General features: G+C 37.3%; 40 protein-coding genes (1 of these 40 cut by a window edge). 27 read left to right on the plus strand and 13 right to left on the minus strand.

The window, feature by feature from the left end; genetic code table 11:
• A protein-coding gene (locus tag GAB14E_RS09420) for a DUF4389 domain-containing protein (protein WP_052093755.1) crosses the window boundary here: on the plus strand, positions 1-262 show its 3' portion. It extends 56 nt beyond the left edge of the window; 262 of the gene's 318 nt are visible here — the last part of the coding sequence; its start codon lies off the left edge, out of view; its stop codon occupies positions 260-262.
• Between the two features lie 198 nt (positions 263-460).
• On the opposite strand, the gene GAB14E_RS09415 is transcribed toward GAB14E_RS09420, so the two are convergent.
• Positions 461-1,309 (minus strand): GNAT family N-acetyltransferase, encoded by an 849-nt coding sequence (locus GAB14E_RS09415; RefSeq protein ID WP_033082776.1) that lies wholly within the window; start codon positions 1,307-1,309, stop codon positions 461-463.
• A 263-nt stretch (positions 1,310-1,572) separates the two neighbouring features.
• Entirely contained in the window at positions 1,573-1,863 is a 291-nt protein-coding gene (locus GAB14E_RS09410) for a hypothetical protein (protein ID WP_033082777.1), read from the minus strand.
• 272 nt (positions 1,864-2,135) lie between these two features.
• On the opposite strand from GAB14E_RS09410, the gene GAB14E_RS09405 reads away from it, so the two are divergent.
• From GAB14E_RS09405 to GAB14E_RS09385, 6 genes are all read left to right on the plus strand, one after another.
• A complete protein-coding gene (locus tag GAB14E_RS09405; RefSeq protein ID WP_033082778.1) occupies positions 2,136-2,957 on the plus strand; it encodes a hypothetical protein in 822 nt (273 codons plus the stop codon).
• Positions 2,958-3,319: 362 nt separating this feature from the next.
• Positions 3,320-4,153, plus strand: coding sequence for a hypothetical protein (locus tag GAB14E_RS09400; protein WP_033082779.1), 834 nt, complete (start codon positions 3,320-3,322; stop codon positions 4,151-4,153).
• A gap of 468 nt (positions 4,154-4,621) precedes the next feature.
• A complete protein-coding gene (locus tag GAB14E_RS09395; protein WP_033082780.1) occupies positions 4,622-4,954 on the plus strand; it encodes a hypothetical protein in 333 nt (110 codons plus the stop codon).
• 900 nt (positions 4,955-5,854) lie between these two features.
• Positions 5,855-6,259, plus strand: coding sequence for a hypothetical protein (locus GAB14E_RS09390; RefSeq protein WP_033082781.1), 405 nt, complete (start codon positions 5,855-5,857; stop codon positions 6,257-6,259).
• A gap of 785 nt (positions 6,260-7,044) precedes the next feature.
• A complete protein-coding gene (locus GAB14E_RS0123115; RefSeq protein ID WP_052093756.1) occupies positions 7,045-7,464 on the plus strand; it encodes a hypothetical protein in 420 nt (139 codons plus the stop codon).
• 789 nt (positions 7,465-8,253) lie between these two features.
• On the plus strand, positions 8,254-8,583 hold the full coding sequence (locus tag GAB14E_RS09385; RefSeq protein ID WP_033082782.1) for a VF530 family protein: 330 nt from the start codon (positions 8,254-8,256) through the stop codon (positions 8,581-8,583).
• A gap of 232 nt (positions 8,584-8,815) precedes the next feature.
• Here GAB14E_RS09385 and GAB14E_RS09380 read toward each other — a convergent pair whose 3' ends face one another.
• From GAB14E_RS09380 to GAB14E_RS09370, 3 genes are all read right to left on the minus strand, one after another.
• Positions 8,816-10,042 carry a DEAD/DEAH box helicase gene (locus GAB14E_RS09380; RefSeq protein ID WP_033082783.1) on the minus strand — a complete coding sequence of 409 codons (1,227 nt, stop codon included), beginning with the start codon at positions 10,040-10,042 and terminating at the stop codon, positions 8,816-8,818.
• A 516-nt stretch (positions 10,043-10,558) separates the two neighbouring features.
• Positions 10,559-12,211, minus strand: coding sequence for an alpha/beta fold hydrolase (locus GAB14E_RS09375; protein ID WP_052093757.1), 1,653 nt, complete (start codon positions 12,209-12,211; stop codon positions 10,559-10,561).
• Between the two features lie 393 nt (positions 12,212-12,604).
• A complete protein-coding gene (locus GAB14E_RS09370) occupies positions 12,605-13,075 on the minus strand; it encodes a hypothetical protein (protein ID WP_033082785.1) in 471 nt (156 codons plus the stop codon).
• A gap of 645 nt (positions 13,076-13,720) precedes the next feature.
• On the opposite strand from GAB14E_RS09370, the gene GAB14E_RS09365 reads away from it, so the two are divergent.
• The 6 genes from GAB14E_RS09365 (at position 13,721) to GAB14E_RS09340 (ending at position 20,405) form a co-directional block, all read left to right on the plus strand.
• Positions 13,721-14,827 carry a retropepsin-like aspartic protease family protein gene (locus GAB14E_RS09365; protein WP_197061213.1) on the plus strand — a complete coding sequence of 369 codons (1,107 nt, stop codon included), beginning with the start codon at positions 13,721-13,723 and terminating at the stop codon, positions 14,825-14,827.
• Positions 14,828-15,257: 430 nt separating this feature from the next.
• Positions 15,258-16,331: a hypothetical protein gene (locus tag GAB14E_RS09360; RefSeq protein WP_033082787.1), complete on the plus strand. Its 1,074-nt coding sequence runs from the start codon at positions 15,258-15,260 to the stop codon at positions 16,329-16,331.
• Positions 16,332-16,671: 340 nt separating this feature from the next.
• Positions 16,672-17,382 (plus strand): DUF4386 domain-containing protein, encoded by a 711-nt coding sequence (locus GAB14E_RS09355; RefSeq protein WP_033082788.1) that lies wholly within the window; start codon positions 16,672-16,674, stop codon positions 17,380-17,382.
• Positions 17,383-17,466: 84 nt separating this feature from the next.
• Positions 17,467-18,066: a hypothetical protein gene (locus tag GAB14E_RS09350; RefSeq protein ID WP_033082789.1), complete on the plus strand. Its 600-nt coding sequence runs from the start codon at positions 17,467-17,469 to the stop codon at positions 18,064-18,066.
• A 172-nt stretch (positions 18,067-18,238) separates the two neighbouring features.
• Entirely contained in the window at positions 18,239-19,330 is a 1,092-nt protein-coding gene (locus GAB14E_RS09345) for a helix-turn-helix domain-containing protein (RefSeq protein ID WP_231562053.1), read from the plus strand.
• Between the two features lie 226 nt (positions 19,331-19,556).
• Positions 19,557-20,405 (plus strand): PEP-CTERM sorting domain-containing protein, encoded by an 849-nt coding sequence (locus tag GAB14E_RS09340; protein ID WP_033082791.1) that lies wholly within the window; start codon positions 19,557-19,559, stop codon positions 20,403-20,405.
• 159 nt (positions 20,406-20,564) lie between these two features.
• Here GAB14E_RS09340 and GAB14E_RS09335 read toward each other — a convergent pair whose 3' ends face one another.
• Both GAB14E_RS09335 and GAB14E_RS09330 read right to left on the minus strand, forming a co-directional pair.
• A complete protein-coding gene (locus GAB14E_RS09335; protein ID WP_033082792.1) occupies positions 20,565-21,185 on the minus strand; it encodes a dioxygenase family protein in 621 nt (206 codons plus the stop codon).
• Between the two features lie 95 nt (positions 21,186-21,280).
• Positions 21,281-21,964: a hypothetical protein gene (locus GAB14E_RS09330; RefSeq protein ID WP_197061214.1), complete on the minus strand. Its 684-nt coding sequence runs from the start codon at positions 21,962-21,964 to the stop codon at positions 21,281-21,283.
• Between the two features lie 295 nt (positions 21,965-22,259).
• On the opposite strand from GAB14E_RS09330, the gene GAB14E_RS09325 reads away from it, so the two are divergent.
• The 6 genes from GAB14E_RS09325 (at position 22,260) to GAB14E_RS09300 (ending at position 30,996) form a co-directional block, all read left to right on the plus strand.
• Complete coding sequence (locus tag GAB14E_RS09325) at positions 22,260-22,613, plus strand: hypothetical protein (protein WP_033082793.1); 354 nt, start codon at positions 22,260-22,262, stop codon at positions 22,611-22,613.
• Positions 22,614-23,122: 509 nt separating this feature from the next.
• Positions 23,123-23,791: an OmpA family protein gene (locus GAB14E_RS09320; protein ID WP_033082794.1), complete on the plus strand. Its 669-nt coding sequence runs from the start codon at positions 23,123-23,125 to the stop codon at positions 23,789-23,791.
• A 354-nt stretch (positions 23,792-24,145) separates the two neighbouring features.
• The gene (locus GAB14E_RS09315) at positions 24,146-24,904 is read left to right on the plus strand and encodes a substrate-binding periplasmic protein (protein WP_033082795.1); all 759 of its coding nucleotides are present in this window, start codon (positions 24,146-24,148) and stop codon (positions 24,902-24,904) included.
• A gap of 531 nt (positions 24,905-25,435) precedes the next feature.
• A complete protein-coding gene (locus GAB14E_RS09310; protein ID WP_052093766.1) occupies positions 25,436-28,594 on the plus strand; it encodes an efflux RND transporter permease subunit in 3,159 nt (1,052 codons plus the stop codon).
• Between the two features lie 20 nt (positions 28,595-28,614).
• Positions 28,615-29,730: an efflux RND transporter periplasmic adaptor subunit gene (locus GAB14E_RS09305; protein WP_052093758.1), complete on the plus strand. Its 1,116-nt coding sequence runs from the start codon at positions 28,615-28,617 to the stop codon at positions 29,728-29,730.
• Between the two features lie 186 nt (positions 29,731-29,916).
• Entirely contained in the window at positions 29,917-30,996 is a 1,080-nt protein-coding gene (locus tag GAB14E_RS09300) for a tetratricopeptide repeat protein (RefSeq protein ID WP_033082796.1), read from the plus strand.
• A gap of 100 nt (positions 30,997-31,096) precedes the next feature.
• On the opposite strand, the gene GAB14E_RS09295 is transcribed toward GAB14E_RS09300, so the two are convergent.
• Complete coding sequence (locus GAB14E_RS09295) at positions 31,097-32,449, minus strand: alanine/glycine:cation symporter family protein (RefSeq protein ID WP_033082797.1); 1,353 nt, start codon at positions 32,447-32,449, stop codon at positions 31,097-31,099.
• A 368-nt stretch (positions 32,450-32,817) separates the two neighbouring features.
• Here GAB14E_RS09295 and GAB14E_RS0123120 point away from each other — a divergent pair, with 368 nt between their 5' ends.
• Positions 32,818-33,297 (plus strand): FKBP-type peptidyl-prolyl cis-trans isomerase, encoded by a 480-nt coding sequence (locus GAB14E_RS0123120; RefSeq protein ID WP_052093759.1) that lies wholly within the window; start codon positions 32,818-32,820, stop codon positions 33,295-33,297.
• 298 nt (positions 33,298-33,595) lie between these two features.
• On the opposite strand, the gene GAB14E_RS09290 is transcribed toward GAB14E_RS0123120, so the two are convergent.
• The 4 genes from GAB14E_RS09290 to GAB14E_RS09275 form a co-directional block, all read right to left on the minus strand.
• Positions 33,596-35,359 (minus strand): hypothetical protein, encoded by a 1,764-nt coding sequence (locus GAB14E_RS09290; protein WP_052093760.1) that lies wholly within the window; start codon positions 35,357-35,359, stop codon positions 33,596-33,598.
• 123 nt (positions 35,360-35,482) lie between these two features.
• The gene (locus tag GAB14E_RS09285) at positions 35,483-37,327 is read right to left on the minus strand and encodes an alkaline phosphatase PhoX (protein WP_052093761.1); all 1,845 of its coding nucleotides are present in this window, start codon (positions 37,325-37,327) and stop codon (positions 35,483-35,485) included.
• Positions 37,328-37,674: 347 nt separating this feature from the next.
• Complete coding sequence (locus GAB14E_RS09280; protein WP_033082798.1) at positions 37,675-37,953, minus strand: hypothetical protein; 279 nt, start codon at positions 37,951-37,953, stop codon at positions 37,675-37,677.
• Positions 37,954-38,105: 152 nt separating this feature from the next.
• Positions 38,106-38,999, minus strand: coding sequence for a LysR substrate-binding domain-containing protein (locus GAB14E_RS09275; RefSeq protein ID WP_033082799.1), 894 nt, complete (start codon positions 38,997-38,999; stop codon positions 38,106-38,108).
• 528 nt (positions 39,000-39,527) lie between these two features.
• On the opposite strand from GAB14E_RS09275, the gene GAB14E_RS09270 reads away from it, so the two are divergent.
• Positions 39,528-40,439, plus strand: coding sequence for an AraC family transcriptional regulator (locus GAB14E_RS09270; protein ID WP_033082844.1), 912 nt, complete (start codon positions 39,528-39,530; stop codon positions 40,437-40,439).
• Entirely contained in the window at positions 40,432-41,049 is a 618-nt protein-coding gene (locus GAB14E_RS09265) for a GyrI-like domain-containing protein (protein ID WP_033082800.1), read from the plus strand. The genes GAB14E_RS09270 and GAB14E_RS09265 overlap by 8 nt, the downstream gene beginning before the upstream one ends.
• 333 nt (positions 41,050-41,382) lie before the next feature.
• On the opposite strand, the gene GAB14E_RS09260 is transcribed toward GAB14E_RS09265, so the two are convergent.
• A complete protein-coding gene (locus GAB14E_RS09260; RefSeq protein ID WP_033082801.1) occupies positions 41,383-42,306 on the minus strand; it encodes a GlxA family transcriptional regulator in 924 nt (307 codons plus the stop codon).
• Positions 42,307-42,405: 99 nt separating this feature from the next.
• Here GAB14E_RS09260 and GAB14E_RS09255 point away from each other — a divergent pair, with 99 nt between their 5' ends.
• The 5 genes from GAB14E_RS09255 to GAB14E_RS09235 all read left to right on the plus strand — a co-directional run bounded on the left by GAB14E_RS09255 (position 42,406) and on the right by GAB14E_RS09235 (position 47,098).
• Positions 42,406-42,969 (plus strand): cysteine hydrolase family protein, encoded by a 564-nt coding sequence (locus GAB14E_RS09255; RefSeq protein ID WP_033082802.1) that lies wholly within the window; start codon positions 42,406-42,408, stop codon positions 42,967-42,969.
• Between the two features lie 87 nt (positions 42,970-43,056).
• Positions 43,057-43,347: a putative quinol monooxygenase gene (locus tag GAB14E_RS09250; protein ID WP_197061215.1), complete on the plus strand. Its 291-nt coding sequence runs from the start codon at positions 43,057-43,059 to the stop codon at positions 43,345-43,347.
• 1,022 nt (positions 43,348-44,369) lie between these two features.
• A complete protein-coding gene (locus GAB14E_RS24190) occupies positions 44,370-45,098 on the plus strand; it encodes an FRG domain-containing protein (RefSeq protein WP_052093763.1) in 729 nt (242 codons plus the stop codon).
• A gap of 122 nt (positions 45,099-45,220) precedes the next feature.
• Positions 45,221-45,832 (plus strand): hypothetical protein, encoded by a 612-nt coding sequence (locus tag GAB14E_RS09245; RefSeq protein WP_033082803.1) that lies wholly within the window; start codon positions 45,221-45,223, stop codon positions 45,830-45,832.
• Between the two features lie 85 nt (positions 45,833-45,917).
• Positions 45,918-47,098, plus strand: a protein-coding gene (locus GAB14E_RS09235; RefSeq protein WP_156115705.1) for an IS3 family transposase whose coding sequence is annotated in 2 segments (ribosomal slippage) — positions 45,918-46,203 and positions 46,203-47,098 — 1,182 coding nt in all. Because the reading frame shifts where the segments join, the coding sequence is not laid out codon by codon here.
• The last annotated feature ends 34 nt before the right edge of the window (positions 47,099-47,132 follow it).

The following is a 47,132-nucleotide window of genomic DNA, read 5'->3' on the forward strand; positions in this document are numbered from 1 at the left end:
TCGAGGACTCTTTATGATACTTTTCGGTTTTATCGGTGGTTTCGCCCGTTTTATGGTTACCTTAATTGCAGTATTTCAATTTTTCTCGTTATTAATAACAGGTAACCCCAATGCAGCTTTAAAACTATTTGGTCAAAGTTTAAATAACTATATTTACCAAATTAATGATTTTTTAACGGTAAACTCAGATAGATACCCTTTCCCGTTAAGCGGTTGGCCTGATGATAAGTCAGCTTATAAATACTCTTCAAGAGATTTATAACAGGAATGTCATTAAATGGGGTCAGTGCCGATTTATAATTAGAATAAATCGGTCGTGTACACAGTGAGAATAAAGTGTAACTGCCTCTAATTATTTACTCATTATTTCAAGACTGAATTAGGATTGCTCAGTGGTAAAAATGCCTACTAGATCAATCTTTAAACAGTTTCAATGTCGGATAGCTTCCGTCAGAGGAAATTATCCTAACTCAAAGGTAGTGATACCAAAGATTTTTTCATTACAAATATCAGGTAGGCCTTTTTGGTACATTCTTGCAGTGGCAAAGATAACAGTCATACCGATCGATTCGGCAAGGTTAACAGCATCATTATTGTTTTCAGGTACATCTAGCAAGACACTCTCCCCAGAAATATCATTTTGTAGAGCAGTTAGTAATTGCTTGGCTATATCAATATTATCCGCAAATAAAGGGCCTATTTTGTAGCCTTCACTACATTGACGCCTGACAGCAAAACCTTGAATTTTACCGTTAGATTTAAATAATACTGACTTGCCGTTCGCTTGAGTTACCCAAGCCTTAATAAAGTTATCTCTTGGAGCAGGAAAACATTGTCTGTCATAAGTGAGGAGCTGAGGCATATCATCAGCAGTTATGCTGCTAATACTTGTTGAGTCGTAGACTGTAGCAGAGGCAGTAAACTGATAGCGCTTATTTTGATAAAAGGGTAAATAACCAATACGCTGATATATTTCAACGTTCTCTAATACGCCATCAATGCCTATATTACGGTTTGCACAATAGTTAAGCCGATGCTTGGTAAGCTCAAGTCCATAACCTTTGCCACGATGTTCAGGGGCAACAATATAGAGGCCACAAAAAGCAAAGCTGTTGTCATACACAACCGCACTGCCCACAGCTACTAGCTTACCCTCAACTTCTCCAGCAAAAAAGCCGTTAGGATCTGCTTGGTAAAATAGTTCAGCGTCATTGATACCAGGGTTCCAGCCTTCTTGTTTTGCCCACTCAAGGGCAATAGCAACTTCATCTTGGCGCATAGTGCGAATGTTTAGCTTTGAACTTGGCATTTGTTATCCCTTAGTGCTTTTTACAGTATACTAAACAATAAGTTATAGTAAGGCAATACAGCTTGTTGCGTCGGTAAAAGGGGGAAGTGATAGATAAAAAGTAATAAATAGGGGCAGAGCAGATAGGGGAGAGCAGAATTAGAATAAATCGGTCGGGTACGCATTAAGTATAAAGTGTATCTGACCCTAATTATTTTCCTTTGGGCGTAGTCGCCACCGCGATGCCAAGCAGGGAACCAAATTCCCTGCTCAATTATGAAAGGTTATTTTACTGTAATACAAGCAGAAAAATTGAAGGTGTTTTCAGTTTCTGTTTCTAAATTATCAGCAAAATAAATCCTATACTTCCCCGTTTTCTTAAAAATAGTTTGTTCTGTTTTCACACCATCCAACCAAGTAAACCCAGTTGTATTGATTATAGGTAAACTTAGTAAATTAATTTGCATAAAATCTTTCTGTGGCATCATCAATATATTTGATTCAGCGTTTTGAATGATAAACCACTGTTCGTTAGGGTCTACAATAGCTAGATTTTTAGATCTAATTGTTGGCAAGTTAATTTTGATTACATCTTTTTGTGTTAACTCTTTTGGACTAGCAACAAAAATTTCTGTTGTACTATTCTCGCCTAATGCTGTCGCATTTATTCTGATAGTGTGTGCGGATAATACTGAAGAGTTTTTTTGTCAATAAATTTTACACGGAATATTGAATTTTATAAAAAGACAATTAAAACTTAATTAAGTTACTGTAATTAAAGGGGTTAAGTTACTTGGTGTAAAATGTGCAATGATCCCGTTTTTGTATTCAATAATGGAATAATGTAATGCTAAAAACGAATAAAATAAAGTTGTTATCTTATAAAGGGTTGTTCACTATAGCCGCAACGTGTGTAATGAGCTTTTCAGTACAAGCAAACTTAATGACTGGCTATCTAACACTTGTTGATACTACAACTGCCGAATGTTCTTCTTATTGTACCAATTATAGCTCTACTTTTGATGGCGGTGAAATGCAAGCCTCAGCCGAGTCTACAATTAATGGAAGTGGTTCATCAGCTAGTGCATTGTCAGACTTAACTGGTAGCACCTATTTGCCAAATTTAAAAGTCAAGTCAACTGCTTCTGCTAATTATTCAGGAGTAGCTAATGCTTATGCTGTACAAAGGTATAAATATACAGGACCTAGCTATAAAACCATTAGCATAAATCTTAATTTACATGGTTCAAGTATGGAAAATACAGCTAATGATGAAACTTATATTAGCTCTAATACCGGCATAGTTATGGGCGCAGAGCTTGATTATTACCCAAATTTTGACCTCCTATATGAATTAGGTACTGAGTTTGCTGCTGTTGCAAGTATGAGAATTAGAAATGGCATTGATGTAAATGAAGCTGGTGTATTAAATTTTGATGTTAACCCAGGTGATATTTTTTTTGTAATTTCAGATATGAAGGCAACTGCACAAGATGGTTATTCTGATGCATGGAATACTTTAACTATGAATTTTACAGACCCAACTAATTTAGTTGCTGCTAGCGCCCCTACAGGTCCTGTACCAAGCATTCCAGAACCCAAAATAATTTTATTATTTGTTTTTGCTCTATTTAGTTTAAATATGCGTCGCCTTAACAAGGCTAAGTGACTTATCATTATGGTTAAGTTTGATAAGGAGTCTTTATTGTGACTGGTATAGTAAAAATCGCTGCAGTCAACAAATTCTAACCAACGGTTAACCCTATTGATGATGTATACGGGGATCGTAATTTGGTTTGTAATTGTCCTTCAATTGAAAGTTATATGGACTAATTTTTTGATGATCACTAGTTGATATAAACTAATAAAAAGCGAGCTTAGGCTCGTTTTTTTTGTTTTAGTTTATCCTCGTGACTTTATTGTAGATATCCCCTGTTTTAATTTGTCATAAAGTTTACAAACATCTGGTAAGAGAAATACTTATAGGGTAACTTTGGCTTGCCAATTTGGCTTTTTATAAAGGATTATAAAATGAAAAATATACTTAAACTTTCACTTTGTGCATTGTTAACAAGCAGTGCGCTTTATGCTCAAGCAGCCGATACACTTTACGGGAGTGAGTTTTTAACTAGCACACCAAGCTCGTTCTCTTTTCCTACCTTAGATTTATCTCAGCCGACATACGCGAGTATGCATGTTACAGATATCGTAACCGGCAGTATGGGTAATCAAAAAATAATTGAAAAACTCACATTGCAATTTAACAATGCTAGTACCCTTGATGTAACTAATTTTAGAAACGTTAACGGTTATTATATTGCAGTAGTTGAAGATGCATGGGTTTTTAGAAAATTATTGGTGATTGTTGAAAACGTAAATTTCGACCAGCCCGACAATTTTACCGTCAGATTAAAAGTTGTTGAATATACTTCAAATATTGATGAATTAACATTTGCAGGAGGAACAGAACTGGCGGTAATCCATGGGAATCTAATAGATAAAACACCAAAAAAGCTTGTGGATAAAGCAACTTTAAACGTTAACGGAAAAGAACTGATTCTCTCCTTAAAAGATAGAATAGGTCATTACAGCCCTGATCCTCTAAATATGCCTATTCCGGGCTATGAACATGGTTTTGAAATTGAAGCGACTTGGATGGGACATGGTACAAAAACATTCTTTTTGCCACTACCCAATAATGGTAGTCAAACTAATAATATAACTCCTATCAGGCTTAATATTGAAGAAATCAATGATCCGAATGGAACAATAATAATTCTGTCTGTTGAATATAAAGATTCATATGGTGGCTCTTTTAGCTCATCTCAGCATTTATTGAATGATATTTTAGTACAAGTATTTTAATATCACTAATCACATTTTAATTTAATAACCCCCGCTTTAACACAAAAGCCAGTTAGTGTTTTTACTGGCTTTTTACATGCGAATTTTAACAAGTAATCGCTATATTAACCTTAACAAGTTATTAGGCCATCCTAATAACTTGTTCTTAAAAAATAGAGCTTTAAACAAAAAAGCGAAGAAGAAGAGGTTCGATTTTTTGTGGCTGTAATGATCACTTTGTGCGCATTGCCGACATTAGCTTCAAGTGTTTTTGCAATATAATTTCTAATGTTTTTATGATACTACTGGGAATTCTCAGTAATATCCATCGAGCACTCAATTAATCACGTTAAGTTGTTAAAACAACTAAAAAAACAGAACTAATCCCTTGAGGTTAAGAGGGGGTGGTATACTTCAAAGAAATCGAGTAGATGGGAGTTTCTGAGCCGTCTACATAATATACTGTTTTATTTATACATAAGGATAAATATGAAAATCAAAATATACTCTGGAGTTATACTCCTTTTGTTGATCATCTCGAGTTACTCATTGCATGCTAGAAATTGGACTTCTGGTTACACAATTACAAAAGTATATGATCAAAGGCCTTATAAAGCACAACTTGACATTGATATATCTCCTAAGCTACATGAATGTACCACTCTATCATTTGTTATAGGAGAAGGCGGACTCACTGATGACCACCTAAATAGAATACTTAGTGTGTCATTAGTAGCACTTACTACAGGTAAACAAGTAGGCGGACTTTGGGCTGATGTAGCAGACAAATGCATCGCAACTAATATACATATTTCCAAATAAATATAACAAGTAATTCTACAGAATACGCAAATGTTAGCCATCGCTTCGCGATTATTGTCAACGTTAATTAGGATTATCGATACAAAACCTAATCCAAATATACTATTTCATATAAATGGCTAATGTCAGCAATGTGGTAGAAGTGAGCCTTAGCTTTTACCCAATGGATAGTTAAAAATACTTCAGTGAAATAAATAGGTGTAGAGTAAATTTAAATGACTTTTCGCGGTGGCGACGACACGCAAAAGAGAAGGGGCCTTCACGCGCTACACCTAAGTTAAGTCTTTTGGAATTCCTCGGCGCTGCTAAATCAAACGTAATCTCACATTCAGCATAATATCTTCGTCGTACAGCAGTGAAGGCACATCAGGAGCATATTGTCCTGACGTCGAGGGCTGCCGTTGTTCAGGGATGACTTATATTATGAGCTTAGCGGCAGGAGTTATGGTTTACGCTAGTTGAAATTGAAAGCTGAATGTTCTGCTGAGTTGGGCGCTCTGAGGATTAAAAAGGGGGGAAGCGGAGCGGTCGTTCCTCTTTTCGTGCCGTCGCCACCGAGACGCCATAGTGGCGATACCCTTATTAACATTTTGTAATGGTCAATTAAAACTGGAGATCTTAAGACACTCATTTTCAATGCATTATATTTCTGGTGTGGTACCTAGCAAAACCTAGGAAGGCCAAACATCTAAAATCGTTACATTCTTCTCATCTTTTAAAATCCATTGTATTCATTAATACCTATATAGCTTGTTACGTTATGTTACAAGTAGTTACCTTTAGTTGTTTGACAGTTTATCTTATATGTGTTGAAAGTTTATTGTGGCTATGTTAAAAGATTAGTTAGTCGATTGTTTTTTAAGCACACTATAACAAAACCAAAATATGGGAAAATGCATAATGAATAAATCACCGTTAATAAAAGCCATACTACTTGTTACAATTTTTATTTTTATCTCTGTATCTCCTGTAAGAGCAAATGATTGTACTCTTGCAGTAGAATCAATAAATCAACTTATTATTAAAGCAAATTTTGCCCTTGACTCAAATGATTTTGACCAAGTCAGTGATATTGCTAGTGACCTAAAATATAATGCTCAATCTATTTTGAATGCTGCTGATAGCTGTGATTGTGATGATGCTTATTATACGGCTGAAGTTATATTAGAAAATGCTCAATCGGCTTATCTAGCTGATGATCTGAAGGAGTCGGTTGTCTTTATTCATTTACTGAAAAAAGGAGCAAATGCTGCAATGACACATGCTAAAAGTTGTGGAACGTTGGTCACTAAGGTAAATAATTAGAAAATAAATGGGCTCAGAGTCAATTTAAATGTTTTGTTGCAGTGGCAACTATATCTAGAAGCCAGAGTGAGACTACCTCCACTCTGGCTTCCTCCCTTTGGAATCCCTCGGCGCTGTTAACAAACGTATTCTTCAATTCACTCAAGTGTTATCGAAGTTCTTTCAAGTAAAGGCACTGATGGCACATCAGGACTATATGCTCCTGCATTGTCTTATAAGGTACATTCTGTCGTCATGTGCCGACAACGCTTTGTTCATCATCCATGATGAACATACGTGAACACTTTCTTTCATTTCAGGGTTTGTTTAAGCAGATCTGTTACTTTTAACTAATCAAAAACTTTACTATTAGTTTAATAAAACAGAGCATCCAAAATCTTCCAATCCCATCACAGCGTTGAAAGTTTAATTTTGATCAGCAGTTAATCGATGACAGCCATGGATGGCTGGAACTGACGTTGCGCATGGATGAGCATTCGTCAGGAATCGATAACTGCAAGAATTTAACTTTCAGTTTTAGCTGAGTGGGCGCCACGGGGATTCCAAAGGGGCTTTTGGCGTGTAACGCCCCTTTGGGTGTGGTCGCCACCGCGACGTCAAGCGGGGAATTAAACTCAAGCTAAAGTTGCATGCATCAAACAGAGTAAAACATTGGAGTTCGCCCCTTTGAATGGAGTCGCCACTGCGACATTAAGTAATGTTAAACTTTTTGATAATATTTAAGTTCTTTAGTTTTATACCGATACAGAGAAATAGTAAATAATCTTATTAGGGATAGAACAAAAATGGAATTACGTACAGAACAACTGCAAGCTACTATTGCGCCAGCATATCAGGAAAAAATTTCAGCTTCCGAACCGGCACCTATGAAGGTTTCCGCTGAAATAAATACATCCTCCTCAGAGCACTTAAAAACGGATCAAGTCACCATTTCAGAAGAAGCGCGTGAAAAAAGTACTAATGATAAAAATCAAGCAGCAATGAGAAAAATACTAGGGCAAGAAGAGGTTAGCGGGACTAATGGTGAAAAACAAAAGACAGTAGATGAAAAAATTGCTGAGTTGCAAGAAAAGATCGCCGAATTAATCGCAGAAATAGCTCAAGAGCGCAGAAATGGTGATGAAGAAAGGACGAAGAGCATGGAAGCCGAATTAGCTATGTTAAATGCGCAGCTACTACAATTAATTGAGAAAAAAATGGGATAGACTCTGTAACAAAATCTGTTACAGGCTCGATTTCAATATAATAAATGGGATAATAGTCAATTTAAATGTTTTGTTGCAGTGGCGACGATATCTATAAGCCAGAGTAAGACTACCTCCACTCTTTTTTCCTCTGGAATCTCCCAGCGCTGCTAACAAACGACTTCTTCAATTCACTAAAGTGTTATCGAAGCTCTTTAAAGTCAAGACGCTGATGACATATCTGGACAATATGCACCTGCATTGTCTAATAAGCTGCACCCATACAGAGTCATGATAAACATACGTGAACACTTTCATTCTTTTAGTGTTTGTTAAAGCAGACTTAGAGATTGTTGATGCTGTGGTTATCTTAACAAGCAAAGAGCTTTTGGTTGTTAGGCGGCTACTTGTTACCAAGTACTCCAAATCCCATCTCAGTGAATAAACCTCAATTTTGTAAAGTGTCAGTCAAGCTAAACCATGGATGGCGAAGACTGCCGCTTTTCATGGACGAATATCGGCAGGTATTGACTGTAAACACAAAACTGATGATTTATGCTTTCACTGAGTAGGGCGCTTTGGGGATTGAAAAGGAGAGCGGAGCGGTCGTTCCCCTTTTCGTATGGTCGCCACCGCGATGCCAAGCAGAGAATCAGACTCAATCAGAATTATAAAAAATGAAAGAGGCAGTTTCATACATTTCAACGTTTATTCAAGCAGGCTTGGTGCAGTTCTACCTGAGTTAAACGCATAAGTCTGTCAATATTTAGGAAACTTGTTACAATGCTGTTTTTTGATTTTAGGTAGACTATGAATAACAGTAATGATCCCCTACACGGCGTGAAACTTGAACAGATCCTCACCGAACTGGAGAAGAAAGTTGGTTGGGAGAAGATGGGGGAGTTACTTAATATTCGTTGTTTCATCAATAACCCGCGTCTTAAATCAAGTTTGAAATTTCTGCGTACAACCCCTTGGGCACGTAGTAGAGTTGAAATTTTATACCTAAAAACTTTTTGTAGTAAACATAAAGAAACGGGGAAATTAATCAGGGCGATACTCGCCCAGAGTAAAGCTGAAGCAGAAAAGACTTCCACCAAGCCAACTCCCTTTGTTTGGCCAACATCTAAAAATAAATAGACTTATGCCTCACTGAAGACATTAGTATTTGAAAAATTTTGTATGTTTTGATCTACATCGGACATGGCTTAACAATCACATTCCTATAGCAGGTTCCCGATAGCTGACGTTCCCCTTTTTGTGTAGTCGCCACCGCGACGCCAAGCAGGAGAAGAAAACTCCAAACTTATAAGTTAATCACTAACAAAAGTAACAATGATAGCTAGTTTCAAAGGACAATTGATGCTTGTCCTTATTTCCTCTTTGTTCTTGTTCTATTTGGTTTCTTACCTGTTTTTTTTACCTGTTTCTTTTTCTTGTCTTGTATAGGTGCTTTTGAGAATTCTTTATGGAAAGGCTGTTCTGTAACAACAGGAATAACTTGCCCTATGCTATTTTCAATATTGGTTAATTGCCTTATATCATTTTCTACAGCAAATGAAATGGCCATGCCACTTTTCCCAGCACGAGCTGTTCGTCCTATACGGTGTATGTAGTTTCTTGGATCTTCAGGAAGGTTATAGTTAATGACTAAGGTAATATTATTAACATCAATGCCACGAGCTGCAACATCTGTTGCAACTAATACTCTTAAAGTAGAGTTTTTAAAGTTTTGTAACGCTTCCTCTCTAACTGCCTGTGTTTTACCACTGTGAAGGCTAGCAGCAGTTATTGATGCATCTTCTAGTGCTTTAACAATAATGTCGGCGCCATACTTTGTTTTGCAAAAGATAAGCACTTTTTCATAGTCAGGTTTTGCTAGTATGTTAAATAGCGCAGCTACTTTATTAGATTTATCAAGCTGGTATACACTTTGATTAACTAAGTCGATAGTAACCATTTGTGCAGCAATTTGAATTTTTGTTGGCTCTGTTAATATGGCTGTCGCTAGTATCTCTATTTCAGCAGGCATAGTCGCTGAAAATAATAGTGTTTGTCGCTTCTTTGGCAGTTTAGATATGATGTTTTGCACATCGTTAAAGAAGCCCATATCAAGCATGGTATCTGCTTCATCTAATACAAATACTTCTAACGCCGCAAAATTTATATCGCCGGTTTCAATTAAATCCAATAACCTACCAGGGGTGGCCACTAAAATATCAAGTCCAAGTGCGATAGCGTCAACTTGAGCTTGTCTTCCTACACCACCATAAACAACCTTAGTTTTAAGCCCTAAACCATCAGAGTAGTCATCAATGTTTTGCATTATTTGCGAGGCAAGCTCACGTGTGGGCGTTAGTATGAGTGAACGTGTGCTCTTAACTTTGATATCAATTTTATTTCGGCCAAAATTATTGATAATAGGTAATGAAAAGGCCGCCGTTTTTCCTGTTCCCGTTTGCGCTATACCAAGAAGGTCATTGCCCTTAATAAGAACTGGGATACATTCTTTTTGGATTGGTGTGGGCTGTGTATAGCCTTTCAGACTAACTCGGTCAATAATTGACTCTAAAAGTGAAAATGCTTTAAATTCTGACATGCGGTCTCGGTATTCTTTAATCAATAGGCGGTTATTCTAACAGAATGCTTTAACATGTTTAAGGCGTATTCAAGATGGCTCTGTGTAAACTGAAATGTTTTGTCCTGATGGTGAAGATACCGAGAATAAAGATGGAAATTGCCTCCTCTATTGCTTATCCCTTTGGTGTCCGTAGGCGCTGCTAACAGACGATTTATTCAATGCACTCATGTGTTTTGAAGCTCTTTAAAGTCAAGGCGGTGATGGCACATCAGGACAATGTGTTCAGGAGAATGTGTTCAAGATAATATGCTCCTGCATTATCTAATAAGGTACTTCCTGTACGTACCGTCTGCATTCTTTAATAAGTCACATCCATGTGACGTTTGCATTGTCTAATAAGCTGCATCCATGCAGCGTTATGTGCCGATAGTGTTTTTTTACCATCATAATTAACTTTGCATTGACCACAAACATCTGTTTCACAACCAGTATTAATTATGAAAAAATTGTTTCGCAGGGCATACCTACGTTGTCCTAGTCTTTAATTGGTAACGTTAGCGTATTTTGTTGATCACCTTGATAGTTGATGTCTATATGATAAAAAGATGAGGATGGTTGGCTATAAAGTAAATCTACGGTATCAATGACTAGAGCAATATAATGTCCCGCAGGTACATCGTAGGCGGTAGCTCCTAGCTCTATATCAATCGCTATTTTTGAATGGGCAGATGCATCCACTAAAGTATAAGGTGCATGAGTGATAAGCCTTGCTGTGCCAGTAAAATCAACGTCATAAAGATATGCGACTAGCATTACGTCACTAGCACTTGGTGTAAGGTTAATGTGAATTTTAGGTATACCACGTAATGAAGTTTTCTCAGTTAACCAATCAGACTCCCATCGTATGGCATGAATGGTACTGATAAAATTCATATTGGATATAATGGGCAAATCAAGAAAATCTTCTGTGATATAAGAGAGTATTGGAATTCCTGAGGTGGCAAGAGTATCTAAACTACCATAAAAACGGTCTATTTTTGGCCACCATGGATGGTATGGTGAGGTTTTTATATCACCGTCACCGTCTAATTCTTTTTCATGTAAGTACCATGTGTTATCACTAACATTTGTTGACGGCCAATTTTCAAAAGTATCATAATCAGCAAACTTTACTTCCATTTCTACTTGCGGTTTGTCGATGACACCGTTATCTATATCTTTAAGCCAATAGTCGAACCAGTCATGAACATTACTCCATACATGATGCTCCGTATTACCCATTGCTAATACTTCTGCGATAGCATGTGTGCCTTGATTAAGGTCTAAATGTTTAGGCACAGACAGCGCATTAAAAAGTGATAAAACACTATTAGCTTGAAAAAGGTTATCACCAAAATTATTTGAAATATATATTGGCACCTGTCTTTGATTAAGCTGTTCAACATAAGTTAAAGGTGAACGTATATCGGCCCATTCGGTTATTTCATCAATACGTTCTTGCTTAAGTAATCCCAGATAATTTTGCGCAATTTCATCACTAGGGTTACCCGTTAAATACCCTAAACCCGTGAGTAAACCTCCCCAAATTAAGCGAGGTGTTTGTTGACCATATAGTGACTCGGTTAAGCTTCCCCATGTACTCATTGCTGCAACAGCTGCTATTCGGCTTTCACTAGCCGCACTGAGTAAACTAATGCCTGAGCCGTAAGAAATCCCAGCAATACCTATTCGTTCACTGTCAACATTGGTATTTGCTTCTAAGTAATCAATAACGGCTGAAACGTCATCAAGATCTTCAGGTCCAGCTGTTGATATTTGCCCCTCTGAATGACCAAAACCTCGTGTTTCATAGCTTAGTACGATGTAACCATTTTCAGCAAAAACTGCCGCTTCAGTAAGATATTCATATTCATTCATGCCCCAGCTATTAATAAAGATAATGGCTGGGTAATGTGCTTCTCCGGTAGTTGGTTGAAAAATATTGGCCTGCAATCTTATATTGTCATAGGCCGTGATGACAACGTCATCATCAGTGGTATAAAGATCTGACTTTTTAAATATTGGTTGGCCGACAATACCAGATAATAAGCCTGCCAAGTCAGTGGCATTTGATATAGCTGTTGTTAGTATCAGTAGTATAAATAGCAGCAGCTTTGTTATTTTTCTTGGGGGGGTAATCGTAATCATCAATAAATTCCTTGTTTTTTTTATAATATTAGGGAAGTAATGCACTATTTTATTGAGTGCTTTTTAAACATAGTAAAATTATTGATGATCAATATTTATCTTCTTTATCCTTATTATTTCCGCAATTGATAAGGTGTTTACCCCGTTATGGATATGCTTAAAATAAATAGGGGCGAGCCGTTTTATACTAAAAACAATGTTATTAGGGAAAACTTATAGCACGAGCTTAGCGGCAGGAATTGCGGTTTACGCTAGTTGACATTGCAAGCTGAATGTTCTGCTGCGTAGGACGCTTTGGGGATTTAAAAGTGGGAGCGGAGCGATCGTTGCTCTTTTTGTGTAGTCGTCACCGCGACGCCAAGCAATTTAGATAATCACTGAAAAATAATGAGTCTACTTAACAGTGATATGTGCAGAAAAATTAAAGGTGTTTTCTGGTTCTGTCTCTAAGTTATCCGCGAAGTAAACTTTATATTTACCTGCTTTTTCAAAAATAACTTGTTCACTCTTTTGACCATTTATCCAAATTGTACCTTTGGTATTTTTTATAGGGATCTCTAATACTTTCATCAATGAAAATTCTTCTTCGGGCATCATTAAAACACCAGCTTCAACACTTTGTATTATAAAAAACTGACCGTTAGAATCGACAATGGCTAAGTTTTTAGGTCTTAGCTTTGGTAAATTAATTGTTAGATCATCATTAATTGTTAACTCTGTGGGAGTAACAAAAAATTGGGTTGTATTATTATTTTCTAATGTTTCAGGTTGTGTAGTGCTACAGCTTATAGAAAGAAGTACCAAGAAGGATAATATGAGTTTTTTAAGTTTGATAGGACGTTTAGTATTTGATTGTTCTTTCATTGTAATCCATTATATTCAGCTATCCATACTGTCTTCATAGTAAAATAAAATCATGATGTTAGCTATGAAGTCACTTAGAATAGAAGTACCCACATTATTACTAGAAAAAAAATCGAATGTTGATGGTGTCCCTACAGATCTATGGGTGCTTTACAGAGCCCATTAATCCGTAATTTCGGTAGCGGCAATGAGTCGGGACTAGTGTAAGTTTTTTGTATAAACTTAATGGTGAATATCTTAGATGATTTCTATATTCTACTACTGATAGTGGCTTCAGGATAAAGAATATTAGCGTCGTTTTTTTTGCGAGAATATTAATCATATATAAGCTCAATGTTTTATAAGCGGGCTCTACCATCTTCTGAGATCCTCATTCATTCAGTGCTAATACCAATACACAAATTAAGTGATCATTTCTACTTGTTAAAATTAATAACTATTACGTTATTTATTTAGTAAGTAAAACAAATTATTAGTTACATAAATGCTTTGTTCTTATCATTTCTTCTACGTATAAAATAGATCACTTAATTAATGTAACTGGTATAAAGTAGGAAAACTAAAATTATTTGGATGGGCATTATGTGGAGATTGGTTTTTGTATTAATTTTATTTACTTCTGTTAGCTTAAATGTTTATTTTTTTATGAAATTAAATGTTCATGCTATTGAAAATACATTTCTACAGAGTAGCTTTCATCAAGAAAATGTTATTAAAACAACAAGAGTTTCAAAAAGAAATGTTGTTAATAATGCCGCTGAATTACAGGGATATAAACAAAATTTACTTGATAAAATTAAACAAGCACTCATTCAACAAGATTATTATTTAGCTAGTTTTTTAATTAATGGTTTAACCGATACAAATGAATTAGAGCAGTTAATAGTAATATGGTTACAAAATTCTACGGCGTTATTAGCTGCTCAGCAGTTTGTACCCCTTGATCATTCAATAAGTGCCTATTTAGAGTTTAAAGCGGATGATCAACGTTTTCTCTATTTACAAGTGGAGTCTGAACTAGCGCAAGGGCACTTATTAGTAGCTATAAAACATGCGTATGATATTCAACATCATGTGTTCACTGAAGCGAAAAAAGTGAATGTTATTAATGCTGCTAGAGAGCTAGTGCAAGAAGCTATAGCGCCGCTAATTAAGAATAACTTGTGGTTAGAGCTGAAAGAGTTAGTTGTAGAGATTAGTTTATATGACCAAGAATACCTTTACTTACAATGGGTGTTTGCCCAAGCACAATATCAGCTAGGTGAGCTTGAACTTGCACTTAATTCGCTTGAACCTTTATTGATGGAGCCTAATTTCCAAGTAAAAGCGCAAGCCTTGTATAACAAGATTGAATTATCATTACAAAAAACAGAAAGTATTGCTTTAAGTCGTCAAGGTGCGCATTTTATTGTGCAGGCGACCATTAACAATAACTTTAATGTTGCTTTAATGTTAGATACGGGGGCAAGCATCTCTTTATTATCTGAACAGGCCTTTGAACAATTAAACCAGTATTCAGAAGTCGTGTATGTTAAAGACTTAAGACTAAATACTGCTGGTGGCCAAGTGACAGCAAGCCTTTATCAAGTGGCAGAATTTGATTTGCAAGGCTATGTTTTACGACCGTTTGTTTTTGCCGTAAGCCCTTTTATGAGTGAAGGAAGTGATGGTTTGTTAGGTATGAACTATTTGTCTTCTTTTGATTTTCATATTGATCAAACGAATAATTTACTGATCTTAAAAAATAAATAATCAGCAGGCATTTAATTCACTTTGCTAACTTATACTGATTCCATTAAGTGGGTGATCTTTTTGTACGCAGGAAAAATAATTCAAGGGTAGGTGTTTGATTGCATCGATTCTCTTCCTGCCTTTGGAACCTATCGGAGCTGTTACATCAAACGTAATGATACCTTCAACACAATATCTTCGACGTTGCAGCAATGAAGGAAGATCAGGAGCATATGCATCCGGCATTCTCTAATCAGTCATATTCATGTGACGTCTGCATTGTCTAATAATGTACATTCAGGTATTACCATCATCCATGATGATAATACCTGAATGTTGAGCCTCACTACGGCGTTTGAATAAGCAAGCTTAGTGCTTGTTGATATTGTGGTTTTTTATTACCATAAGAGCATTTTAAAAAGGTTATCTTAGTTGCTCAAAGGACAATTGAATGAATAAATATGTATATATCGGCATAATTGTACCTGTCATATTATCATTTGTTTTTGTAGCTCAAAGATGGAGGTCGATTGTTCCCTTGCCTAAAAAATTTTCTGAGTATAATTTTCTTTCAGAAGGAGACGTGGCATCTGAAAGTTATGAGGTCGTTAAATTATTTGATACTTGGAAAGGACCTACTATTGTCGATGGCATTATTCACTTAGATGCTGTTATTTATGATTCAGAAAAGGAAATCGTGTTGTTTGAAACACACGTTATAGATTATGACAAAATTGATGATGAAGTAGAGGAAAAACTCCCGTACAGAGTATTCTTGAAAATTAGTAAAGATGGGATATTCAGTGACTCTATTACATTAGATTATTCTTCTTCATTGCATAATTCTGGAATCATTTATTATAACGATTGTTATATTGATTGGGCGAACAGCGGGGATAAGACTAAAAAGGACTATACCGACATTATCAGTGATGAAAATCTCACACTTCAACAATTAGACAACTTAATAAAAGGTGCTAGTGCATTTGATTTAGCCATTGACTATGATAATGACTTGACCAACCTTTACCTAAGGCATGAATCAGGTATAAAACTTATACAATCTAAAAAATTGTATAAAAATACAGAAGGGAGTTTTGGTCCAATAAGAATGCCTACCTTAAAGCCATACAAAGTCAGTTATACACCACGCTTTGAAGAAATACATTATGCTTATGAAAAGCCAAAAAACGGAGTGATGACAGACCTAACTTATTCTATTGACACTGAATATTTTATAAAGAATGAAAAGCACTCAAGCTCCTTAGGTGACTATAACAATACAAGGCGTGTAGGCTGGGACGGCATTGGTTATTTTAATTTGGAGCACAATTCAGAATTTATTAAGTTTAAGGGTTATGCCTTTAAAGAAAAACTTGATCGCCATTTGGTCTATTACCCCATTGGAAAAGATAAAAGCTTGGCCATTATTTATCTAAATAAAACCGCTTATGATCTTAGACCGTTCGAAAATACCGGAGTATATGTTATTCGACCTAAACAGGGACAGAATAACATTAATTGATTTTTCGCGGTGGCAACGATACCTAGAAGGAAGAGTGAGACTAACCCCACTCTTTCTTCCTCTGGAATCCCTTGGAACTGTTAACAACCGTACTCCTCAATTCCTTCAATCAACTCACTAAACATAATAATCGAGGGGGCAGAACCCTGATTTACTGTGTCTGAAAAAACAACAGATTTCACACTGACAACCTTAAAACGTACTAAATAAGCAATTATTTGCAAGATAATTGCAAAAATACGTTCGAATAGGCCCATTTAAACGACAACACACCTAAATTGGGGCATTTTTCATATCAAAACCTAGCACTTAAAGCTTAAAAATTAAAAAGAGGAATGTTATGACCAATACATTATCTAATGTGAAAACCAATTATACCTATGTGGCAGGGATAACCTATGTGCTCATTATTGTACTGGCCCTGATCCCTAGTGCTATTTTTGATCTGGGGTCGATATTAAAAGCAAAAAATGCAGCCGATAACATTATAGGGCATGAGGGTATTATCAGAATTGGTATTGCGATCGAGTTGTTAATGTTTATCTTGGTTATGGTACTTTCTTGGGCGCTTTATATTATTTTAAAGCCCGTGAATAAAAACCTCGCATTATTCGGGTTAATCTTTAGGTTCTCAGAAGCCGTTTTAGGCTGCGTTGTTATTATGTTTTATTTAACGATATTGATGCTGTTAAGCGGCGCTGAATATTTACAAGTGTTTCAACCAGAACAATTACAGGCGTTAGCGAGATTTTTTGGCAAATTAGGTGGCGTTGGTTATTACATCCTGTTGATCACAATGGGTATTGGCGGTGTTGCTTATTGCTACTTGTTTTATATTTCGAGTTATATTCCGCGAGTTTTATCCGCTTGGGGAGTGATTACCTATTCAACGATGGTGGTGTATGGCTTCGTCAATATCATTTTACATAATCCTCCAGCAGAATTGGCTTACGCTATGGCTCCAGGGGCATTATTTGAGGTAACAATTGGCCTTTGGTTAGCTTTTAAGGGCATATCAGAAAACCAGAACCAAACGGCCTCAATAGAGTAGGCTGAACTCAATCCAGTCAAACCCAAGCCAGTATATGAATAATGAACAACCATTAGATAGGGAAGTTAAAGGGAAGATTTAATAATGCGCATACGTAACTTTAGCCGATGGGATTCTCGTTTTTTCATTATTGCAGGGTGTTTTATGTTGATAAACACTGCACTTTTGTGGATTCGTTATGACTCAAATTATCAGCTATCCATTTTATGGACTGCAATACCTGCGATTATTGGCTTAGCGTCGGCTGTGTTTGGATTAATTAAGCTTTATCCACGAGCCTCAGCTAACGCTCCGCTGGTGGCCAAAAGTGGCGCTGGTTTTGCGTTATTGGCAGCTACTTCACTGAGCTTAGCTGCGATATGGATTTTTGCTGTTGCCGTGTTTGATGAGGGAATACCAGATCCTGCTCCTCAAGGGCTTCTTGGGTTAATAGCAATATTTATGATAGCGATGGTACTGGCGTTTTTTAGCAATGCTATTGCGTTTTTTCGACATAGTGGCCAACGACAAGTTGGTTACTTGTTAACTGTGCCTCTAGCCATGTGGGTTATGATGTTGGCGGTAGGAGCAATAAAAGGGTTGGAGGTAGGTCTATCACTTGACTATTACGCTAACGGGCTTATTGCCGCTGCCTTTTTAGCGTTAGGGTTTACCCTTAGAATAAGCAGAAGTGCGGATAGTTAAGTGTTTATTTATGCAACCCCTGCTTTATGTAGATCTTAAATATGCATATCTTACGGTTTGTGGATTCAGGTGACATTTAACTTTATAATTACTGAATGGCATAATAATCTTTTTCTCTGGTAGCAAAATGGTCAACCTTTTACCCACAGTTTTATATTCCTGTATGTTGGGAATGACAATATCTGCTTTATTCGATGTTTTTAAAAGACCAAAGCAAAGACAAAACGTTTTCCTTAAAGGTCTATTGTTGTTATTGCTAATACATTTGTCGGGTGAGCTTTTTATCTATTCAGGGGCATATGTCTATGCGCCAGCCCTAGCTGGTGCACAACTTCCTTTTAGAGTTTTGCTTGGCCCAGCCCTCTATTTCTATGCTCATGCAACTATGTCGCCAGACAAAAAAATAGATAAACGGATATGGGCATTGGCTTTATCCGGACCTATTCTAGTTTTGTTGGTTATGCTGCCTTTTATTTTTATGATTAGTCCCGCGGAGAAACTGGCTCTAGCTAACCCACTAACTAGAGACCCAGAGCTATGGAAAATAGCCGTGTTTACTTGTTTATCCGCGACCTTTGTATTTATTTTATTCACCGTTTTATTCTTAGTAATGGCCTTAAAACTCCATAACTCCCACCGTCAGCAACTCATGGAACGCTTTTCTGAAATAGAGCAACGTTCATTAGGTTGGTTTAGAACGGTATTGGTCATTTGGGGAGTTGTTTGGTTAATGTATGCAGTCGAGTTTTCCCTGGGTGCATTGGGTTGGTTTTGGTTTGGCTCAGGAGTATTGCTGCCAATTCTAGAGGTTTTTGCGCTGGCTATTTTTATACAGCAGGCATTAAGTCAAAAAGTGCTTAATGAATCTGAGAAAGGTTTGCCTCGTTCCAGTCAGACTAGAGCTGCTTTACTTAGTGCTGATAAAATGCAATTGATTGCAGTAAAGCTGGAACGTGCAATGATCGACGATAAGTTATTCTTGCAAGATAACTTATCGCTAAACAAGCTATCTGAATCTATCTCTGAAACTGAAAACCACATTTCAGAAACACTCTCTCAATTTTTACACACCAAATTTTTTCAGTTTGTTAATAGCTTTCGAGTCGAAGAAGCGAAGAAGGCTTTACAGGATAGCGACAAGTTAATCACTAGTATTGCCTTTGACGTTGGTTTCAATTCTAAATCGACATTCAATACAGCGTTTAAAAAAATAGTTGGTTATAGCCCTACAGCATACCGAAATTCACTACTCGACAATAAATAACCTGAACTATGCCGGTTGATTACCCCTTCTTTTAGTGTCGGCTTACTTAACACTTCTATCCGTTATAATTGTTAATACCGTAACAAGTAATTGTTTTAGTTGATTTATGCTTAATTGGTTCGATAATTGCTTATGGCCAGCCATAAGCACTTTAGTCAAGTTGATGCTAAATACTGTGACAGTTGTGCATTACTAGAAAACAATTTTAGATCGAATAGGAAAGATAATGGGAATTTTTACCAAGGCTATCGTGATAGCAGGTTTTAGTGCGATGGCTTCTTTGGTTTCGGCAACGCCGATTGATTTGGGCGCGGCGGGTAGTTACACCTTACTGAGCGCGGGTGAGCAGTTTCCCGTCGGCGGCACTATGGTACTGGGCTCTGAAGCTCAAATTTGGGGTGATGTCGGTGCGCGTAATTACTTGAGTACTGCCCCAGGCGTGAAAATACACGGTAATCTGCATGGTGGTTATATAAATGCATCGCCGGGGCTGGTTGTAGATGGCGAGACGCGAGAACTAAGTGATCCCGAGTGGGATGTGATTTTTGCAGATCTTGAAGCTGCGGTTTTTAGTGCAGCTAGTCTCGGTGGTAGCCTTCTTTCCTCTGTGAATAGCACTCAGGTACTGACTGCGTCTGGCTCCGGGCTGGATGCCTTTATCATTGATGGAGATATCCATTTGGCTGGCGGCGACACCCTTACTTTAAGTGGCTCTGCTACTGATGAGTTTGTAATTAATATCACCGGTAACTTTTTTCTGGGTGGCGGATCTGCAATTCAGCTAGATGGTGTGTTGTCATCTAATGTATTATTCAACTTCCTCGATGTAGGCTGTACCGCCAATGTGGCTGCGGGCTCTTTTGTCGGGACGTACATTTCTTCTGGGTGTAATTGGATTCTTGGTGACGGTTTAATCTTAGCGGAAACCCAAATCCTGGTTGGTAATATCCCAACGGCTAACTTGCAAGATGTTATTGGTGTGCCAGTAACTGTTTCTGTTCCTGAACCCTCATCCATCTTGCTGATGCTATTGTCTCTATTTGGTATGGCTCTGGTTCGTAAGAATACCGCGTAACAAAGTATTATGAGTTAGCTCTAGCGCTTGTTTCTTCTATGGCGCTATTTAACTAACCAAAAGTAATTTGATGATTTATGTTTTCACTGAGTAGGGCACTTAGGGGATTGAAAAAGGGATTGAAGCTGTCGTTCCCTTTTTCGTGTGGTCGTCCTTTATTCAGACAACCACATTGATAGTCGTCTCAATTAGCTTGTTATTTTGGGTAAAAACCATGGAAACAGCTTTGGCTTGTTTAGCTGACATCCTGCGATAAAGACCGTCAGCACTGTTATTTTTATCACCGGCAATATAAAACTGTGTGGTTAACAGCTCACGCTCGCCATTAAGTACTTTGACGTGAATATGAGGAGCACGTCCCGGATATACCGTTGGCTTGATGGTTTTAAAACGGTAGTTACCATTTTTGTCCGTTATATCATGCCCGAATCCTTGAAAGCCATTGTCGTAGACAACATCCTGTGCATCACCAGAGTGTAAATACTTGCCATTAACATCGCATTGCCAAATCTCTATTCGGTGACCAGCCAGAGGTTTACCTTGCTTAGACATCACCTTACCTTTGAGCTGTATAATTTCACCGCCAGCCTTTTTAACCGCTCCGGAGACTTTAATAAGGTCGTTATCAACATCAGCAAAACGCATTGATGGGCTGGGATAAAAAGGCCCTTCAGTTGTCCGTGGAGTCAATACTTCGGACATTGCATTCCGTGAATAGACAGATAAGCCAGCTAAGGTAATAAAGCCTTTTAATAAACCTCTACGTGTTAGTAATTTCATTTAATAGTCCCTTGGTAAATAATTAGTTTATGGTTGTTATTAGTTTATTGCCGTTTAATTAATCGATAGACTTTCAGGTTTCATATGCACAGCAGTTACTTATCAAAGGAAAGCTTAGTGGAAGAAAGCTTAGAAAAAGCAAACTTAGCCCAAGTAGCGCTATCGGTTTCTACTGCTTTTTCAGGGTAATAGAATGCTGTAGAGCCCTCATTTTGATTAATACCACTTACGCCAATCATCATCTTCCAAGTATCACCAGGAAACTTCTTACGAAGAATTTGCATTTCTCGATGAGAACCCTTCAAAAACTTGGGTTTCAAGCCATCCTCTGCTTCTACTCTGCCCGCATAAGGTACCCAAAAGCCACTCCAATGCTTTAGATTCCAGCGGTCAGGTTTACTCCATTCTTTGCCGTTGAATATTCGTTCTCCTAATTGAGCAGAGGCATGAAGTCTATGCAGGTAACCCGTGTTAGCGTGCTCTACATAGATATCAATGACAGCGTAATCTTCGGCTTTGCCTTTGGCGCATACGTATAATGAGTGGTTATCATGCATGAGATAAACGGCAGATTGTGCTGGCAGTTCGAATTTTATTGCTGACTGCCATTCGTCTTTGTCACAACGACCATCGAATAGCGGCGCTTTATTGGTCGCGTTTATGGTGATAACTTCGGACGCGTTAGCTTGTGTAGCAACGAGTGATAAAGCGATGGTGGATATAGCAATGGCCGATAAAACAATACCTGATATAAAAGTTTTGGACAGTTTATGCAGCATGTTTTCTTTTCCCTTTTCCCTTTTCCTTGGAACTTGGCGGTTGTTATTTAATCAGATAATAAAGGGAATCGGTGGGGTTCCAATGGATTATCGGTGAGTGGTGCTTTATTTACGTTCAAGTGCAAATTCAGCGTCTCCACTATGAAGACTAATTCTTTATTAACAGAACTATCTGACTTTAGCTGTGTTCATATCAATAATTGTTTGTTATTTTAACGTAAGATATCATCAGATTGCTTTACTTGATTATGTCGCTAAGCAACTAAAAAACAAATTAAATTGGGAGAGATAAACAATGGTAAACATGTTAATTGCATATCAACTTAATGACGGTGATGTTATTGAAATTAATCATCCAGAAGAGTTTGAATTTAGAGATTTAGATGGCAATAGTTTAGGTAATGCTGAAATTATTAAGCGTCATAATAATGATTTAATATTGGCTGAAGCTGCATTTGTAATCTCAGCCGAACATGAGAAAGTTATAATACCAAGCGATGCAGCATTCATGGAATCAGAGGCAGGAGTAAAACAACCATTTGATTTTAATGGTCTGGTAAAACTCTGTGGTTTTTCTTCTGTTAAATATAAATTTGATAGGCAAGGTGATGAGAGTACTGATTGGGTTATCGCTTATCCTCAGGACTAATCACCTGATGTAGTTGAAAATTTAAGTAACCAGAACTCTGGATAAGCAGCACTTGCTCAATATTCCCCTTTATCCGATTCTCAGCGTTAAAACGTAGATAAATAACCCGTTATTCATAAACGTTTTGCCTTGATAATCGAATAAATTGAAACATTGACAGAGTCTATCGCTACTTAATTTTGTTGTTAACAACCTAAGTTGTTGTTTTTACTTAAACATCAAATACTCATTATCCAGAGTTCAGGTTAATTAGCTTAAATTATATACATTGCAACATCTTGCTCTAGTGATTGTTCCGGGGAAACTTGAACCTCATAGATATTAAGTATAAAATTCTCCAGCTTTAGATTTTTACGTTTTCGTAAAATTTTCAAACCCGACGACTAATCGGGTTTTTTTGTGTCTTTAATTCATATTCCAAAGCAGTAGTCACAATAACCTCATACAGTAATTTATTAATAGCCATCGCTTCTTTGAAGTCGTTATAAGGCTAATACAGGAAACTCCTCATGAAAAAAATAATCACTATCGCTTCAGCCGTATTGTTGTTACAAGCTTGTACAACATTTGACCCTTACACAGGTGAAAGTAAAACCTCCAAAACGGCTATAGGAGCAGCTACGGGGGCCAGCTTAGCTGCCGTTGTTGCTTATATTGCTAATAAAGATGAAGACAGCAATACTCGCAATAAACGTATTTTGGCTGCAGGGGCAGGTGGTGCAGCTATTGGTGGTGGTATTGGTTTTTATATGGACGCTCAAGAAGCTAAATTACGTAAGAAACTACGAGATAGTGGTGTAAGTATTCAGCGAGAGGGTGACAAGATAAACCTGATAATGCCGGGCAATATTATCTTTGCTACGAATAGCGCTAACATTAACAGTAACTTTACTGATGTGTTAAGTTCTGTTGCTTTAGTACTTGAAGAATATAATCAAACACTTATTGTAGTTTCTGGTCATACCGATTCTATCGGCTCTGCTCAACACAACCAAAAATTATCTGAAGAACGCGCTGGCGGCGTCGTTCAATACCTACGTGGACAAAAAATTCTTAGTGATCGTTTCGAGATAGTAGGCTTTGGCGAAGAGCAACCTGTAGCAAACAATAATACAGCTGGTGGGCGCGAGCTTAACCGCCGTGTTGAAATTACACTATTACCTGTTCTTGAGTCATAAAAGTAAACTAACTATCCAGAGTTCAGGTTAACTAAGATACCCACAGCTGACATGTAACAGTTAACTGTGGGTAATGACGTTTGTTCGAATTTTAATAAGTATTTTTGGTGGTATGACATCCAAAAAACTAGTCAGACTGCCGCTTTCATGGACGACACTATTAGATCAAAATTTCGATACTAACTAGATAATACAACTCAAGTCTAATTGCCATAGCTAGCATAATTTAAACCCGAAAAAATACTTTTAAATAGTCATTTAGGTGGGTATATTAAAAGATCAGATGGATGATGTATTCTATTCAGAGCTGACGACTATAATTAGCTGAATAGTTTTAAAAAAAGAGTGATGAATATGCCAAGTATTAGCGCCGTGGTGAAACAAGTCTTCATCGTTTGGTTGCTTTTACCATTTATTTTAACTGCTTTTAGCGTTCATGCCGTCGACTCAATAAAAGTAAATACCTACACCGACTATCCGCCATACCTCTATTACCAAGCAGGACAACAAACTGGTTTGTACATGGGTATTGTTGATCTTACTTTTAAAGCTATAAATCAACCTTACTCAGTAAAAATATTGCCTTTTAAGCGTGGGATTTACCAGGCTGAGCTAGGCGATGGGATTATGATCGCGGTATTAAAAACAGCTCAACGTATGCAAACTCTGGATTTTTCCGAGCCATATTATCAGGAAAGAATATCTGTATATTCCAATCAACAAAAACAGCCTCTGATAAAGACTGTAGATAAATTATCGGGGTTAAATATTGGTACATTGTTAGGGTGGAGTTACGGCGCTAAATTTGATCAAGCTAAGGCCAATAACCGGTTTTTTACTCATGATAGTAAACTTGAAACCAACTTTTATTTGTTAGCGAAAGGCAGGTTAGACGCGGTGATTCATTCTGAGTTGTCCGCAGCTTATGTGCTAGATAAACTTGGACTTAAAGATAAAATATTTCTAGTCTCTAAACCTTTGGCACTAGGTAATATTCATCTAGCAGTAAAAAAAGGCACTCATAAAGAGTTACTTGTTAGGATTAATAAAAAGTTAAGTGAGCCAGAGCACATCAAAGCAATAAACCTGCTTATTAAAAACTACCAAGAATAGTTAAGCCTGGAGTAAATTTTCTCCCCGAAAATTAGAGTGATTTGTCGCGGTATTACCTAGCCTTTTGTGTATGCTGCTACGCCAAACAACGCACAGCATTGATATTGTTCACAGTGAATAGTTAAACCCTCCCTATTTGTAACGTTTTATTTCAATGTTACATTTCGTCGCAAAATAAATGTATCTTATCTACTTTTTCTTAAATCTCGGTATTTTTATGTTAATAATGCTGTAGATTTTACAATTAATTATTATACCAATTACACTAATAAATTGATCAACTTAGAGTTACATTAGCGAGCTTAGAACAAGAAAAATTACTTAAACATAGTTATTCTATATTTCTTTAATTTTTAGCCGTTATTGGCTCGCTAATAAACTCCCGAAGGGCGAGTTTAAAAGGCTTACATGTGTCGTTATTGATTTCGATAAGGGAATAACCATTCTCTTCAATCAATGCCTTACCTTTAAGCCTTTTAATTATCGCTAAGTGGTTAATTAATTAATGTATTTGGTATTATTTGGATGGAAATGAACTTAACCCGTGCCGCTTTAAAAAATCCCGCAGCTGTTATTGTCATTGTTGTGTTAGTGATGGTGTTTGGTTTAATGAGTGTTTTTAAACTACCGATTCAATTGACACCTGATATTGAACAGCCACAAATTAATATTTCTACCGGTTGGCCAAGTGCAGCCCCTTCAGAAATGGAATCGGTAATCATAGAGCCGATTGAAAATGTGGTTAAAAATACCCAAGGTGTAACTAAGGTTACTACCAATATTCAACGGGGCTTTGGCAATATAACACTCACCTTTGATGTGGGTGCGGATATGCAAAAAGCCATGCTTGATGTGATTAATAATCTTAATCAAGCGCCCCCCATTCCCCTTGATGCTATGGATCCTATCGTGTCTGCTGGTGGTGGTAGAGGTGGCCCAAATACCGCTTCTCTAATGATTAAAACATTACCAAGTAATCCAGCACAAGACTTAGGGCAATATCAAAAACTCATTGAGGATGTTGTTCGTCCTAGATTTTCTCGTATTCCAGGTATGGGACAAGTTAATTTACAAAGTCATCGCCCTAGAGAGTTAAGAATAACTTTTGATCCACTGCGCACAGCCTCATTAGGTTTATCACTGTCAGATATCAGCTCAACTATTTCACGAGCCAATGATGTTTCTGCAGGTGTTGCTAATGTGGGTAGACGACAGTACACAGTGCGATTTTCAGGGCAGTACGATATCACTAACCTAACTGAAATGATTATCGGCTACAGCGGTGATCGTCCTATCTACTTAAAAGATGTCGCTACGGTTGAAAACACCTTGGTGGATCGCTTTGGTTTTAATATGCGCAACGGGCAACCGTCGTATTATTTCACCTTGAAACGCCAAAACGATGCCAATACGGTAGCGCTACTTGATGAAATTAATGTTGCCATTAAAGAGCTTAATGATGGACCAATGAAAGAGGCTGGTTTAGTTATTGAACTCAGCTTTGATGCTTCAGTGCATATTCGTAATGCCTTGAAACTAGTACAGAATAATCTTGGTTTAGGCATAGTATTAGCGTTAATCATTCTTTGGTTATTTCTACGGGGTTGGAAAAGTATTTTCATCATTGCGGTAACCATTCCAATCTCGTTAATGGTGGCTTTTGTTGCCCTTGGCATATTTGATCGCAGTTTAAATGTTATTTCATTAGCAGGATTGGCTTTTTCAGTTGGTTTAGTGTTAGATGCCGCTATCATAGTGCAAGAAAATATAGTTCGGCTACGTGGTTTGGGCATGGATGGAAAAAAAGCCGTTATGCGTGGTGCTTTGCAAGTTACTGGTGCCTTATTTGCCTCTACCGCCACCAGTGTTGCCATATTTTTACCTATTTTATTTATGGCGGGTATCGAAGGTCAGTTATTTTCTGATTTAGCCCTGACACTATCTATCGCAGTAATCGCCTCACTGGTTACGGCGATTACTATTTTGCCTATCGCCAGTCAGTATTGGCTTAAATCCCAAAATGATGTTGATCCCTTCGCACATTATTGGGAAAAATTAACCCGTTTAGTTATGCGTCTAACCAATAATCAAACTAAACGAATTAGTTGGATTTCTTTGTTATTGGGCGGTTCTCTTTTAGTTATCACGCTATTGATACCCAAAACTGACTTTATGCCCCGTGCACCGATCGATGGCTTCTTTTTCAGTTTAAATATGCCACCAGGGGGTAATGTTGATTTTATTGAAAAAGAAATGGCATCGTTAGTTAAAGAAAGGTTAGCTCCTTATCTGTCCGGAGAGAAGTTACCGAAAATAAAAAGTTATAACTTTTACTCTTTTGGCTCAGGAGCCACAGGCGGATTTATTTATTCAGCCGACCCCACACGTGTTGAAGAATTGATGGACGTTATTCGAACTGATGTTTTAGGCGGACTACCTGATACCCAAGCTTTCTTGTTTAGAGGCTCAATGATTAACGTATCAGGCGGTGGCAATGGTCGAACTGTAGAGTTGAACGTACAAGGCCCTGATATTGAAAGCTTAATGTCAGTGGCACAAGTAGGCATTGATGCGATTAATGAAGCAATGCCGGGTACTACGGCATTTCCAAATCCGGGATTAAGTTTATCTGAGCCTGAATTAAAGCTCGTACCTAATGATCAACGTATAACCCAAGCGGGTTTAACACGTCATGATGTAGCTAATGCCATTCGTGCCTATACCAGTGGTTTATTTATTGGCGAATATTTTGATGGTAATGACAGAGTCAATGTTATTTTACGCGGTGAGCAATGGCATACACCAGATGAACTAGCGGCTTTGCCTATCCATTCTCCTCTAGCCGGTATTCAAACCATAGGGGAATTAACATCTATTTCAAGAACAGCAGGGCCAACAAGCTTAAGGCGTGTTGACGGTAAAAGAACCATCAGTATTCAAATTTCTCCACCAGCTACCATGTCGTTGGAAGAGGCGTTAGCTTTAATTAATGAAAAAGTTATTCCTAAAATGAATGCGCAATTACCTCTTGCAGCATCCATTCAACTGAGCGGTAATGCCAATAAAATGTCCGCGGCAATTAACGATATGATCAAAAACTTTGCCTTGGCATTAGTTATTCTCTTTTTGTTAATGACGGCACTATTTAAATCACCTAAAGACAGTTTATTGGTACTACTGGTGATGCCATTAGCGGTTGCTGGCGGTGTTGTTGGTTTAAATTTATTGAATTTAGTTACTTATCAGTCGTTAGATTTATTAACCATGATTGGTTTTATTATTTTACTTGGTTTAGTGGTAAACAATGCCATTTTAATTGTTGATCAAACGAGACAGGCTGAAAGGGAAGGTTTATCAAGAAGTGATGCAGTCGCTCAAGCTATTCGTATTCGCGCCAGACCTGTTTATATGAGCACATTAACGAGTTTGTTTGGCATGTTGCCATTAATGGTAATGCCTGGTGTTGGTAGTGAAATATACCGAGGCCTTGCTACGGTAATTGTTGGCGGCATGTTCATCAGTGCCATTTTCACCTTAGTGTTATTTCCAAGCCTATTAAGGTTGGGTGAAAAAACACTGAATGATAAAAAGAATAACGATAAAAGCACTCAAAGCACAGAAAAGACCAACGTTGAAGATTTACACGTTGCAGCACAAGCAAAGCCATCATTACCAGCCAAAATTGGCTGAAGGGTGGTTAGGAGAAAACTATGTTAAAGACAATTATGTTTAAAAATAATATGTTGAAAAAAATCACTTTGAAAAATACCTTTAAAAATATTTATAAAAAGAGTGTAATCACTTCAGTTGCCTGCGCACTTTTGGCAAGTCAGCTATCTTATGCAGCCGATGCGCCGCCAAGCCCTGTGGAAATAGATACGGTGACTGAAATGTCGCTAGCCGCTACTGCCGATTTAATGGGCACAGTGCATAGTCGCTCCTATGTGAATATTACCGCCAGTGTTAATGGTCGATTAGAATGGTTGCAAGAGCCTGGTGTGATGGTCGCAAAAGGTGATGTGTTGGCTAAAATGGATTTATTGCCATTACAGTTAAAGCAAGCGGAGCAAAAAGCACAGATTAAACGCGCAAGCATTAACTCACAGTATTTCAATAACGAATTAAAGCGTTTACAGAAACTAAAAAAAACCAATTCAACTTCGCAGTTTCAATTAGACCAAACTAAATCACAGTTTGAATTAGCACAAGCTGATAGTGAGATAGCGAATTTAAAATTACAACAAATTGAAGATCAATTACAAAGAGCAACTGTAAAAGCGCCTTTTGATGGCGTAGTAACCGAGCGTGTTGTGCGTGCAGGTACGGATATTAGTCGTAGTGATGTTTTATTAAAACTGCTCGATACAGAGCATTTAGAAGTACGCTTATATGTTCCAGTGAAATATTTAGCTTATGTTCGTAAAGGTCTTGAGCTGAATTTACAAGCTATAGGGCAAAAAATATCTACCAAAGTGACTACTGTGATCCCTAGCACAGACCCTCGCTCTCAAACATTTGAAGTAAGAATACAGATACCTGAACATTTAAATGAGTTTTGGACCGCAGGTCAATTAGTAAAAGTTACTTTGCCAATTCAAGGTGCACATCCTAGTTTAACTATTCACCGAGATGCGTTAATTTTACGTAAAGATGGCACTTTTGTTGTTAAAATTGATGATGAAAATAAAGCACACCGCTTGTTAGTAAAAGTAGGTAAAGGCACCGTTGATAGAGTAACTATCCAAGGTGAACTGAAAAATGGTGACAAAGTTGCTATTCGTGGCGCTGAAAGATTGAAAGAGGGGCAAAGTGTTATTGTTCAATAAGGCTAATATTCATTTTTATCAAGCCACCTATATAATCTGTGGTGGTTAGTCATTGTCATGGATGGTATTTAGAATTAAGTATCGTTAAACTACGAAGTTGTTAGTACAAAGTTCTTGTCTATTTTATAAACGAATGTTATAAAAACAGCATCAATAAAAATGTATTAATAAACAATAGGTTTGATAATGGACTATCGAGAGTCGACAGTGAGTTTAGGCATAACGGACAAATTACTTTGCCCTTGCTGCGGTAGCCAACAACATCGTGTTAATTCAGTAATTACTTATAGTTTTTACTTTTTTGAATACTTGCCTATTTTTCCAGTAAAGCGGGATACAAAAGTACAATGTTTACAATGCCAAAACCTTGCCGAGGTTACTAATAACAACTCGGATCGAAAACTCGTTTTCTCTGATTTCAGTTTGGCATTTTTCAACAAGCTACGTTTGCTTAGTACTTTTACTGGCAGCATTATCATCATCCTGCTGCTAAGTTATTACTTTTCAGAAGAACAAGAAAAACACCGTCAGAGCCAAGCATATATCGAAGCACCTAAAGTTAACGATTTTTATTATCTAGACTATCGAGCAGCTTCAGGGGACCGACGTCCAAACCACAAATATCGTATTGCTAAAATTGTAGATATTACCGGTGGCACTGTATCTCTTACTTATGGTAATTACTTCTATCCATTAAAAAGGTCTTTGAGCGATGGCGTTCGATTTGGCCACAGTAGAAATTTTGATTATTTCGAAAAGCAACGGCAGAATTTTTCGCTTGAGGAATTAGATAACTTGTTTGAACAAGGTTTTATCTACCGAGTAATGCGGCCAGAACTTTTTTCAATTGGTAGAAATAAAGCGGTTTATATGATTGATGGCAATGCTGTGACTAACACTACCTTACTGAAAGAAAAATGGTTTTATATTCCCGGCAAGCGCGAAAATACCCAAGGGGTGGCTTTCCTTAAAGCAAGTCATATTGAAAATAGCTTTGAGCAGGCTTTTACATTATTGAAACAATCGGCAGAATTAGGTTATGCACCAGGACAAACCAACTTGGCTGAACTGTATTTAACCTTCAAAGATATTGAAGGAGATGGAGATGTTGAAAATGCCGCTCATTGGTTATTTCAGGCTGCTTTGCAAGGTTATCAGCCAGCAATAGAAAAATACCGTGTGATCTGTCAATTAGAAGAAGCCTGCGATATTGAAGACTTTTATCGAGCGTTAAATGACGCTGGTACTAATCTTCGGATTAAATAAAAATAGTCTTTGCTAAGCTCAAACAATAAAGAGGGTGGGTGACAGCTAGCAATTATAGTGCTTTGTCACTCACCTCATTATTCTTATTTAAAAACAATATTTATAAGTAATCTTTTATATAGGTTTTGGTCGCTTTTCTCACTTTTGAGGAGAGCAATAACGTTGATATCATCGTTGGTATTGCCATTAGAGCGTACATGAAGGTGATGAAATTAATCACCATAGACAAGGATGCTACAGCCCCTACGATAATAAGTATCAGGTAAAATTGCTTGTAAACCTTTTCAAATGTTTGACCAAACAAAAACTCACTACACTTACTACCGTAATACCAAAAAGTTAATACAGTGCTAGTACTGAGAAAAAATACCATTACCATTAACAGGTAACTGCCTACATTGGGAAAGGTTTGCTCAAAGGCATAAACTGTCATGCCAACGCCTTGATGATCTGTTTGCCATGCACCGGTAACCAATACTGCTAAAGCAGTACATGTGCAGACAATTAACGTATCAACAATGGGGCCAAATGAGGCCACCAACCCTTCTCGAATAGGTTGATTGGTTTTCGCTGCACCATGCGCTAAAGATTCAGTGCCTATACCTGCTTCGTTAGAGAATGCACCTCGCTGAACTCCGATAATAATAACTGTACCTATAAGTCCGCCAGCAGCAGAGCCTGGATTAAATGCACCTGAAAAGATAAGCATAAATGTTTCCGGTATTTTATCGTAGTTCATTACGAGTAGCACAAATGTCATTATAAAATAACCGATGACCATGATCGGAACAACTTTAGTGGCTACCGCGGTAATTCGCGTTAATTTACCCATGACTATCCAAGAAATAATCATAAATAATGCTAGACCAACTGACAGATCGAAACTGAAATGATTGTCTGCCTCCGCAAGCCCATAGGGGATGGCAATGACATCTCTCAATATTTGCACTAATTGATTTATTTGAAAAAGAGGTAAGGCACCAAATATGCAACCAATGCAAAATAACCAAGCTAGGGGCAACCATTTTTTATCTAAGCCTTCTCTAATCACATACATTGGCCCGCCTTGTAATTTGCCACTACGGTCCTCGCCTCGATACATAACCGCTAAAGAGGCTGTATAAAATTTGGTTGCGATACCAACGATTGCTGTCACCCACATCCAAAATATTGCACCTGGCCCGCCCATGGTAATGGCTACGGCCACTCCCGCAATATTTCCAAGACCTAGGGTGCCTGATAGCGCGACAATTAACGCTTGAAAGTGACTAATATCTCCTTTGCTATTCTTTTCATTGTCATATTTACCACCAATGATACTAATAGCATGGGCAAGCCTTTTATAGGGAGTAAGCCGAGAGTGAATAACAAAATAGGCACCACCGCCGACAAGTAGAAAAACCATGGGAAGTCCCCAGGCAAAGTTAACTAAAGTAACTAATATCTCTTCCATTTTAACCTTTTTTAAATGTGACAACATATTGATAAGATAGCTAATACTATATTCTAGGTTAAAACAGATATACAGTTATTAACTCAGAAAAAATTAGCAATGGCGATTTTTGTCACGTCATTGCTCACCAAGCTGCGACAGCATATGAACGAGTTATCAATTAAGTAAAAGCTGATAATGCTAGTGTCGGATTTGAAGAAAATGGGAGTAAGGTTACTCAATTAAAATAATAGTGGGCTAGATAAGATGAATTGCTTACTTTAAAGTGATTATTTTAAAGTCATTATTTTAAGTTAATGATTTTAATATCATGACTTTATTATAATTTAGCTATAAAATCAGTTGCCTTATTAGTAGAGAGTAAAAATATGTTAATACGCACTTTGTTAGTCAGTTTTGTTTGTACCTTGATGTTTGCTTGCTCCAATTCAAACAGCTCAGGTAGCGTGTATAGCGCCAAAGAAATTAATGCTTACTGGTTGAAAAACAACCTTAAACGAGAGGGTGTGATAGCCACTGATTCTGGCTTGCAGTATAAAATTTTAGAAAAAAGTTCTGGTTGTAAACCTGATTCTGATTATAAAGTTACTGTGCACTATCAAATGTTGTCAGCTAAATCAAAAAAAATCATCGACAGTAGTTATAAACGCGGTAAGCCCAGTAAGTTTCTGCTTTCTAAAACGGTTAAAGGATGGCGTGAAGGTGTGCCTATGATGAAGGTTGGTGAAACCTGGGAGCTTTATATACCGCCCCATTTAGCGTATGGCAGCAGAGGTTCATCAGGAGTTGCGCCTAATAGCGTGCTTATCTCGAAAATCACACTTGTTAATGCACATTGTCAGGACTAATCACTTAATATAGGAGATCTTAGTTAACGGGGGCAGAGGACATCATTTGATTTGTTGCGGTGGTAACGACACCTAGTAAGAAAGAGTGAGACTGTCTCTGCTTTTTATTCTCACTTTGAAATTCCACCGAGCTGCGACATAAAACTGCGAAATCAAATTGAGAGGAGAACATGCCTTAATAACAGAGTGATAAAATCTGCAATATTGATATTATCACTCTGTATTGCAGATAAATGTAATCGTCACCGAGACGCCAAACATAGCTGCCTAAACAAGCCATCACACCAGTAGTTGTGTATTAGTCACTTTCGAGCAAAGCCGAATTTTTACCTACCTGATCAACTGGGGATGATATTTTTCTCTGCCAATCAAGACGTAAATCCCATTGGTATCTATGCTCAGCTGATAACGGCTGAATATCTTCATCTATTGTTTCTAATACATTAGTTGCTTTGCTTATCATGGCATCACGACCAAACAAATAACTTTGCTCTTTAACAATAGTTAAATAGGCTTTGTTTAGCTGTAGAGCCCGTTTAGCTGAGGGCATAATTAACTGATAAATACTATCAACAGCTTGTACCTTATCGACGTCTACCTTGCCGTCTTGTTTAAACCAACGACTTAGCATTTCAGTGTTTTGACGAAACTCATCACCACCACCAACACGTTCAAAATACGTTAAAAACTCACCTTTAGTTTCCCCTCTGTTCGGCGCGTCATGTTGACTGGCCAAGTTTTGGTAACCCCAACCGCGAACGCCATCAACTTTACGTGGAAAAGAGAAGGTTTGGTCTAACGTGCTGCCAATGGTTTTATGACAACCACTGCAAAAGGCGAGTTCTTGGTCGTACTGGTGGCGTAATTCACCTTGCTCATTTTCAATGTAACCATTTACCGTCCAGCCAAAACCGGTGTTAATGCCTTTATCGCCCAGCTGTTTAACCTGCGGTAGGTTTTCAGAGTTTTTCTCTTTTTGTTCTAAGTAGTATTCTGACGATAAGCTTTGCACTGTTTTAAAGCTATGTTTTTTCATATAGCGTACTTCCTTCATGCGTGGTGCGTTATAAATTGTGCCGTCATCGTTTATACCAAGGTAACGCACTGTATGGAGAAACTCAGTATCTTGCGGGTAAAGTGTGTGCGCTAGTTTGATCTTACTGGCATCACCAAGGTAATTTTTCTGTCTGTTGATACTACCTATACGCTGAGTTAAAACATTATCACCATCTAAATCTACACCGATGTTTTTTTCAGAAATAGGCGGTAAGGTAGTGTGTTGTGTTGCTTTCATTGCCATTTCTACTAAGGCTAAGTTGGCAAAATAAACATCCTGAGAGTACTGGCCGTTGTGCTCTCTAAACGCTTTAGGTAATCGAATCATTGCATCGGAAGTCGAGCCGTTGGTTGGCCAAAAAGTACTGGGAAATGGCTTGTAATTAAAAGCAACCCAATGACTACCGTCTTTTGCCAGTCCTTGTTGGTTAAATGCTTGCTCTGGATAAGCCAGATTTTTAATGGGCGTATATTCACCACGCCAGTTTTTATCATTTTGTTGTTTGTCGATAAAGTCAGTGTAATTATCTTGTTTGGTCCAATGCTGTATTTGTTGATCAGAGATATTTTTTATTAAGGGTCTTCTATCGACAAATAAATTTTTCCAGTGATTGGTTACGCCTAAATCTGAAAATTGATATTCACCTTGCAACGAACCATCGTTCATTCTATTAGTACGTTTTTTATCATCAGTATTGGTTTGGTGGCATGCATAACAAGGGTTATTAATACCATCTGTTTTTGTGTAACATTGCGGCGGAATAACGGTTTCATGGTTATATACTTCATTATGTTCAATGTAAGCCATTGCGGGAATATTAGTACCCTCTTGATAAGGAAACTGTTTCGTTATTGTCTCTTCAATGCTCAGTCTTTCATGCTGAGATACATTTTTTGAGATAGGTATTTCGTCGTTACAGGCGCTAATAACTAACGTTAGCGCTATCATTGCTATTGAAGATAAAGCGCTTTTGTTTGTGTGTTTTGAGTTTAATAAAGTAATCATAAGTCAGTCTTGAAGTCGTTATTTTTTGTGTTTTACAGGCAAGGCGGTAAACAAGAAAGTAACCTAGGCAGGGTCTTGCTTTGGTTACTTAACTATTCTTAAAAGTTAAATTTAGATCGCTAATTACTTAGATTTAGGATCATACATCCATAACGTATTGTTTTCTTGAAAGCCATCTTCACCAATAATGATGCGGCCATCTCTCATAACAATGACATTGTCTGGTTGAGACAGTTGATTAACATCACAACGCTCAGCGCCAGTTAAGCTTGAACGGTAAGTGCCGCCCATAATAACGGGGTCTATGCGGCTGATATTATAATTCTCTTCAAGTTTAGAACGGTAAACACCACCACAGTCTTTAACACGTGCCGATAATTGAATATCACCTTCACCGTCAATCATGGTTTTATCTATATCAGCAATGCCGTAATACATGAACGCTTGCATTACATCTTCATCAGCCACGGCTTCTTCTTTACCAACCGCTTCTAAAGCGCGGTCATGATTGATACTAATGCCTTCAAGCTTGCGCCATTCAGCGGTAGCGCCTTTCATTTTCGCCGCTTGACGTGACTCTAAAAATGCAGCACGGTCATCCATTGGTTGACCCGCCGTTACTGTGCTTCCACCATTTTCGACACTGGGGTAAGTCGTATCGCCATTGGCCCAAGCTTGTACGTCTTCAAGTGTCATGTAGCTAGATCGACCAGTATCATAATCATCGGTATCAATACCGTCATACTCTGCAATCCATGCTTCAATCGTGGTGTTATCACCTCGAGCAACTTCAACCCAAGTGACATCAAAACCTGTTGTAGCGGGATCAGAACTCATTTTATCTTGCTTTAATTTAGCGCCATAAAGTATGCCTGAACTTAAATCTTCTGGTGTATCGGCAATAAACTTAAATAAAACACCACCGGTATCATCTTGTGAGGCATAAACCGTTTTTCTGTCAGGCATTACCGTTGAGTTTTCATGTTCATAACGACCAATAGTGTAGTGTTTAACAACCACTGGCTCAGCACTTGTTGGCTCGGTAATTTCAGCGATGTAACCGTATCGATAAGGGTTAGGAAAGTCTGGTGCGGTTAACGCTTCAATTCCATCAGTGTCAGTATTTGATGGGTCATTCCAGCTAGGCGATGTGGTTGAGTCTACTGTGGTATTAACAATCCACTCTTCAGATGTTAATGGTGTACCCCAAGGAGAAACTGAGCCAAAACAGTTAGCAGCAGTACCGCCAACTTTTGAGAAATCAATCATCATTGCTTCTTTAACAGACCAGCTACCCAAATCACCTTTTTCCATTTTCATACGGCTCATACCACCAGGGTAAGATTCCCAGTTCGTGAATAAGTAACCTTCACCTTCGCCGGTAGAGACGAAACCATTAAAGTCAGGGGCATTATTTTCAATGATTTTTTCATCAGTGATAATGCCATAATGCACACCTAGACCTTTGGCTAAGCTTTTGTCGCCAAGTTCAGCAAAAGTATCGTTGGTTTGACCTAGTATTTGGTATTCACCTAATGCAGAGATAACGGTTTGGCGTTCAAAGTCACTACTAGGCACCGGCGAACTAACCACTGTTTTTGGCAGATTATTAAAGTTTACTCCGCGTAAAACACCCACCGTGCCTTTATTAAAGGCCTTACCGTTCACCTTGTCCGTTTCAATGTTAGCGTCTGACGGATGTTGTACATTAAAGAATAAGTCACCTTCATCAGTTAAAAAGGCGCCCGTTACTTCAGCGCCTGCAGGCACAGTCGCTAAGCGTGTTAATACCGGTGTTGATGGTATATCAACAATTGGCGCATCTGCGCCATTAGTTCCATCAATACCATCAACTCCAGAAGCACCATCGTCACCATCACATGCGGTTAAGGCAAGTAAAACAGACAGAGATAATAATGAGAGTTTAGTTTTATGATGTTGTTTCTTGTTAGGTACTATTGTTGACATTGCTCTTCCTAATTATTTGGACATAAAATTTTTGTATCACTGGCTAATAACCGTGATACCAAATGGCAAAAAGAGTATGAAAGTGAATTTTTACAATCAGGTGACAAAAATGTGACGCTTTAAAGTAGGATGTAAGTACTATTTAAGAACAGGTTAAAATAAAGCTTAGGAAGGGGGCGGAATTAATTCTGATGTCATTGCAGCGTCAAGCAAGGAGTGAAGCTAAAGTTGAATGCAGATGTTGAATGTAGAAAACAGAGTAGGGCGCTGGGGGGGCCCTCTCTTAGCTTTTATAAGCCTGATTATGCAGGGCGGTCTTGCCACTTGTATTAAGGTATATTGCTATTTTAGTTAACTGACTTTATATACCAAGCTATTGTGGGTAGTTTTAGGTAAATATTTAATACGGGGATTTTAAATGCTGATAATAGTTCTTCACGATTTAATAAACTCTCTAATTTGCCATCAATAAAAATAGCGATACCTGATAACCCCAGCGTTATTAAAGGCACAGCAACAATTGAGTTAACAATATCCCCTTGAACATAAATGTTTATTGCTGTTGGTATGCTTAGTATTAACACTGAGATTATTCGATAAGCCACTATGATTTTTGATTTTAACATTACGTCATCCTTGGTTTAGTCGTTAAATAATTTATTCAAAAGCACGAATAATTAACGCTATATTTGATAAAGCAATGTTAGTGATAGAACGGAAATATTACAAAAGGATAATATTCACTATATAGGTGAATTATAATCACCCATAGGTATTGTTAAATAGTTTTCAAAATAGGTAATTTCGTCAACCAGTCCAGAAAGCTGTGAATGTCTTGCCGGTTTTTATCTTCTTCGCGATATACCGCATAAAGTGCTTGGTCGAAATTAGCTGCTGTCTCGAACGGTAAGACTAATAACTTGCGTTCAATTAAGGCATATTCAATAGGCATGATGGCCAATGCTAACCCAAGGCCTTGCTCTGCAGCTTGTAAAGAAGCGTCGTAATTACTGAAGGTTAATTTATGTTTATAATGCATGTTAGGTAACTGCATCGCTTCCGCCCAGGTGCGCCAAACATTGTCCATATTGGCGAGGTCGATAAGCGGTACTTGGTTTATTTGTTCAGGTGATGTAAGTTTATGTTTTTTGGCGAAATCTGAAGTACATACTGCGTGGCCTGTAAGATTAAGTAACTTCTTAACCACTACACCCGACCAATCGCCTCTTCCTACACGTATGGCTAAATCGCAGTCGTCATAACGTAAATCTGTCACATTCATCCCCGTTTCTATACGAATATCTATATCAGGGTACTTGTCTTGAAAGTGACTTAATTGTGGAATGATTACATTGCTTGCCATCGTTGGAAACGTAGATATTTTAAGGGAAGGCGAAGAGAATTTATTTTTTACAACTTTAGTACCTTGATCAAGTTTATCGATGGCCTGTTGAACATAGTGTAAATATACTTTACCCGCGGAATTTAAGGCAACGCCACGGCTTTTTCTTTGAAATAATTCAAAGCCTAAAAAACTCTCTAGGGCCTTAATCTGGTGGCTTACCGCCGAGGGGGTGATAAATAATTCACTTGCAGCCTGTTTAAAGTTTTCATGACGAGCGGCGGCTTCAAAAATTACAAAAAGATGTAAGGCAGGCAGTTTCTTTGACATGTTTCTATTTATTAGCGGTAACTATACAGACAATGATAAGTGAAAATTTATATAATTAATAGATGAATAATATTTATTCATCTATCTGCATTTTTGATGATACTAAGCGCTAATAATTACACACTAACAATCTAATTTAACAGCAATATTTTAGCTGGCAGCGCATATCACTTGATTGAGTGTTAGTAAGCTCTCACAATCACAAAAATCATTCTTAGCGAGCTAAATGCGCGCACCTAAGTTATGGACTTTGCAATTCTAAATAGCTACTAATCAACCTATGCTGTACTTCTCTTAAGTGTGTTGAGGCTCTTTTGAGTAAATTATTACTGATTATACTTTGGCCAAATTTTATCAGCCATATTTTAAGTGTAAATGCGCAAAAATCATCAGTTTTTATTCTTCTATCAGCATTATGCTAGCTCAAGTCAGCAATCCTGTTGACAACTTTTAATATCAACTGAGTATAAATGTGAGGCAATATGTTTCATATTACTAATGGATGAACTCGCGGTGCAGAATAAGATAATGCGAAAAACTACACAACAGTCGTATATAACTCGAATGGTTAATGTCGTTAACTATATTCAAAAAAATTTAGACAATGAGCTAACTCTAGAAGAGCTTGCCCAACAAGCCAACTTCTCTAGTTATCATTTTCACCGAATATTCTCAGGCATGTTAGGTGAGTCAGTAAAAGAGTTGATTCGACGCTTACGGTTAGAACGAGCTGCAATTCAATTGAAAACCAGCCGTGCAAGTATATTATCTATCTCGCTGGCCGCAGGTTATGAAAGCGATATGGCTTTTTCAAGAGCTTTTAAAGCAAGATCAGGTGTACAGCCTTCAAAATTCAGGAAATCTGAACAGGCGAGGTTTCCATGTTTATCAAGCTCCAGTGTCCGTTATGTAACAAATGAACATATTTCCTCCTTTGAACCTTTTATTGATAAGGAATTAAATATGAACGTGATGATAAAACAAGTTGATGACATATTAGTAGCATGTGTGTCTCATCAAGGACCATATCAAGAGTGTGGTCATGCGTGGGATACGCTTTGCAGTACTCTTGCACCGGAAGGTTTATTAGGCGGTGATGCAAAAATGATTGGCGTGAGTTACGACGACCCTGATGTTGTTGCGCCAGAGTTACTTCGTTATGAAGCTTGTATCAGTGTTGAACAAGAGTTTTCTACAACCGATGATATTAAATTTAAAAGTATTACTGGTGGTAGTTATGCAGTGACTACTCATATTGGCCCCTATCAAAAATTACACGAAACATATCAAAAATTTTTTGGTCAATGGCTAAGCCAAAGCGATTATGAATCTGCCGACAAACCGTGTTTTGAAGTTTATCTTAACGATCCCGAATCTACCGAGCCTGAAGATCTTATTACCGATATTTACTTACCATTGAAGGAGCAAGAACATGGATAAAATAGATTTATTTAAATTGCATAAAGCTGATTATATCGCGCCAAAAACACCACAAACTTGCTATGTAGCTAATGCCCATTATCTTACAATTAATGGTATTGGTGGTCCTGGAGAAGATAATTTTAATGATGCTGTTGCTGCTTTATATGCCGTTGCTTATACCGTAAAAATGACTCGAAAAAAAATGGCTTTAGGTGATTATGTTATTTGTAAACTCGAAGCAAGGTATTGGTCTGAAAAGCAAAAGTGCCTTAGTGAAGTTGATAAATCTCAATGGAACTGGCAGTTAATGATCCGTACTCCGGCGACTGTTGAGGTTAGCGACATCGTTCAGGCCGCTAATGTATTAACCGACAAAGGTAAAACTAAAAGTGTTAATAAAGTTAAGTTGATTGAACATGAGTTTTCACACTGTATTCAAATGCTGCATATAGGGCCTTATGAAGAAGAGAGTCGTACAATAGAACAAATGGCAGCTTATGCAAAAGATCAGCAATTAGTTTCGATCGGTGAGCATTGCGAAATATATATTTCAGACCCTCGACGTATTCCTGCAGAAAGATTAAAAACTATTTTAAGAATGCCATTGTCTAATTCGCATGGCAGCTAATCCTTTTAGCTACTTTATAAGCTAATATCTTTAAGTCACTTCTACAGTGAACTTCTTCATTTAACCAGTGAAGCAATAACTACGGCTTAGCAAATATGATAATTCTTAATCATATTTGCTAAGCCGTAGTTAGATTGGGATAAATAATTAACAGCCTTACCTTAAAAACCGTGAGAAAATTATAGCAAAACTCATAAATAGCAAGAGAATAATCACAAGTAAGTACGTATTGGAGACGTAAGGGGTTATCTTCTGAGTGGCAGATCTTCCGACAAAATATTCATCAATTCTATGTTTGGCCGGAAAGATCGTTTGAGGTTTTATTGTGCATATCTAAACAAATCTAGCTTTGAATGCTGACGGACTTAATCCTATAATTTTAATAAAAACTTTTCGAAAACTATTTGCATCGTCATAACCAATATTCAATGCTATTTGTTCAAAACTCTGGGAAGTTGATTCTAATAATTCGCATGCTTTTTGTACCCTAACTTTTTGAATATATTGTATGGGTTTCAACATGGTAGCGCTGGTAAATTGACGTAAAAATGTTCGTTCACTCATACAGGCTAAAGCTGCCAATATTTTGATACTCAGTGTTTGGCTGTAATTCGATTGAATATAATGCTGAACTTGCAGCACTTGTTTATTTCCATGATTATACTTTGGAGTAAAGCTACCATAGTAGCGCTGCTCCCTCTTGCCGGTATCTACAATAAGATACTTTCCGAGTGCCCTCATGATATGTGGCTTTGAAAATTGAGCAACGATCTCTAATCCCAAATCAACCCATGACATTAAGCCTCCTGCACTAATTATATCTCCATCATTGATGAGTAAACTTTCAATATTTAAAGATACCTTAGGGAATTGCTCACTAAAACTATTTTCTAGCTGCCAGTGTGTTGTTACTGTTCTATTATCTAATAGCCCAGTATGAGCAAGAATAAATGCACCTGAGCAAGCTGAGCATAATATGCATCCCGCTTGATGAACCTCATTGATATATTGCAATAACTCTGGTTGAGGTTTTATATAGTAGCAACCATCTAAATTTGGTGGAAGAATAACAATATCACTTCGATTCATACTTCCTAAAACACTATCAGGTTGAAGCAATTTGATTGTGAATTGCATATCTAACTGGTTTTCTGTAATTATTTTGTTAGCTAATAGAAATAACTCTCTTAATCCATGTACTGCACTTTGAAGCGCATTAGGATAATCGATAATTACGACATGAATACTCTTTGTCATTTTCGGACTGCTTTATGGCGATTACGCCATCGGTGTTATTGAATAATGTATTGGATAATAGCTTTAACAACCCAGCTAAACAACTCAAGAGAGAGCATTATGTCTAACACAGCCTTATTACTTATTGATTTACAGAATGATTACTACCCTACCTATGATGGAGCTAAATGGCCTTTATCTGGTACAGAAATGGCCTCAAAGAATGCAGCCTCATTATTAGCTCAGTTTCGCGATAATAAAATGCCTATCATTCATGTTCGCCATGAATTTCCTTCAGATGACGCGCCATTCTTCTTACCTCACTCAGCCGGTTCGAAAATACACCCTAGTGTTGAGCCAACCGAAGGAGAGGCTGTAATTCTAAAGCATCACATAAATAGTTTTCGTAATACTGATTTACAAAAAACGCTAGAAAAATTTAAAGTAGAGAAGCTGATAATTGTTGGTGCAATGAGCCATATGTGCATTGACGCAGTGACCCGTGCAGCTGTAGATTTTGGCTATGAATGCCATGTGGCGCATGATGCTTGTGCCACATTAGACCTTGAATTCAATGGAGTTACCGTACCAGCACATCATGTACATCATGCGTTTATGGCTGCCTTAAGTTTTGGGTATTGTAAGGTTGAAAGCACGGATGAAATATTAGAATTAGTTCGCTAGACACCTTGATCCTTTAGGATATTTAAATAGGTGGGGAATTTAATTTCCTCATCTAGCTTATTTCTATATTTAAACTTTGAGAATACTATGCATAAAATGACAACATTTGAATTACAAGCAAAAGCAGGGCAATCGGAAGAGTTATTATCTTTCTTAAAGAGAATAATACCAGAAACTAGAAGATTCAAAGGCAACAAAGGGGCTGAAGCATCACGCTTATCTGAGAGTAAGTTTATTATTATTGTTTATTGGGAACATGAGGACAATTTGAGCGACTATCTCAGTTGGAGAGGGGAAAGAGGTGATTTCAAAATGTTACTTAGCTTCCTTATTCAGGCTCCTACCATAATAACTTATGAAGTACTTGAAGAAGTATAGGAATTCACTAGAGGAATTAACTAGGACAGTCGCTCAGATTTGCCCATAAGCGACAGCCTTCTTTATTCTCTATTTTTACAAAAAACAGTTCCAGTACCTACTGCAAATTAACCTACCAAAAAAAGAATTTATAATGAAGATATTTTTAGTACTATTCATATTCACGCTTAGCGGCTGCTCTGTAATTAGGCTTGAATAAACTTTAGGTTAAACATGAAGAGCTGAGACGCCTGAAAATGCAGCTTTCATTTAGGGGCGTTGATCATTTAGTTACCTTCATACCAAATATATAGGCAGAGCCAGAATTTTCGCCTTGCGTAGTTTAATGGTTTAAATCGCTTTAGCTTTTAAGGCTAAAAGCTCATGTTTAGGTATTCATTGCCCAAGTGCTTATTGATTCTTCCTCCTATCCCTTAAATATGGTAACTTATTGTAAAATTGATGTTTTTAACTACCATAAACTAACAAAGCAATCAAATTGACACGAAAAGTTGGCTGTTTTTCGTTTCTCTACATTATAGACTGCTTTATTATCTGGTTATGTAAGCGTTATCGATACAAAATCTAATACTACCTGTCCAATTAGCTGTAATAGCTTATGTTTTCTTTGTGGTACTTACCGCCCTTAACATCTCATTTAAACTCCAAATGAAGTAGTTCTTTTGTTAAGGGCCTCTTGGTACGCAAAGCGGAAACTAGCAATAATTTTTTTTCCCTATATTTGCTAATGAATGAATCATTCACATAATGTTACTAAGACGTCTTAGTAACACACAATCAATTAGAAATATGACCAATATAAATCACCTAACCAACTGAATTTAGTTTACTTTATTTGGTATATGGTAAAAGTCAGTTACTAAGACGTCTTAGTAACCTATTTAATTTTTATTATATTTAGTGTTAATTGTTTCTAATGCATTGAAAGTATGGGATATTGATGTGAATTAAATGTTACTTATGGTACGAAGGTTACTAAGACGTATCCATAATAAGCTGTTATATTTTTCATCGGTATCGGCATGACTAATCAAATTAATTCACTAGAAGATTTATTTAAACTTATCTCGATAGAAGATGATGAAGTCATCTATAGGGGGCAATCCAATGAAAATTGGTTGATGATTCCTTCGATCGGGCGGTTTGAAAACATCCCAACGGCTAAATTTGAACGCTTTTCTTGGAAATACATAGAAGAGGATATGATTCATGCTTTTCAAAAAAAAGCTATTCCTTATCTTAAATCAGAAGCTATACCTAACAATCATTTTGAGTGGTTAATTTTAGCTCAACATCATGGATTGCCAACAAGATTGCTTGATTTTACAACTAACCCTTTGAAAGCTTTGTTCTTCGCTGTAGAAGACATCGGGGTTAATGAAGATGGTGTACTCTTAAAAGCTCATTATAATAATTGGTGGAGCCGTATTACTGAGATTTTTAATAAAATTGACGATGATAAACGTTTGGCTGTATATTTTCCTGATCACACTAATCATCGTATCATTTCACAGGAGGGTTGTTTTACTATTTTCCCATTACCTGAAAATATGGAAAAATTTCATGATATTAAAAATAGTAAGATGTATAAACATGGCTTTGAATCCCTAGATAGTTTTATTATACCTTATGAGGCTAAGTCTAAAATTCGTGCGCAATTACGAAAACTTGGAATTGCTCACCATACAATTTATCCCGGTTTGGATGGGTTATGCACCGAAATAAGACGAGACTTTGAGTTTCTTTGGTAAAAAATATAACAAGTCGTTTAAAAGGACAAAAAACAGTTGGCTGTTTTCGTTCCTCAACATTTTAGCCAACAATTTTTTGCCTCTTAACGAGGCGTTAGCAATACAATCAATTTGGGATAATAATGCAGGATTTTTTAAAGAAAAATAATACGGCTATTGTTGTAGGGCTCATCACTACTGTAGTTTTTCTATATATATTACAGCCAATATTAGAATTTACTGGGTCTGCAGTATTGATAGTTAGTTCATATCTAAGCTCTGCTTACGTTGACATCTTTTTTACTCAAATAGCACACTTAGAGATTCGAGATTTTGGTTTCTTCTTTTACACTATTATGTATGGTCTATTAATTGGGCTTAGCATAGGGTTAATTTTTTCTAAGTGGAAAAGATATGAAAAATCGCAATCAAAAGAGAATGCTGAAATATCGGCTTCTGCGAAGTTAAGAAAAAAAATAACTTCAACTATAATTTTATCTTGTTTATTAATTTTTGGCTTAGTTCAAGTTTCTACTAAAACATATCAGTTATCTTTAATAAGTAGCTTTAAGCAACATTTAAGAATCATCGCTCCATACATTGATGATCAAACCGAAGAATTACTCCTGAGCGAATGGTCATTAATTAACTCTAATGAAGACTATGACTCTATTTACTTTAAAATAAATAATATTGCTAAAAAGCATAAATTAGAATTACCAGACAATTCAATATACTCTTTAACTTCATTGTAAAGTATTGCTAACAAGTCGTTTAAAAGGACAATGATCTTCCCCCGATAAAACGGACACCAAAATCTAACTAAAGATGAGGTGTCTTATGCCTAAGTACAACAATCCAAGACGAACTTGGAAGTATTCAAATGACTTCAAAGTCAACGCTATTCAATTAAGTTATGTTGTTGGCGTCACAATAAAATCAGTCGCTGAAAAACTCGACATACACCCGTTTATGCTGTCACGATGGCGAAAAGAATATCGTGAAGGGATCATTGTGGCTGATAAACGAAAAAAAGTGGCTGGCCAATCAAAAGCCAAAAAAGTACTTACCAAAGAACAACAACTAGAACGTGAAAATAAACAGCTCAAGGAGGAGCTGTATATCCTAAAAAAGTGGCAACGGTTTCTTGCCGAGGAACATCAAGCCGATATCGATTCATCGAAAAACTCAGAGCCGACATAAAGGTAACGAGATTACTGAAGTTTTTTGATGTTTCTAAAAGTGGCTATTACGATTGGTGTGAACGTCAACCAAGTGCTAGAGCGATAGAGGATGTTGAACTTAAAAAGAAAATTCAGCAAATATTCACTGAGAATAAAGGACGCTATGGTAGTCCCCGCATATTTAAAGCCTTGCAAAAGCAAGGATACAGCATAGGTAAAAAACGTGTTGAACGCTTGTATCGTGCACTTGGCTTGGTCGCTCGAGTGATGCGCGTGACGACACGCTCTGCGTTTTATAAGCGCTTCCTTACGACAGGTAAAAACTTACGACCTGATGGTGAAGTGCCATTGGTTAAAAATAAAGTATGGGTAGCAGATGTCACGTATTTGAAAGTGAAAGGTATATGGCGTTATTTATCGGTAATAATGGATTTATATTCACGGCGTATTATTAGCTGGAGTTTAGATAAAAAGAGAACGATGGAAGTCACCAAACGAACACTAAAAAATGCAATAAAGAACCGAAGACCTCAAGGTGGTTTAATGCTGCATACAGACCGAGGTGTGGAATATCGAGGTAATGTTTTTCAAACGGCTTTAAAACGAGCAGGTATTACACATAGCTTAAGCCGAGCGGGTAAATGTACTGATAATGCGCATATGGAGTCATTTTTCCATTCAATGAAGACCGAAGTTATTCGCGGTAATGTATTTAATAGTGATAAAGAACTGCGCGGAACACTTGGAAGTTACATTAACAAATACTACAATGTTTCGAGGCTGCATTCAGGGATAAATTATTGTTCGCCAATAGAATATGAAGCCCTGGCAGCGTGAAAAAAAATGTGTCCGTTTTATCGGGGGAAGATCA

It is taken from the genome of Colwellia psychrerythraea, assembly GCF_000764185.1.
Taxonomy (GTDB): domain Bacteria; phylum Pseudomonadota; class Gammaproteobacteria; order Enterobacterales; family Alteromonadaceae; genus Colwellia; species Colwellia psychrerythraea_B.

Excerpts from the sequence above, each read along its gene's own strand:
- GAB14E_RS09305 (WP_052093758.1), top strand. The coding sequence starts at position 28,615 with ATGTTAAAGACAATTATGTTTAAAAATAATATGTTGAAAAAAATCACT.
- GAB14E_RS09300 (WP_033082796.1), top strand. The coding sequence starts at position 29,917 with ATGGACTATCGAGAGTCGACAGTGAGTTTAGGCATAACGGACAAATTA.
- GAB14E_RS09260 (WP_033082801.1), bottom strand. The coding sequence starts at position 42,306 with ATGACAAAGAGTATTCATGTCGTAATTATCGATTATCCTAATGCGCTT.
- GAB14E_RS09320 (WP_033082794.1), top strand. The coding sequence starts at position 23,123 with ATGAAAAAAATAATCACTATCGCTTCAGCCGTATTGTTGTTACAAGCT.
- GAB14E_RS09390 (WP_033082781.1), top strand. The coding sequence starts at position 5,855 with ATGAATAAATCACCGTTAATAAAAGCCATACTACTTGTTACAATTTTT.
- GAB14E_RS09270 (WP_033082844.1), top strand. The coding sequence starts at position 39,528 with ATGCGAAAAACTACACAACAGTCGTATATAACTCGAATGGTTAATGTC.
- GAB14E_RS09405 (WP_033082778.1), top strand. The coding sequence starts at position 2,136 with ATGCTAAAAACGAATAAAATAAAGTTGTTATCTTATAAAGGGTTGTTC.
- GAB14E_RS0123120 (WP_052093759.1), top strand. The coding sequence starts at position 32,818 with ATGTTAATACGCACTTTGTTAGTCAGTTTTGTTTGTACCTTGATGTTT.
- GAB14E_RS09380 (WP_033082783.1), bottom strand. The coding sequence starts at position 10,042 with ATGTCAGAATTTAAAGCATTTTCACTTTTAGAGTCAATTATTGACCGA.
- GAB14E_RS09250 (WP_197061215.1), top strand. The coding sequence starts at position 43,057 with ATGCATAAAATGACAACATTTGAATTACAAGCAAAAGCAGGGCAATCG.
- GAB14E_RS09395 (WP_033082780.1), top strand. The coding sequence starts at position 4,622 with ATGAAAATCAAAATATACTCTGGAGTTATACTCCTTTTGTTGATCATC.
- GAB14E_RS09310 (WP_052093766.1), top strand. The coding sequence starts at position 25,436 with ATGAACTTAACCCGTGCCGCTTTAAAAAATCCCGCAGCTGTTATTGTC.
- GAB14E_RS09415 (WP_033082776.1), bottom strand. The coding sequence starts at position 1,309 with ATGCCAAGTTCAAAGCTAAACATTCGCACTATGCGCCAAGATGAAGTT.
- GAB14E_RS09365 (WP_197061213.1), top strand. The coding sequence starts at position 13,721 with ATGAAATTAAATGTTCATGCTATTGAAAATACATTTCTACAGAGTAGC.
- GAB14E_RS09370 (WP_033082785.1), bottom strand. The coding sequence starts at position 13,075 with ATGAAAGAACAATCAAATACTAAACGTCCTATCAAACTTAAAAAACTC.
- GAB14E_RS09350 (WP_033082789.1), top strand. The coding sequence starts at position 17,467 with ATGCGCATACGTAACTTTAGCCGATGGGATTCTCGTTTTTTCATTATT.
- GAB14E_RS09330 (WP_197061214.1), bottom strand. The coding sequence starts at position 21,964 with ATGCTGCATAAACTGTCCAAAACTTTTATATCAGGTATTGTTTTATCG.
- GAB14E_RS0123115 (WP_052093756.1), top strand. The coding sequence starts at position 7,045 with ATGGAATTACGTACAGAACAACTGCAAGCTACTATTGCGCCAGCATAT.
- GAB14E_RS09295 (WP_033082797.1), bottom strand. The coding sequence starts at position 32,449 with ATGGAAGAGATATTAGTTACTTTAGTTAACTTTGCCTGGGGACTTCCC.
- GAB14E_RS09290 (WP_052093760.1), bottom strand. The coding sequence starts at position 35,359 with ATGATTACTTTATTAAACTCAAAACACACAAACAAAAGCGCTTTATCT.
- GAB14E_RS09280 (WP_033082798.1), bottom strand. The coding sequence starts at position 37,953 with ATGTTAAAATCAAAAATCATAGTGGCTTATCGAATAATCTCAGTGTTA.
- GAB14E_RS09385 (WP_033082782.1), top strand. The coding sequence starts at position 8,254 with ATGAATAACAGTAATGATCCCCTACACGGCGTGAAACTTGAACAGATC.
- GAB14E_RS09355 (WP_033082788.1), top strand. The coding sequence starts at position 16,672 with ATGACCAATACATTATCTAATGTGAAAACCAATTATACCTATGTGGCA.
- GAB14E_RS09335 (WP_033082792.1), bottom strand. The coding sequence starts at position 21,185 with ATGAAATTACTAACACGTAGAGGTTTATTAAAAGGCTTTATTACCTTA.
- GAB14E_RS09265 (WP_033082800.1), top strand. The coding sequence starts at position 40,432 with ATGGATAAAATAGATTTATTTAAATTGCATAAAGCTGATTATATCGCG.
- GAB14E_RS09325 (WP_033082793.1), top strand. The coding sequence starts at position 22,260 with ATGGTAAACATGTTAATTGCATATCAACTTAATGACGGTGATGTTATT.
- GAB14E_RS09375 (WP_052093757.1), bottom strand. The coding sequence starts at position 12,211 with ATGATTACGATTACCCCCCCAAGAAAAATAACAAAGCTGCTGCTATTT.
- GAB14E_RS09360 (WP_033082787.1), top strand. The coding sequence starts at position 15,258 with ATGAATAAATATGTATATATCGGCATAATTGTACCTGTCATATTATCA.
- GAB14E_RS24190 (WP_052093763.1), top strand. The coding sequence starts at position 44,370 with ATGACTAATCAAATTAATTCACTAGAAGATTTATTTAAACTTATCTCG.
- GAB14E_RS09340 (WP_033082791.1), top strand. The coding sequence starts at position 19,557 with ATGGGAATTTTTACCAAGGCTATCGTGATAGCAGGTTTTAGTGCGATG.
- GAB14E_RS09245 (WP_033082803.1), top strand. The coding sequence starts at position 45,221 with ATGCAGGATTTTTTAAAGAAAAATAATACGGCTATTGTTGTAGGGCTC.
- GAB14E_RS09285 (WP_052093761.1), bottom strand. The coding sequence starts at position 37,327 with ATGTCAACAATAGTACCTAACAAGAAACAACATCATAAAACTAAACTC.
- GAB14E_RS09255 (WP_033082802.1), top strand. The coding sequence starts at position 42,406 with ATGTCTAACACAGCCTTATTACTTATTGATTTACAGAATGATTACTAC.
- GAB14E_RS09400 (WP_033082779.1), top strand. The coding sequence starts at position 3,320 with ATGAAAAATATACTTAAACTTTCACTTTGTGCATTGTTAACAAGCAGT.
- GAB14E_RS09315 (WP_033082795.1), top strand. The coding sequence starts at position 24,146 with ATGCCAAGTATTAGCGCCGTGGTGAAACAAGTCTTCATCGTTTGGTTG.
- GAB14E_RS09275 (WP_033082799.1), bottom strand. The coding sequence starts at position 38,999 with ATGTCAAAGAAACTGCCTGCCTTACATCTTTTTGTAATTTTTGAAGCC.
- GAB14E_RS09345 (WP_231562053.1), top strand. The coding sequence starts at position 18,239 with ATGACAATATCTGCTTTATTCGATGTTTTTAAAAGACCAAAGCAAAGA.